The organism is Streptomyces sp. NBC_00289, assembly GCF_041435115.1.
Classification (GTDB): Bacteria; Actinomycetota; Actinomycetes; order Streptomycetales; family Streptomycetaceae; genus Streptomyces.
This window is the reverse complement of the sequence record NZ_CP108046.1, coordinates 4,138,042-4,194,788: the sequence shown is the minus strand read 5'-3', so window position 1 is coordinate 4,194,788 and position 56,747 is coordinate 4,138,042. Positions and strand designations below refer to the sequence as shown.

The window sequence follows — 56,747 nt, the reverse complement described above, 5'->3', positions numbered from 1 at the left end:
TACACGTCCCGCCGGTCACGGTGGACCAGGTGGAGGCCGACGCCGCCGACGAAGAACGGCGCGTACTCCGGCATCAGCACGATGTCGAGCAGCGGCATGCGGGCGCCCTGGGCGATGGCGGCCGCCAGCGTCCAGCCCGCGCAGAACAGGATGACGCGCCGCCGGCTCGCCCCGGGCAGCACCACGCACAGCGCGAACAGCGCGTAGAAGCGGACCTCCGCCCACAGCGTCCAGCACACCCCGAGCACCCGGTCCACGCCCAGCGGTTGCTGGAGCATCGTCAGGTTCACCAGGGTGTCGCTCGGTGAGAGGGCCTTGTAGGCGACCATCGGCAGCGCGAACACCGCCGAGACGATCAGGACCGCCGCCCAGTAGGCCGGCAGCAGCCTGGACGCGCGGGACGCGAAGAACGACTTCAGCGGCCTGCCCCAGCCGCTCATGCAGATCACGAACCCGCTGATGACGAAGAAGACCTGGACACCGAGGCAGCCGTAGGCGAAATAGGAATGCAGGGTGGGGAACTGGTGTGCCGCCGAACCGCCCCAGGCCCCGGTGACCTCGCCGCCCCGGCCGCCGTAGTGATATGCGGCGACCATCAGCGCGGCGATCAGTCGCAGCCCGTCCAGGGCGCGCAACCGGTTCTTCCGGGGAATCGTCGACTCCGGGCGCCGGGGCATGTCGGTCACCGGCCGCACGGTCATGCTGGTCACGAATGTCCCCTCGACGGGCCGCTCCTGTGGGTACTTCCCAGCACATTAGTCCGAATCACAGGGATGTCTTCGAGGGCGAGTCAACGATTGGCCCTGTAGCCCCGGTGAGTTCACCTGAATGTCGTTTTGGCTTCCTAATTTTTCTCAACATCCCCCCACGGGCCAGTAAACGGCAACGAACTCAGCAATTGCCTGGCAGAAAACAGGAGCGTCATGACGAGGGTGCAGAACAGACGGGCACGTACACGTGGGGGGGAGCTGGACGAATGCCTGCGCGCCTGCGCCGTACACAGCGGCAAACTCGTCGGCAGCCTCGACCGCCGCCGCGTCGAACTCGCCGAGCAGCTCAGGAAGCTGCTCGTCGTGTGGGGCACGACCACGACGGCCGCCGCACCCGCCCCGGCCGGCGCGACCGCCCTGCTCAAGCGGGCCGTCAAGGGCGCCGCGACCCCCGCCTCCGGCATCGGCAACGACCTGCTCGACGCCCTGCTCGCCGTCGCCAACAAGGCGCTGGAGTGCGGCTACGACGACGAGCTGAACCTCGCCCTGGTGATCAGCGACACCATCCTGGCCGAGCGGAAGAACTCCCGCGCCGGATGGCGGCTGCGCGCCCGCCTCCTGGAGGCGCTCGGCGAGGAGGCCGAGGCCCTGGACGCCTACGAGCGCTACCTCGGCCTGACCGACGAGGACGGCTTCGGTGTCCGCGCCCGCATCGCGGGACTGCGTGCCGCCCGGGACAAGGAGCGGGAACTGCTCGGCCTGCTCGGGCGGCAGACCCCGCGTGCCGAGGGGTTCGCCCGCGGCCCCGCCACCGACGTGTGGGCCGAGGGCCTCGCCGCGCTCGCCGTCGGCGACTGGACGGAGGCCGAGCCCCGCCTGGTGGGAGCGCTCCTCGCGCTGGCCGCCGAGGACGCCCCGGTCGGCGACCGGCAGGAACTGCTCAGCCAGTACCTGGACCTGCGCTCCGACCGCGCCGACGGCGCTGACCTGCCCGCGTTCACCGAGGCCGTCGCCCTGTACGCCGAACAGCGCCGCCACCGCATGCGCGGCCCGGTCCCCGACCCCACCGTCGGCGGCGTGCAGTGGATCACCCTCGGTGAGTTCCGCAACCAGATCGCCGGCAAGTCCATCTGCCTGATCGCCAACTCCGGCCGCGTCGGCAGCAGTTCGATGGGTGCCGAGATCGACGCCTACGACCTGGTCGTGCGCTTCAACTCGTACCGGATCGAGCCCAAGCACACCGGCAGCCGCACCGACATCCACGCCACCATCCACAAACACGGCTTCAACTGGGACAAGCAGGTCACCACCCGGCTCGTGTTCGGCGGCATCTCCGGCGACTGGAAGTACTCGCTGCGCAACCGCCTGGTGCCCGGTGCCCAGACGTACCTGGGTGACGAGTCGCTGCGCTGGCCCGTCCGCAACATCGGCAGGCTCGGCACCGACGCCTGGTCGGGCATCCCGACCACCGGCTTCAACATGCTGTGGCTGCTGGACTTCCTGGACGTCAGCCCGACCCTCGACCTGATCGGCTTCGACTTCTACGAGACCGGCGCCTACCGGGTGCAGGAAGCGATGAAGCTGGCCATCACGTCCGTGCACGAATACACCAGCGAGAAGGCGTGGGTCATGCAGCGGGCCCAGGACGTGACCGACATGAGGATATCCCTGCGATGACCACGACCTCCCTGACCCCGGCCACCGCACCCCTGGCCCCGGCGACCGACGCGCACGCCCTCACCGGCAGACGGCGCATCGCCTTCGCGAGCTTCGTCGACGAGAACTACCTGCCCGGCTTCCTCGTCCTGCTCAAGAGCCTCGCCCTGTCCAACCCGAGCGTGTGCGAGGACTTCGTCGTCCTCTACGACGACCTGCGCCCCGGCTCGATCGCGAAGATCCGCGACCTGCACCCGCGCATCGTGCTGCGCCGCGTCGACGCCGACCGCTACGACTCGTACAAGAAGGGCGACCAGGACAACTACCTGGTCCGCAAGGCGTACTTCATCCTCGACGTCTTCCGCCTGCGCGAGTACGACACCGTCATCACCCTCGACACCGACATGGTCGTCCTCGGCGGCCTGGGCGAACTGCTCGCACTGCGCGAGGGCCTCGCGGCCGTACCGCAGTTCTTCTACGGGCAGCACAAGCTCAACTCGGGCCTGCTGGTCATCCAGCGCGAGTACCTGAGCGACGAGTTCTGCGCCCGGATCGACGCCTGCGGACGCAGCGGCGACTACGAACTCGACAAGCACGACCAGGGCATCCTCAACAGCGTGCTCGCCGGCGATTTCGTGCGCCTCGACCCGCGCTACAACTTCGTCAAGCGGCGGCTGTCCGGCGACCTGCCCGTCCCCGAGGACACCGCGATCCTGCACTTCACCGGGCGCCACAAGCCCTGGCAGGGCGGCGAGGCCGGCTACAGCCAGGCCGAGGACCGCTGGCGCGAGTTCGAGCTGTCCGACGCCGACTTCCACGCCGCCTACCTGGCCTCCTCCGGCGGCCTCCACCACGACCTGCTGGTCCACTACGGCACCCCGCACGTCAGGCGCACCGGTGACGTCGAGGTCGCCCGCAAGGTGGCCGCCGCGCACATCGCCTCCGGCGACTACCAGGACGCCGTCGACGTCCTCGGCAGCGTCCGCATCCCGCTCGACGAGGCCTGGCCGCACGAGGTGTTCGGCCACGCCCTGATGAGCGTCTCCCGCTACGAGGAGGCGAAGACCCAGCTCCTGCTGGCCACGGCCGCACCCAACCGGGCCGCCACCGCCTACGCCCGCCTCGCCCAGATGGCCTGGGTGCGGGGCGACAACACCGAGGCACTGCGGCACGCCACGGCGGGCCTGTCCGTCGACCCGACCCACCGCTCCAGCCGCCTGTGGGCCCAGCGCGCCGCCGCCGTCCCCGCCCAGGAGCAGGGCAGCGCCGAGGACCAGCTGGCCCACGTCGCCTTCTACATGGACCGCCAGGGCAACGCCGGCGACAAGCTGCTCCCGGAGAGCGTCCGCCTGGCCTTCGGGCCGGACACCACCTCCCGCCGCTGGCACCCGGTGCACGCCCACCGCCTGTTCGACGAGGCCGCCCTGCGGCGGGTCAACTCCCGGCGCGGTCTGGTCATCGGAGGCGGCGGCCTGTTCATCCCGGACACCATGCCCAACGGCAACAGCGCCTGGCAGTGGAACGTCCCCGACGAGCTGCTCAACCGCATCGACGTGCCCGTCGCGGTGTACGCCGTCGGCTTCAACGCCTTCGACGGCCAGTCCTACCGGGCCGGCCGCTTCCGCTCCTCGCTGCGTCAACTGGTCGAGCGTTCCTCCTTCTTCGGGCTGCGCAACCACGGCTCGATCGAGAAGGTGCGCGCCATGCTCCCGGCCCACCTGCACGACAAGGTGCGCTTCCAGCCCTGCCCGACCACGGTCACCCGGCAGCTCGTCGCGGGCTGGCAGGACCCGGCCCGGCGGGACGACACCATCCTGGTCAACGCGGCCTACGACCGCGCGGGACTGCGCTTCGGCCACGACTACGGCTACTTCCTGGCCCAGATGGCGCAGGCCGTGCGCGACCTGGGCGAGCTCGCCGAGGTGCGGTGCGCGGCGCACTCGCTCGACGACGAGAAGATCGCCTTCGACCTGCGCCGCGAGCACGGCATCTCGCTGCCCGTCATCCCGATGTACGACTTCGACAACGACCAGATCCGCGATCTGTACGCCCGCACCAAGCTGGTGATCGGCATGCGCGGCCACGCCGGAATGATCCCCTTCGGCTGCGGCACGCCCATCATCAGCCTGATCTCGCACCCGAAGATGACCTACTTCCTGCGGGACATCGACCGGCCCGAATGGGGCGTGTCCGTGCACGACCGGCACCTCGCCGCCCGGCTCGTCGAACGCGCGAAGGACCTGCTCGCCGACCACGACCGGACCGTCGCCGACGTGCACGGCCGGCAGCAGGAGCTGTGGAAGACCACCGAGGCGAACGCGGCCGACCTGCGGGTCGTCCTGGGCGGCTGAGCGGGGGCGGCGGTCCGCACCGGCGGCCCGCCGCCCGCTCCGCTCACCGTTTGCCGACCAGCCGCCTGAGCCGGGTCACCGCCGAGACCCGGGGCGTGGCCGCGCGTTCGGCCTCGTACGCCCTGCGCAGCTGCGCGAAGTGGTCGGCCCGGGTGCGGGCGAGGTACTCGTCGGAGAGCAGCGGCCTGGCCAGGGACCAGGCCCGCCGGTGCTCGCCGGCGTAGTGGGCGGCGTACGCCTTGGCGAGTTCCAGCACCGACCTGAAGGGGATGCCGCCGGTGTGGTCGCGGTCGATCCGCTCCTGGACGGCGGTGATCAGCGCGAGTTTCTCGTCGAGGGTGTGGTCGTCCTCGGCGATCCGCCGGAGCACGTCCTCGGGGATCGGCCGGGTCACCTCGAAGGCGAGGGTGGAGCGGATCGGCGGTCCGGCGATCTCGATGTACGGGAGCAGGGCGCCCGTGCTGTGGTGCAGCCAGGGCAGCCGCGGACCGGCGAAGTCCTGGTGCAGGACGACCGAGCCGGGTCCCAGCCGGGTCAGGAAGCGTTCGGTCACGCAGCGGAACACGCGGGGTGTCTTGGCGATGTCGATGTGCAGGAACTCGATCGGGCTGAGGTCGGCCGGGTCCGAGGTCTGCCAGATGTCACCGGCGTGGATCTCCAGGAACGGCAGGAACGGTTCCAGCCTGGCACGGAAGTCGTCGAGGAAGGAGTTGCCGTCCTGGGGCCTGGCGCCGGAGGTGAAGAACTTCTCGGTGGCGAAGGTGCCCTTGCCGACGTGGAAGAAGTCGTAGGCGTGCAGCCGTCCGGTCCGCTCGTCGAAGAGCGGGCTGTCGCGCAGCCCGAGCGCGAGGGCGTACGTCGATCCGCCGCCGCCGGAGCCCAGTTCGACCAGTTGCCCCTGGCCCGTGAGGTGCCGGCGCCCCAGCAGGTAGAGGAAGCGCAGCTCCCAGCTGCTCACCTGGGAGTAGGGCAGGTTGTCCGGCAGGTGGACGCCGTCGAGCTGGGAGTAGAGCCGGCCGAGCTTCGTCATGGGTGCCTCACGGGGTGGGTACAGGCGATGCCCGTGATCCTAGGGTCACGGGCATCGCCTCACCATGGAATCAACGGAGTAACTGGATGGTGAGCCCGCGTTTCCTCGGCCGTCCTCCCGTGTTCATGCCTGGTTGGCTCAGCCTCGGACGGCCTTCCTCAGCGCCCTGGCCCGGCGCACCATCCGGCGGGCGGTGGTGCTGCGGGGCAGGAACGCCAGCCGCTCCGGGATGCCGCCGGGCAGCCCGAGCGAGGTGAGCCGCTTGCGCCTGACGTAGCGCTGGGTGCGCGGGCCGAGGTGCTGGGAGAGATAGCGTTCGGCGTCCGGTCGCCGGGCGGAGTGCATCTGCGGCTGCATCACGAACCCGATCGCGGTGACCAGACCGTTCAACGTGCCGGCCGGGACCGGTCGTTCGTCCCCCCGGTCCGCCAGGTCCGGCAGCACCGCGTCGGCCAGGACCAGGGGGACCCGGTTGCTGTTCTGGTACGGCGTCAGCCGGTCGAGCAGCGTCTCGGTCCCGACCCGGGCCACCGGCAGGTCGTAGAACGCGGACGCCGTGAACAGCGCGGTCGAGAAGCAGCCGACCACCAGTCCCGGCCGGGCCCGCTCGAACAGCACCTCGGCGAGCACCGGCGTGTCCAGGACGGTGAGGTCCACCCCGAGCTTCGCGGCCTCCGCCTCCAGGACGCGGCTGAAGCGGGCCGGTGCGGTGGGGTGCGGCTTGAAGACGATCGCCCGGTGCCCCCGCTCGACCGCGCCCCGCATCATCCGCACGTGCAGGTCCTCCTCCTCCGCGGCGGAGAGGATGTTCAGCGCGGACAGGTACTGGCCGAGCAGCAGGGCCGCGTTGTCGGGCAGGGCCGGCAGCCCGGGCACGGCCGCGCTGAGCTCGCTCATCACCTTCAGGAACGCCGGCGCCGGCACGAGGTGCGCGTGCACGTCGAACTCCGTCAGCAGCATCGGCGTGAGCCCCGGTACCAGGTCGAGGTGCAGCAGCCTGCGCACCCGGGTGCCGACCAGCGGGTCGAGCTTGTTGCGGGTGGGGCCGTAGCTCATCAGGCCGTCGGCGTAGACGTCGACGGGGGCGCCGGTGAACAACTGGGCCACCGTCAGGGCCGGGGTGACCTGGATGGACTCCAGGACCAGCTCCACCCGGTCCTCGCCCAGGCCCCACAGCAGCCGCAGATAGCGCTCGAAGAGAGGGATGTCGTCGGGGCGCGGAACCCAGGCGCCGGGATGGAAGGGGCGGATGGCCTCGTTCCAGGACAGCACGTCGTCGAAGTGGTCGCGCAGCGGCCCGAAGCCCGGCATCTCGTCGACGGCCGGGGTGGTCTCCGGGGTCATGGAGTTGTTGAAGACCAGCAGTACGCGGCGGTCCGGCTCGGTGAAGAGGCCGGACTCGATCGCGGCGGCCAGGGTGGCGGCGCCGTACAGCGTCGAGGCGCAGAAGATCTGGGTGGTACGGGGCATCAGGCGGCCGCCTTCGCGGTGGTGATCCGGCGTCGCAGCCGCCGCAGCTTGGCGGAGCGGTGCAGGTCCATGGTGTCGAGCACGTCACCGAGGGCGCCCTGCGGCATGCGCTGTATGGCCGCCGCGCTCATGGTCCGCAGCTGCTTGGCGACGGCCGGTTCGAACTTGTTCTCGTCCGAGAGGTGGTGGGCGATGATCGCGCAGTACGTCCGCACCGCCTTGGGCAGCAGCCGCTCCGCGTCCGGGTCGGCCGCGGTCTCCTCCACGACCTGGTCGAAGGCGCGGATGAAGTCGAGCTGGCGGACGTCGCCGATCTGGGTGAGCGAGGAGGCGACCCCGCGCCGGTAGAACACGCCGAGCAGGCTCACCACGGCGAACGACTCCGCCTCACGGTGCAGCTTCCAGATCCACGGCCGGTCCTCGGCCGTGCGCAGTCCGTCGGTGAAGTGCAGGACGCCCTTGTCGAGGAGCCGGCGGTGATAGGCACCCGCCCAGGCGTAGGCGTAGTCCACCGAGGTCGTCCGGTCGGCGGGCAGGATCGCCCGGCGGGGGTCCATCACCTCGCCCCGCCGTCCGACCGGGGCCCGGTGCACGGTCCGGGCGCGGGCGGTGGCCTGCACATGGTCGGTGCGGACGAAGTCACAGCCCAACCCCTCGATCGCCGACACCAGTTCGGAGAGGTGGCCGGGGGCCAGCCAGTCGTCGCCGTCCAGGAACGTCAGGTACTCGCCGCGCGCGACGTCCAGGCCGGTGTTGCGCGCGGTGGCGAGACCTCCGTTCTTCTCGTGACGGACGAAACGCACCTGGGCGACCTCGGAGAGTTCTTCGGCAGCGCGTTCGAGAATGTCCGGAGTCTCGTCCTTCGAAAAGTCGTCGACCAGGACGAATTCGAAGTCGCTGCGGGCGTTGCGGCGAAGACTTCTGAGGGTGTCCGGGGCGTATTGCTGGACGTTGTAGAACGGCACGATCACGGAAAGCTTTGGCACCCGCGAAATCCTAGGAGGCGCCCCGGCAACGGAACTTTCCGGTGAACGTACGGGGGGTGAACTCCATGTGTCGGAACGGTGCACCACGTGTACTTTCGGGTCTTCGACGGGCCAGTTCGGCTCTCGGTGGTTTGTTGTTAACTTTTCGTTGATTCGCGGTTGGGCCGTTCCTAGAAATTGATTCCTAGCGTCTTCCTCGTGCCTGCAAGTACAAGGAAGCCCCCGCGAATCGCCGTCCTCGCGGACTCGGACACCCGATGGAAATGGGGTGCGCTGACCGCGGACCGCATCGCCCCGGGCCCGACCATGGAAGCCGGAACGCGCGAGGACGCGCAAGCCGGCCCCGCCCTGAGCGGATTCCTGCTGCGCGGCCGGGCCACGCCCACCGCCCGCCAGCTGGAGGAGGTGGGCGTGCACGCCGACTCCCTGCGGGAGGTGACCGCGGTGGAGTTCCTGCGCGCCATGGCCGAGGAGTCGTACGACGTCGTCGTCCTGGCCCTCGTCGGCGGCGGGGTGCAGGCGATGCTGCACGGTCTCAGGCGGGCCTGGGAGGGCCGGGCGAAGCGGCCCGTCGTCGTCACCGGCTACGTCGGCGTCGTCTACGAGAAGCTCGCCGACGGCCTCCTGCTGCGGCACGGCGCGGACCTCGTCCTCGCCAACTCCCGCCAGGACGCCGAGCGTTTCCGGGCGGTCTACGACGGCGTGGGCGCCGACTGCTCGGCGGTCACCGAGGTCGCCCTGCCGTTCCTGGGCGGGGCCCCGTACACCGGCGAACACGACCCGTACACCGTGGTCTTCGCCGCCCAGCCGTCCGTGCCGGACAGCCGCAGGGACCGCGCCTACCTGCTCGACCGACTGGTCCGGCACGCGCGGCTGCACCCCGAGCGCGAGGTGCTGCTGAAGCTGCGCTCCCGGCCCGGCGAACACACCACACACATCGAGGAACTGCCGTATCAGAAGCTGGCGCAGCGGCTCGACCTGCCGGCCAACCTCCGGCTCGTGTACGGGCACATGGGGGAGGTACTGGACCGCACCGACCTGCTGGTGACGGTCAGTTCCACGGCCGCGCTGGAGGCCCTGCACCGCCGTATCCCCACCGTCGTCCTGACCGACTTCGGGGTGCGTGAGGTGCACGGCAACCACCACTTCGTCGGATCCGGCTGCCTCGCCTCCTGGGACCAGCTCGACGACGGGCACCGGCCGGCGCCCGACGAGGACTGGGTGGCGCGGCAGGGCGTCGCGGCGGACGGCTCCTACGCGACGGCCTTCGACGCGGCCCGCGAGCGCATCACCAAGTTCCTCGACCGGCCCGGGGGCCTGCCGCCCCTGACCCCCTACTACACACCGGCGACCGCACCCGGCTATCTGCCGGGCATCCTCGCCCGCCACCACCTCGGCCCGGACGGCACCCCGCTGCCCGGCGCCCCCGCCGCCGACAAGGAACCCGGACCGGTCCGGCAGATCGTGCGCCGGGCGGCGCGCGGCGCCTACCGGCACGGCGTGCAGCGGGTCGCCCCGGTGATCCGGCGGATGGGGGAGCTGTGAGTCCCCGGACCTCTTCCCAAGGAGTACAGCCCATGTCCAACCCGCAGGCGGGCCAGGGCGCTTCGGTGCGCCGGGTGCTCGCGGTGATTCCCGCGCGCGGCGGCTCCAAGGGCGTGCCCGCGAAGAACCTCGCCCCGGTCGGGGGCGTACCGCTGGTGGCCCGCGCCGTGCGCGAGTGCCGCGCGACCCGGCTGGTGACGGACGTCGTCGTGTCCACCGACGACCAGGCCATCGCGGCCGCCGCGCGGGCCGCGGGCGCCGAGGTGGTGCTGCGTCCGGCCGCCATCGCCGGGGACACGGCGACCTCCGAGGCCGCGGTGCTGCACGCGATGGAGGCGCACGAGGCCCTGCACGGGGCGGCCGTCGACGCGGTGCTCCTGGTGCAGTGCACCAGCCCCTTCATCGTCCGCGAGGACGTCGAGGGAGTCGCGGCCGCGGTCGTCGAGCACGGCGCCGACACGGCCGTGACCGTGGCGCCCTTCCACGGCTTCATCTGGCGGGACGCCGAGGACGACCTCGCCGGCCCCGGCGCGCGGGACGGCGGACACGGAGTCAACCACGACAAGTCCTTCCGCCCGCGCCGCCAGGACCGCCCCCAGGACCTCCTGGAGACCGGCGCCGCCTACGCGATGGACGCGACCGGCTTCCGCGAGCACAAGCACCGCTTCTTCGGCCGCACCGAACTGGTGCGGACCGACCCGGCGCGCGTGCTGGAGATCGACGACCCGCACGAACTGGCGCGGGCGCGGGCGCTGGCCCCCCTGTTCGACGCGAACCGTCCCGGTTCGCTGCCGACCGCCGCGGACATCGACGCGGTCGTACTGGACTTCGACGGCACCCAGACCGACGACCGGGTGCTGATCGACGCCGACGGAAAGGAGTTCGTCTCCGTGCACCGCGGAGACGGCCTCGGCATCGCGGCCCTGCGCGACAGCGGCCTGGACATGCTGATCCTCTCCACGGAGCAGAACCCGGTCGTCGCCGCCCGGGCCCGGAAGCTCAGAATCCCGGTCCTGCACGGCATCGACCGGAAGGACCTCGCACTCAAGCAGTGGTGCGGGGAGCAGGGCATCGCGCCCGAGCGCGTGCTCTACGTCGGCAACGACGTCAACGACCTCCCGTGCTTCGCCCTCGTCGGCTGGCCCGTGGCGGTCGCGAGCGCCCACGACGTCGTGCGCGGCGCCGCACGCGCGGTCACCACCGTGCCCGGTGGCGACGGCGCGATCCGAGAGATCGCCAGCTGGATCCTCGGCCCCTCTCTCGACTCCCTCGACACGTAAGGAACCTCTCCACCATGAGCACCAACTCCCGTCTGCGCACCTTCGGTTCGAAGACCGCCGGCCCGGGCCGGCCCGTCTACGTCGTCGGCGAGATCGGCATCAACCACAACGGCGAGCTCGAGAACGCCTTCAAGCTGATCGACGCCGCCGCCGAAGCCGGCTGCGACGCGGTCAAGTTCCAGAAGCGCACCCCCGAGATCTGCACCCCGCGCGACCAGTGGGACATCGAGCGCGACACCCCCTGGGGCCGCATGACCTACATCGACTACCGCCACCGCGTGGAGTTCGGCGAGGACGAGTACCGCCAGATCGACGAGTACGCCAAGGAGAAGGACATCGCCTGGTTCGCCTCCCCGTGGGACACCGAGGCCGTCGCCTTCCTGGAGAAGTTCGACCTCCCGGCCCACAAGGTCGCGTCCGCCTCCCTCACCGACGACGAGCTGCTGCGCGCCCTGCGCGGCACCGGCCGTACGGTCATTCTCTCCACCGGCATGTCCACCCCGAAGCAGATCCGCCACGCGGTCGAGGTCCTGGGCAGCGACAACATCCTGCTCTGCCACGCCACCTCCACCTACCCGGCGAAGGCCGAGGAGCTCAACCTCCGGGTCATCAACACCCTCCAGGCCGAGTACCCCAATGTCCCGATCGGCTACTCCGGCCACGAGACCGGCCTGCAGACCACGCTCGCCGCCGTCGCCCTCGGCGCCGCCTTCGTGGAGCGTCACATCACCCTCGACCGCGCCATGTGGGGCTCGGACCAGGCCGCCTCGGTCGAGCCGCAGGGCCTGACCCGCCTCGTCCGCGACATCCGCACCATCGAGGCCTCCCTCGGCGACGGCGTGAAGAAGGTCTACGAGTCCGAGCTCGGCCCGATGAAGAAGCTGCGCCGCGTCAGCGGTGTCGTCGCGGAGGCGGAGATCGCGGCGGCGGCGGGCGAGCCGGTCTCGGTCTGACCCGTCCGAGTTCCGAAGCCCTGAATCCCCCGCACGCCTTACGACGGGACGGTCGTACGTCGATGAGCCCCCGCGCCGGTTCCGCCGGCCCCCACACCCTCGCCTTCGTGGAGAGTCCGGTACAGCTTCTCAACGTGCTGGAGTGGGCGCACGAGCACGCGCCCGGCGCGGGGTTCACGCTGGTGGTGCTGTCCCCGATCGACCCCATGACCCGGGGCCAGCTGCGCCGCATGTCCGAGTTGGCCCGCGAGGAGGGCCACCAGGTCCGCTGGGAGGAGGCGCGGGGCGGTCCGGCAGCGCCGTTCCAGACGATCGGTGGCCTGTCCGGGATGCTCCGCCGGGCCGACCGGGTCGTCCTCGGGGACCCCTTCTCCCGGTACGTGCAGCTGCTGCTGACCATCACGCGGGCCCGTGACCTGGTCGTCGTCGACGACGGCACGGCCACCATGGAGTTCGTCGCCCAGCTCGCCCTCGGGGAGCGGCTGGTGCGCTGGCACCGCAAGGGCGGCCGCAGGGGGGCGCGGGACCTGGTCTTCGGGCCGGTGTCGGCCGCGGCCCGGCGCCGCCTGACACCGGGCGGGAAACGGCGGGTGGAGATCTTCTCCTCCATGCCGATGGAGAAGACCCCGGACGGCGTGAAGGTGACGGCGAACACCTTCGCCTGGACGCGACACCGCTTCGGCCCGCCCCGGATCACCAAGGGCGCCGACATGGTCGGTACGTCGCTGGTGGAGACCGGTGTCGTCGACGCCGACCGGTACCTCGAAGCCGTCACCGCCCTGGCCAAGGCGCACGGGACGACCCGCTACTTCGCGCACCGGCGCGAGAGCACGGACAAACTTCACCGGCTGGCCGTGGAGACGGGCCTGGAGATCGTCCGCCCGGACCTCCCGCTGGAGCTGATCGCCCGCCGGGGCCCCATCGGCCGCACGATCCTGAGCTTCCCCTCGACCGTGGTCCACACCCTGCCCCTGGCCCTGGCGGGCACCGAGGTACGGGTCGCGGTGTGCGACATCGACCCCGGGTGGCTGACGGAGAACGCCTCACCGCGCGCTCAGGGCTTCCTGTCGGGCGTCACGGACACGGCCCGGGACGTGCACCGGCTGTCCGCGGTGAGCGCGGTGAGCGCGGTGAAGGTGGCGAAGGCGGTATAGCGGGGCCGCGCTGTCCGTCCGACCCGGCGCGGGACACGGGCGCCCCGCCCGCTCCGGCCTACTCCGACTCCGGTTTCCGGGCCAGCAGGAAGGCGCGGGGGAGTTTCGCGTCCGCGGGCGGCTCGATCCGGACGCGGGCCTGGACCTGGAGGCCCGCCGCGGTGAGGTGTCCCGCCACCGTCTCCGGGGTGCGCCAGTAGTAGTCGAGCGAGATCTCCTGGCCGAAGCGCTCCGCGAGGTGCATACGGTCGTCCTCGTCGGCGGTCTGGAAGCAGAGCAGGACGTGGCCGCCGGGGACCAGCACGCGGTGGAACTCCGCGAACACGGTGGGCAGGTGCTCGTCCGGGACGTGGATGATCGAGTACAGGGCGAGGACGCCGCCGAGCGTCTCGTCCGGGAGGTCCAGGGACGTCATCGAGCCCACGTGGAACCGGAGCTCCGGGTGCGCCCGGCGGGCCAGGGCCACCATCCGCGGCGAGACGTCGATCCCGAAGACCGGGACGCCGAGGGCGTGGAGTTTCGCGGTGACGTACCCCGGGCCGCTGCCGATGTCGGCGACCGGGGCGGTGCCGGTGGCCCGCACCAGCTCGGCGAAGGCGTTGACCAGGGCGTGATCCACCGGCCGGTCGCCCAGCCCGTGGGGAAAGGCTTCGGTGTAGGCGGGGGCTATCGCGTCGTAGGAGGCGCTGGTGGCTCGGACGAAGTCCGGAGCGCCGGTCTCGGTTCGGATCGGGGTTCGGGTCTCGGTTCGGGTTTCGGTGCTCACGCTGCGGCACCTTAGCGGCGCAACGGGACCCGGTCCCGCGATTCGCGGCGACGAGCCGGAGGTTCACCGCGACGCCGCCGGAAGTTTCGGTACTTACGACGGCGCGGGGGCGACGGCACAACGGCTCAGGGTGGTCGCCGGTGCACGACTGCTCCGGGGCGGCAGCGGGCGTACGGCGGTCAGGCGGTCGTCGGCGCGCAGTGGCTCAGGGGTGGCTGGTCGCCGGGCGCGCGACAGTCAGGTGCGGACGACGGCTCGGGGGCCCCACGGCTCACGGGTCGCGGCCGCGAGCGCGCCTTCAGGAGTCGTCGGCGCGCCAGGTGAAGCCGCCGAGCGGGCCCCGCGGAAGCCTGGCGGCCGCCGAGGGCGGACTGCCCTCCGCTCCCGTGTCTCTTGCGTCACGTCTCGGCCCGGGACCCCGGCCCCGGCGACGGCGGGCCAGCCAGACCGCCGTGGCCAGCAGCCAGCCCGTGAGGATCATCAGGGCCAGCGTCCCCAGGACGAGTCCCGCCGTCCCGAGCAGGCCGAATTTCGCCAGCATCCAGGGGATCTGGTCCTCGCCACAGCCGCATGCCTCCATGGGGGCAGCATGCCCGGCGCGAGGGCGGTGGGTACACCGCGTGACCGGAACGCCGCGCGGAGGTGATGGTTCCGGGACCCGCCAGGCTCGTCCGGCGCGGTCCGACACGTGAACAGAACCGGCGTGGTTCGAGCCGGACGTGGTAAGCGTGGAAGAGTGGATGGGGTGGCGACTTGGCCCGAGGGCGGGCGAGTCTACCCATCCGGACCGATACCTATGCGTCGGGCAGCCGGAGTTTCTTCCCCTAACGGGTTGAACTTTTGTTGATCGTGGGTCAGTTGGCCATCCCGGCGTCCTACCCTTCAGAGGGTGAAGCAACTGATGTCCCATGAGTCCGAGGCCGATCTTCCCGGGGAAGCCATGCTTCCCGGCACGTTGAGCGAGACGCTCCGTGCCGAGCTCGTCGCGTTCCGGCGTGACCTGCACATGCATCCCGAACTTGGCAACCAGGAGTTCCGCACCACCGCGGCGATCAAGGCGCGGCTCGAGAAGGCCGGCCTTCACCCCCGCGTACTGGCCGTCGGGACCGGGCTCGTCTGCGACATCGGTGACCGGGACGCGGGGCGGCCCATGCTCGCCCTGCGTGCCGACATCGACGGCTTGCCGATCCCGGACACCAAGAGCGACTGCCCGTACCGCTCGACCGTGCCGGACCGCGCGCACGCCTGCGGGCACGACGTGCACACCACCGTGGTGCTGGGCGCCGGCCTCGTGCTGGCCGAGCTGCACCGGCACGGCCTGCTGCCCCGGCCGGTGCGGCTGGTCTTCCAGCCCGCGGAGGAGGTGCTGCCCGGTGGCGCGGCCGACGCCATCGAGGACGGGGTGCTCGAAGGGGTGGGGCGGATCATCGCCGTGCACTGCGACCCCCGCGTGGACGCCGGACGGATCGGACTCCGGGAGGGTGCGATCACCTCGGCCTGCGACCGGCTCGAGGTCTCCCTCGACGGTCCCGGCGGCCACACCGCCCGGCCGCATCTGACCACCGACCTGGTGACGGCCGCCGCCCGGGTCGTCGTGGACGTGCCCGCGCTCGTCGGCCGGCGCGTCGACACCCGGCACGGACTCGCGGTGACCTGGGGACGGATCGAGTCGGGGCACGCGCCGAACGTGATCCCGCAGCACGCCGAGCTGTCCGGGACCGTGCGCTGCCTGGACATCGACGCCTGGCGGGACGCGCCCGACGTGGTCGTCGCGGCCATCGACGAGGTCGCCAACCTGCACGGGGCCAAGTCGGAGATCAACTACGTGCGCGGGGTCCCGCCCGTGGTCAACGACCCGGCCGTGACGGAACTGCTGCGGGACGCCATGACCACGCGTCGGGGTGGCGACGCGGTGGAAGGGACGGAGCAGAGCCTCGGGGGCGAGGACTTCTCCTGGTACCTGGAGCACGTGCCCGGTGCCATGGCCCGGCTCGGTGTCCGCCCGCCCGGCGAGCGCACCGTGCGGGATCTGCACCAGGGCGACTTCGACGCCGACGAGTCGGCGATCACCGTGGGCGTGGAGCTGTTCACCGCGGCGGCACTGCTGGACGCGAAGGACCGGTGACGAACGGCCGCTCGCGCGGGACGGCCTCGGAGAGGGCCGTTCCGCCGTCCGGCGCAACATGGTTGTAAGCCAATCGTGCACTGTTCGAAACCGTGGGTATCGCTTCGCAAGGACCCGAGTTCAGACGCCGTTTGCCTCGAATCGATAACGGCTTCGGAAGAGGTCTTTTTCTGACATCTACGCGCGTTACGATGCCGCGAAGCCGACGCCGCCGGAGCGCATCGGCCCGAGCACTGACAAGGTGCTCACATCCAGCGCCGACGTGGCGCTCAGGTCAGGTGAAGGAGCCTTCCCGTGCGCCGGGTAGCCAAGCTTTCCGCTGTGTGTGTCGTATCCGCAGCTCTCGCACTGTCTGCCACAGCCTGTGGCAGTACCTCCTCCGACAACGACACCTCGTCGTCGTCCTCCGCCTCCGACGGCAAGGGCGTCAAGATCGGCCTCGCCTTCGACGTCGGCGGCCGTGGTGACCGTTCCTTCAACGACTCCGCCGCGCGCGGTGCCGACAAGGCCAAGAGCGAGTTCGGCGGCTCCATCAAGGAGCTGACCGCCAAGACCTCCGACACCGAGGCCGACCGTGAGCAGCGCCTCACGGACCTGGCCGGCGCCGGCTACAACCCGGTCATCGGTGTCGGTTTCTCCTACGCCGCGTCGATGGCCAAGGTCGCCGCGAAGTACCCGAAGACCAGCTTCGGCATCGTCGACTCGGTGGTGGACGTCAACAACGTCGACAGCATCACCTTCACCGAGGAGCAGGGCTCGTACCTGGCCGGCGTCGCCGCCGCCCTCAAGACCAAGAAGGACCACGTCGGCTTCATCGGCGGCGTCGACACGCCGCTGATCAAGAAGTTCGAGGCGGGCTACGTCCAGGGCGTCAAGGACACCGACCCGAAGGTCAAGGTCGATGTGCAGTACCTGACCCACGGCAGTGACCTCTCCGGCTTCTCCAGCCCCGACAAGGGTTCGGAAGCCGCGCAGGGCATGCTCGACAAGGGCGCCGACGTCATCTACACGGCGGCCGGCTCCTCCGGCAACGGCGCGATCGAGGCCGTCAGCGGCGTCAAGGGCGCCTGGGCCATCGGCGTGGACTCCGACCAGTACAACGTCCCGGGTCTGGCCAAGTACAAGGCCTCGATCCTGACCTCGATGGTCAAGAGCGTCGACGTCGGTGTCTACGACCTCATCAAGTCCGTTCACGACGGCAAGCCGCTGACCGGCACCAACAGCTACTCGCTCGCCAAGAACGGTGTCTCGCTGGCCACCAGCGGCGGCTTCATCGACGACATCCAGGCCAAGCTGGACGCGGCCAAGAAGAAGATCGTCGACGGCGACATCAAGGTCAAGACCACCCCGTGACCTGACGGGTCCCGCCGGACCCGGGCTCGGCGAGGTGGCGTTCATCAGCCCCTCGCCGAGCCATAACAATGTGTCAACTCTACGCGTGTAGCACGGAGTTGCCGCGCTAGCGTCGCCGACGCCTGCCCTCCCCTACGCAGCCCCTTTCCCCCAGGAGAGTGCGCCATCAACGCGTCCAGCCCTCCCGCTGCCGTCGAACTGCGCGGCATCACCAAACGCTTCCCCGGCGTCGTCGCCAACCGTGACATCGACATCACCGTCGCCGCGGGCACCGTCCACGCCCTGTGCGGCGAGAACGGTGCCGGCAAGTCCACCCTGATGAAGATCCTCTACGGCATGCAGCAGCCGGACGAGGGCACCATCACCGTGAACGGCGACCGGGTCATCTTCCACAACCCCGCCGACGCCATCGGCCGCGGTATCGGCATGGTGCACCAGCACTTCATGCTCGCCGACAACCTCACCGTCCTCGAGAACGTCGTCCTCGGCGCTGAGAAGTTGCACGGCATCGGTGCCAAGGCGCGTACGAAGATCAAGGAGATCTCCGACGCGTACGGGCTCAACGTCCGGCCCGACGTGCTCCTGGAGGAGCTCGGCGTCGCCGACCGTCAGCGCGTGGAGATCCTCAAGGTCCTCTACCGCGGCGCCAAGACCCTCATCCTCGACGAGCCCACCGCCGTCCTCGTGCCGCAGGAGGTCGACGCCCTCTTCGACAACCTCCGCGAGCTGAAGGCCGAGGGGCTCACCGTCATCTTCATCTCCCACAAGCTGGGCGAGGTGCTGTCCGTCGCCGACGAGATCACCGTCATCCGGCGCGGTACCACGGTCGGCACGGTGGAGCCGAGGACCACCACCGCCAAGCAGCTCGCCGAACTGATGGTCGGCAGTGAGCTGCCCACACCGGAGACGGAGGAGTCCACCGTCACGGACGTCCCCCTGCTGGACGTGGCACGGCTGCACCTGGCCCAGACGGACCTCGACGGCGTCCAGCGGATCATCCTCGACGAGATCACCTTCACCATCCACCGGGGCGAGATCCTCGGCATCGCCGGTGTGGAGGGCAACGGCCAGTCCGAACTGGTCGAGGCGATCATGGGGATCCGTGCCCCCGAGTCCGGCGTCATCACGCTGGACGGCACCGACATCTCCCACACCCCCACCCGCCGCCGCCGCGAGGCCGGCGTCGGCTACATCCCCGAGGACCGTCACCGCCACGGCCTGCTGCTCGAGGCGCCGCTGTGGGAGAACCGCATCCTCGGCCACGTCACCGAGCGGCCCAACTCGCGCGGTGGGCTGCTCGACCTCAAGGGCGCCCGCGCCGACACCGAGCGGATCATCGAGGCGTACGACGTCCGCACCCCGGGTATCGAGGTGACCGCCGCCTCGCTGTCCGGCGGCAACCAGCAGAAGCTGATCGTCGGCCGCGAGATGAGCCACGCGCCCAAGCTCCTCATCGCCGCCCACCCCACCCGCGGTGTGGACGTCGGCGCGCAGGCCGCCATCTGGGACCACATCCGGGAGGCCCGCCGCGAGGGCATGGCCGTGCTGCTGATCTCGGCCGACCTGGACGAGCTCATCGGGCTCTCCGACACCCTGCGGGTGATGTACCGCGGCCGCCTGGTCGCCGACGCCGACCCCGCCACGATCACCCCCGAGGAGCTGGGCTCCGCCATGACGGGTGCGGCCACCGGCCACCTGGAGCACACAGAGGACGACGACCGATGAAAAAGCTGACCTCACGGATCGACAAGGAGCGGCTGTTCCTGGGGCTCGCCGCGCCGCTGCTCGCGCTCGTCGCCGCGATCGTCGTCACCGCCCTGGTGATCCTCGCCACCGGCAAGAACCCGTTCGCCGCCTTCAGCGACATGCTGACCTACGGCTCCGCCAGCGACAGCCAGGTCTACATCCTCAACAAGGCGACGACGTACTACCTGGCGGGTGTCGCGGTGGCCATCGGCTTCCGCATGAACCTGTTCAACATCGGCGTGGACGGCCAGTACCGGCTCGCCGCGTTCTTCGCGGCGGTGCTCGGCGGTGCGCTGACCCTGCCGGGCTTCGTCGCCGTCCCGCTGATGATCATCTGTGCGATGGGCGTGGGCGCCGTCTGGGCCGGTATCGCCGGAATCCTCAAGGTGACCCGGGGCGTCAGCGAAGTCATCTCGACGATCATGCTGAACTCCATCGCCACCGCGATCATCGCCTACCTCCTGCAGCCGGGTAAGCTCGCCGAACTCCAGAGCGGCGGCACCGTCGTCTCGACCAAGCCGCTGCCGCAGGACTCGTGGTTCTTCTCGATCGACACGGGTGCGGCAGGCGTCCTCTGGGGCTTCATCGTGATCGCCGTACTCGTCGGTGTCGCCTACTGGTTCGTGCTCGGCCGCACCCGCTTCGGCTTCGACCTGCGGGCCGTCGGCCAGTCCGAGAGCGCGGCCGCGGCCAGCGGTGTCAGCGTCAAGCGCATGATCGCCACCAGCATGCTCATCTCGGGTGCCGTGGCCGGTCTGATCGGTATGCCGACCCTCCTCAACGACAGCCACCAGTTCAGCAACGACTTCCCGTCGGGCATCGGCTTCACCGGCATCGCCATCGCGCTGCTCGGCCGCAACAACCCCGTCGGCATCGCACTCGGCGCCCTCCTGTGGGGCTTCCTCGAGCGCACCACCAACCACCTTGAGTTCGAGGGCTACGACAAGGAGATCCTCGGCGTCATCCAGGGCGTCATCGTCCTGTGCGTCGTGATCGCCTACGAGGTCGTACGCCGGTACGGCCTCAAGCGTCAGCAGCAACGGGTCGGCGCCGAACTCGCCGCCCAGGCCGCCCCGAACGAGAAGCAGGAGGTGGCGTGATGACTGCCACGATGACCGACACGCCGCCGCCCGCGGCCCCCAAGGCGGACACCGGCGGCACCGGCTCGGGCCGGTCGCTGGGCCGGATCCTCACGATCGTCGCGGGTGCGCTGATCCTGGTGGCGGTGGTCCGCATCATCACCGGCGCCGACCAGCTCACCTCCGAGGGGCAGATCGGTGCCGCGCTCGGCCTCGCCGTGCCCATCGGCCTCGCCGGTCTCGCGGGCCTGTGGTCCGAGCGGGCCGGCGTGGTCAACATCGGCCTCGAGGGCATGATGATCCTCGGCACCTTCGGCGCCGGCTGGGTCGGCTGGCAGACCAACCCGTGGCTCGGCCTGCTGTGCGGTATCGGCTTCGGTGTCCTCGGCGGCCTGGTGCACGCGATCGCGACCATCACCTTCGGTGTCGACCACATCGTCTCCGGCGTCGCGGTCAACCTGCTCGCGCTCGGCACCACCCAGTACCTCGCCAAGCTCTTCTTCTCGGACGGCAAGGCGGCGGAGGCGGGCGGCAACCCCAAGCAGTCCCCGCCGGTGGAGTCGATGGGCGACATCACCGTGCCCGGCCTCTCCGACGCGCTCCAGTCCGTCGAGAAGCACCACTGGTTCCTCATCTCCGACCTCGCGGGCATCCTCGGCGGTCTGGTCACCGAGGTGTCCGTGGTGACGATCCTGGCCGCGGTGCTGTTCGTCGCGAGCTGGTGGCTGCTGTGGCGCACCCCGTTCGGTCTGCGGCTGCGTTCCTGCGGTGAGAACCCGATCGCGGCGGAGTCGCTCGGCGTCAACGTCTACCGCTACAAGTACGTGGCCGTGGCCGTCTCCGGCGGCCTCGCCGGGCTCGGCGGCGCCTTCCTCGCGCTGGTCACCTCGCACATCTACCTGGAGGGCCAGACCGGCGGGCGCGGTTACATCGGTCTCGCGGCCATGATCTTCGGCAACTGGCGACCCGGTGGACTCGCGATGGGCGCGGGCCTGTTCGGCTACTCGGACGCGCTTCAGCTGCGCAACGGCGGCGAGACCGTGCACGCGCTGCTGCTCCTGCTCGTCGTGCTCCTCGCGGTGCTCGCCGGCTGGAAGATGTACCGCAAGGCGCACTGGCAGGGCGGCATCAGCCTCTTCGTCGGCGGGCTCGTCCTCCTCTGGTACCTGGTCACGGACGAGGTGCCGAGCGACTTCGTCGGCGCCACCCCGTACGTCGTCACCCTGCTCGTGCTGTCACTGTCCGCCCAGCGACTGCGGATGCCCAAGGCGGACGGCATGCGCTACCGCAAGGGGCAGGGCAAGTGACCCCGCCGTCGGCCGTCGACTGGGACGAGTTGCGCGCGGCGGCCCGGGAGGCCATGACCCGCGCGTACGCCCCCTACTCGGGCTACCCGGTCGGGGTCGCGGCCCTGGTCGACGACGGGCGCACGGTCTCCGGCTGCAACGTCGAGAACGCCTCGTACGGGCTCGGGCTGTGCGCCGAGTGCGGACTCGTCTCGGAGCTTCAGCGCAGCGGGGGCGGCCGGCTGACGCACTTCACCTGCGTCGACGGCAAGGGCGACATCCTCGTGCCGTGCGGCCGTTGCCGGCAGCTGCTCTACGAGTTCGGCGGCCCCGGCCTGCTGCTCGAGACACCCGCGGGCGTCCTGCCGCTGGCGGAGATGCTGCCGCAGGCCTTCGGGCCCGGCCACCTCAACAGGTAACTCCTGTACGGCCCCTCGCACCGACCGGAGGGGCCGTACGGTTTCTGAACGTTCGGAAGGAAAGCCATGGCCATGGACGCCATCTCCGTCATCCGCGCCAAGCGGGACCGCGGTGAGCTCAGCGACGGGCAGATCGACTGGGTCATCGACGCGTACACCCGCGGAGAGGTCGCCGACGAGCAGATGTCCGCGCTCGCGATGGCCATCCTGCTCAACGGCATGAACCGCCGGGAGATCGCCCGCTGGACGGCCGCGATGATCGACTCCGGCGAGCGCATGGACTTCTCGGCCCTGTCCCGCCCCACCGCCGACAAGCACTCCACCGGCGGCGTCGGCGACAAGATCACCCTTCCGCTGGCCCCGCTGGTCGCCGCCTGCGGCGCGGCCGTCCCGCAGCTGTCGGGCCGGGGACTCGGCCACACCGGCGGCACGCTCGACAAGCTGGAGTCGATCCCCGGCTGGCGCGCGCTGCTCTCCAACGAGGAGATGCTGCACGTCCTGGACACCACCGGCGCGGTGATCTGCGCGGCCGGCGACGGCCTGGCCCCCGCCGACAAGAAGCTGTACGCGCTGCGCGACGTGACCGGCACCGTCGAGGCGATCCCGCTGATCGCCTCCTCGATCATGTCCAAGAAGATCGCCGAGGGCACCGGCTCCCTGGTCCTCGACGTCAAGGTCGGCACCGGCGCGTTCATGAAGACCATCGAGGACGCGCGCGAGCTGGCCTCCACGATGGTGGGACTGGGCACCGACCACGGGGTGCGGACCGTGGCCCTGCTGACGGACATGTCGACCCCGCTCGGCCTCACGGCGGGCAACGCGCTGGAGGTCCGCGAGTCGGTGGAGGTGCTGGCCGGCGGCGGCCCCGCGGACGTGGTGGAGCTGACCATCGCCCTGGCCCGCGAGATGCTGGACGCGGCGGGCGTGAAGGGCGCCGACCCGGCGAAGGCCCTGGCCGACGGCTCGGCGATGGACGTCTGGCGTCGCATGATCGCGGCCCAGGGCGGCGATCCGGACGCGGCCCTGCCCACCTCGAAGGAACAGCACGTCGTCAAGGCCCCGTCGTCCGGCGTCCTGACCCGCCTGGACGCCTACGGCGTCGGCGTCGCCGCCTGGCGTCTGGGTGCCGGCCGCGCCCGCAAGGAGGACCCGGTGCAGGCGGGCGCCGGCGTCGAGCTGCACGCCAAGCCCGGCGATCCGGTGACCGCGGGCCAGCCCCTGCTGACCCTGCACACGGACACCCCGGAGCGCTTCGCGTACGCGCTGGAGGCGGTCGAGGGGGCGTACGACGTCGCACCGGCCGGTACGGACTTCACGGCCTCGCCGGTGGTGCTGGAACGTATCGCCTGACCAGGGATTTCCTTGCCCTGACCAGGGATTTCCTTGCACGGACGAACGGGATCGGTGGACCTGCGCCGGTCCCGTTCGGCGTGCCGGCCCCGCTGGCGCACCGACGGGAGACCGCGCCGGGAGAAGACGCACGGCCGTGCCGTTCCACTCGACCGGCCGCCGTCATCCCAACAACGTCGCGACGACCACCAGCACCGGCACCGACAGCACCGTCGACAGCAGGATCGAGTCCCGGGCCAGGCGTTCGCCCACGCCGTAGCTGGACGCGTACGTGTAGAGGTTCTGGGCGGCCGGCAGGGCCGATGTCACCACCACGTCGAGCAGCCGGGCTCCGTGCAGGCCGAAGACGCCGGTCGCGAGCGCCCAGGCCGCGACCGGCTGGCCCACCGACTTCAGGGCGACCGACAGGAACACGGGGTGGCGGTCGGGGCCCCGGCCCGGCCACGTGCTGCCGCACAGCGAGATGCCGAAGGCGAGCAGCACCGCCGGGACCGACATGTTGCCGATCAGCGTCAGCGGATCCATGAGCGGGCTCGGAACGCGCACACCGGACGCCGACACCGCCACCCCCGCCAGCGAGCCGACCGCGATCGGGTTGCGCAACGGTGTCAGCAGCCGTCGCCACAGCGGGCCCTGCCCGCCCCCGCCCGACAGGTCCAGGATCGTGAGCGCCACCGGCGTGACGCCGACGAGCTGGAACAGCAGCACCGGCGCCACCAGTGACGCGTCACCGAGGACGTACACGGCGATCGGGATACCCAGGTTGCCGGCGTTGACGTAACTGGAGCAGAGCGCGCCGATCGTCGTCCGGCCCACGCCCCAGCCCCGTACGACAGCCACCGCGACGAAGACGCCGGCCGCCGCGGCCGTGCTCAGGGCCGTCACCAGCAGGCGGCTGGAGAAGACCACCGACAGGTCGGCCCGGGCGAGCGTGGTGAACAACAGGGCCGGGCTGGCCACATGGAAGGCGAGCTTGGTCAGCACCTCGCGGCCCTGGTCGCCGAGGTGGCCGCGGCGGCCGATCACGTAGCCGACGCCGATGACCACCGCGATGACCGCGAACCCCGTCAGCACTCCCTGCACGGCGTCCCCTCGGCGGGAAGGAGGCCGTCGGGTATCCGGGGCGGTGCTGATCCGTGGGGCATGCGGGCAACCCTCCGGGGAAGGAGGGGAGCCGGTCAATGTGATCCGTGCCGGACCCGCACGGGGCACCTGCACCAGTGCGGCCGATGAGTTGTGCCCACCCGCCCGGTCTACCGTTCGTGGACGCCATGACACCCGCCGTACTCGTGCTGGCCGGCCCCGTCACCCGGGACCGGGTGGCGGGGCTGTGCGAGGACCTGCGGACGCTGTTGGAGGCCACCGGCGCCGGGGTGGTGGTGTGCGACGCCGGTGGGCTGGGCCCGCCGGGGCTCGGGACCGTCGACCTCCTGGCGCGGCTTCAGCTCACCGCCCGTCGGGCCGGGGTACGGCTCAGGCTGCGCGACCCGGACCCGGCCTTACACGCCCTCCTCGACCTGGTCGGCCTCCGCTTCGAGATGGAGGGGCAGCCCGAACAGCGGGAACCACCGCTGCGTGTCGAGGAAGAAGTGGAACCCGGTGAGCCGGCCCTCTGAGATCTCCAGGACCTGGACCGCCCAGGGGCTGAAGCCGCCCGCCTCCGGGTCCGGCTTGTACTGGGCGAAGCCCGGCAGGCCGTTGACCTGGACCGGCAGCAGACGCGAGCCCTCGCAGGCGGCGCCGAGCGTGGTCATGAAGCCGGTGATGTCCTCCTGGCCGGTCAGCCACAGGTCGAACGGCGGCATCGTCATGACCGCGTCCTCGTGCAGCAGCGCCGTCAGCGCCGTCATGTCGTAGCCCTCGAATGCGGCGACATAGCGCTCCAGCAGCTTCTGCTGCTCCTCGTCCAGCGGGTCGGACACGGCCGCGTCGGCCCCCTTCTCGTCCCGCTCGGCGAGTGTCGCCCGGGCCCGCTGCAGGGCGCTGTTGACCGACGCGACGGAGGTGTCGAGCAGCTCGGCGACCTCGCTCGCCCGCCAGGCCAGCACTTCGCGCAGGATCAGCACCGCGCGCTGCTTGGGCGGCAGTTGCTGCAGGGCCGCCATGAAAGCGAGCCGCACGGACTCCTTGGCGACCGCGGCCTCCGCCGGGTCCTCGACCACCGGCAGGACGCGCGCGTCCGGCATCGGCTCCAGCCAGGTGTGGTCGGGGCGGGGGGAGAGGGCGGCCCGGGCGAGGGGCGTCGACTCCGTGAGGTCCATGGGCCGGGCGCGCTTGTTGCCCGCCGTCAGCATGTCCAGGCAGACGTTGGTCGCGATGCGGTAGAGCCAGGAACGGAGGCTCGAGCGGCCCTCGAACTTCTCGTAGCTGCGCCAGGCGCGGACCATCGTGTCCTGCACCGCGTCCTCGGCCTCGAAGGAGGAGCCGAGCATCCGGTAGCAGTAGCCGGTCAGCTCGGTCCGGTGCTTCTCCAGCCTGACGTCGAGGTCTGTTGTCGTCGCCGTGCCGTTGGTCATCGTCCACCCACCCCTGTGGCCGTTCCGTCGTACGTGCGCGTCGTTGCGCCTCGCACTTCGGAAGCTACCGCAGGGGACTGACAATGGCGTCCCGAGCGGGGAAACCGGCAGGTCACAAGCCTGCCGCGGACCCCGCCCGGTGAGCGCGGGAGTCAGTGCGCGGGTACCGGCGCCCGCCGCGCGGCGACCCGCGCCGCCCGCGAACCGAGCACGGTGATCGCCACGACGCCCAGGACCGCCAGCACGCCGACGGCCACCGTCCCGGCCCAGCCGCCCGCGTGGAAGGCCACCGCGCCCACCGTGCTGCCCGCGCTGGAACCGATGTAGTACGCCGACTGGTAGAGGGCGGACGCCTGCGCGCGGCCGTGTGTCGCCGTCTTGCTGACGGCCGAGGACGCCACCGCGTGGCCCGCGAAGAAACCGGCGGTGATCAGGACCAGGCCGAGCAGGACCAGCGCCAGGGAGTCCGCCAGGGTCAGCAGCAGACCCGTCGCCGTGGTGCCGCCGGCCAGGTACAGGGCCCCGCGCCGGCCCAGACGGCCCACCAGCCTGCCCGCGGTCGACGCCGACACCGTGCCGACCAGGTAGACGAGGAAGATCGAGCCGACGATGCCCTGGGGCAGGCCGAAGGGGGCCTCGGTCAGGCGGTAGCCGATCACCGTGTAGACCCCGCCGAACACCGTCATGAACAGGGCGCCGATCGCGTACAGCCGGCGCAGCAGCGGGTCGGACAGGTGGTCGCGCACGGTGCCGGCCAGCACACGCGGGCGCAGGGAGCCCGGCGCGAAGTGCTTCGGCGCCGGCAGCAGCACCCGGAACGCCACCGCGCAGCCCACCGCGATCGCCCCGATCACGCCGACCGCGATCCGCCAGCCCCACTCCTGCGCGACCCAGCCCGTGATGACCCGGCCGCTCATCCCGCCGACGCTGTTGCCCGCGACGAACAGGCCGATCGCCGTGACCAGCGCCTTGGGCCGGACCTCCTCCGCGAGGTACGCGGTCGCCGAGGCCGGCAGACCGGCCAGCGCCGCGCCCTGCAGGGCCCGCAGGGCGACCAGCGCGGTCAGCGAGGGGGCGAAGGGGACCAGCACGCCGACGGCCACCGCGACCGCCAGCGACGCCGTCATGACCGTACGCCGTCCGAACCGTTCCGACAGGGCGCTCATCGGGAGCACGAACACCGCGAGGCCGCCGGTCGCCGCCGCCACCGTCCAGCTCGCCTCGCTCGCCGCCACCCCGAACTCGCCGGAGATCAGCGGCAGCAGGGCCTGGGTGGAGTAGAGCAGCGCGAAGGTCGCGACACCGGCCAGGAAGAGGGCGAGGCTCATCCGGCGGTAGCCGGGGCCGCCCGGACTCAGACGGGTGTCGGTGACGGCGGGGACAACGGCATCGGCGCCCATGACGGTGGACGCCCCGGTACTGGCGGGAGACATGCCTCGAAGTTACGTACGGCCCCGCTCATCCGTCCAATGCATGGAATCGCCATAATCGTTCCCATGGTGCATCAGCAGAGGTCACAGGCTCACCTGTCACGGTCCGGTGACACAGAAGACACCGACGACCTGGTCGCGCTGCTCGCTCCGCGGCTCGCCCACTTCGCCGGCGTCGCCCGCACCGAGCACGTCACGCGGGCCGCGCGGGAGATGCGGGTCCCGCAGTCGACCCTGTCCCGGGCGATGGTCCGGCTCGAGCAGGACCTCGGGGTCGACCTGTTCGCCCGCCGTGGCCGGACCGTCTCGCTCACCCCCGCCGGGCGCGCCTTCCTCGCCTCCGTCGAACGTGCCCTCGCCGAGATCGGGCGCGCCGCCGACGAGGTGCGCGCCGACGCCGATCCGGCCACCGGCAAGGTCGCCTTCGGCTTCCTGCACACCATGGGCTCGGAGACGGTGCCCGGCCTCATCCGCGCCTTCCGCGCCGACCATCCGCGCGTCCGCTTCAGCCTGGTCCAGAACTACGGCGAGGCGATGATCGAGGGACTGCGGGCGGGCGAGCTGGACCTGTGCCTCACCTCGCCCGTGCCGGACGCGCCCGACCTCGTCGGCCGCCGCCTCGACGAGCAGAAGCTGCGCCTCGTCGTCCCGGCCGACCACCGCCTGGCCGCCCGCAGGCGCGTCCGGCTGGCCGAGGCCGCCGAGGAGACCTTCGTGACCCTGGAACCCGGCTACGGGCTGCGCCGCATCACCGACGACCTCTGCGCGGAGGCTGGATTCCAGCCCCGGGTGGCCTTCGAGGGGGAGGAGGCCGAGACGCTGCGCGGGCTGGTGGCGGCCGGCCTCGGAGTGGCCCTGCTGCCACCGCCGGCGGTACCCCGCCCCGGCGTGGTGGAACTGACCGTCACCTCCCCGAAGGCGGTACGGGAGATCGGCGTCGCCTGGCTCGACGGCCACCCGGACACACCCCCGGTGGCCGCCTTCAAGAAGTTCCTCCTGTCGAGACGCGGCAACCTGCTACCCACGTGACGCCGGGGCGCCGTCGAGCGGGGGCGGCCGACGGATGCCGTCGAGCGGGGGTGCCCGGCCCCCGCCGACACCAGCCACCCGGCCCCCGCCGACACCAGCCACCCGGCCCCCGCCGACACCAGCCACCCGGCCCCTGCCGACACCAGCCACCCGGCCCTGCCGACACCAGCCACCCGGCCCCCGCCGACACCAGCCACCCGGTCCGGAGGGCACCCGGTCCCACCGGTGTCCGGGTCCGTGAGCGACCAGGCGCCGTCGGGCGCGCCCGCGGCGGGCCCCGGGCTGGGCTGACGCCTCCGTCACACGTCGCCCGTCCACGTCGCCCGCCGCCGGAGACCGCCCCCGCCGACGGAGACCGCCCCCGCCGCCCTACCGCCGCAGTGACTTGCCGAAGCCCGCCGCCAACGGCATCCGCAGTCCCAGTGGCGGCGGTGCCGCCAACGCGTCCTCCACCGGGCGCGAGAAGGACCGCCCGAACAGTGACCCCATGACGAAGTCCTCGCCGAGGGCGAGGACTTCGGTGCGGTGCTGGTTCAACGCGTGTCCGTCGGAGTGGACTTCGAACCGGCAGACATCCCGGTTCGCCTTCTTCGCCCGCGCCGCGAACCGGAACGACAGTTCTGGATCGGTGCGCGCGTCGTTGGTGCCGTGCACGAGCAGGACCCGCCGGCCGACGAGCTGCTTCACCGGTTCGGCGGGCGCGGCCACGTCCTCCTCCGGCAGCCAGGGGGCGATCGCCACCACCGAGTTGACGGCCTCGTGGCCGCCCGAGCGCAGCGCCGCGCGGCCGCCCATGTCGACGCCCGCCAGGCAGACGGGCACGTCGCCGTAGCGTCGTACGGCCTCCTCGGCGGCCCAGGAGGCGTCCTGCGCCAGATGGGCCTCGGCGCCGTTCCAGCCGCGGAAGCGGTAGTGCACGACGTGCGCGGCCAGGCCCTCCTCCCGGCCCGCGCGGGCGAGCCGGCGCCCCAACGCGCGTACGAAAGCGGTCACCATCATGGGAGACGGTCTGCGGCCGGAGATCTCTTCGCCGCCGGGGAGCAGCAGCACCACGCCGCTCACCGTCGTCGGCTCCGGGCCGAACGCCCTGCCCAGCCGGGCCGTGCGAACCGGCGTCGCTTGCTGTGCCATGACAGAACAGTGTCAGAAGCGACGGTGTACGCCACTAGGCCGTGCGGTCACCGTTACGTATCGACGGATTCGTACAGCGGGCGATCTACGCGCGTAGGAGTTAGAGTGCGGAAATGACGAGCCAGACTGCCCAGATGGGGAACACCCCGAGCGCGGAGCAGATCCTCCGGGCGCCCAAGGTTCTGCTGCACGACCATCTCGACGGCGGGCTGCGTCCCGGCACCGTCGTCGACCTCGCCCGGGAGACCGGGTACACCCAACTCCCCGAAACGGACCCGGACAAGCTCGGCGTCTGGTTCCGTGAGGCGGCCGACTCCGGCTCCCTGGAACGGTACTTGGAGACCTTCTCCCACACCGTCGGGGTCATGCAGACCCGCGACGCCCTGGTGCGGGTCGCCGCCGAGTGCGCCGAGGACCTCGCCGCCGACGGGGTCGTCTACGCCGAGGTGCGGTACGCGCCCGAGCAGCACCTGGAAGGCGGACTCAGCCTCGAAGAGGTCGTCGAGGCCGTCAACGAGGGCTTCCGGGAAGGGGAGCGGCTCGCCCGCGAGAACGGCAACCGCATCCGCGTCGGCGCCCTGCTCACCGCCATGCGGCACGCGGCCCGCGCTCTGGAGATCGCCGAACTCGCCAACCGTTACCGGGACCTGGGCGTGGTCGGCTTCGACATCGCGGGCGCCGAGGCCGGCTACCCGCCCACCCGGCACCTCGACGCCTTCGAGTACCTCAAGCGCGAGAACAACCACTTCACCATCCATGCCGGCGAGGCCTTCGGACTGCCGTCCATCTGGCAGGCGCTGCAGTGGTGCGGCGCCGACCGGCTCGGGCACGGGGTGCGCATCATCGACGACATCCAGATCCACGAGGACGGCACGGTGAAACTCGGGCGGCTCGCCTCCTACGTCCGGGACAAGCGCGTCCCGCTGGAGCTCTGCCCCAGCTCCAACCTCCAGACCGGGGCCGCCGCCTCCTACGCCGAGCACCCCATCGGGCTGCTGCGCCGGCTGCACTTCCGCGCGACCGTGAACACGGACAACCGCCTGATGTCCGGCACCAGCATGAGCCAGGAATTCGAGCACCTTGTCGAGGCGTTCGGCTACACGCTCGACGACATGCAGTGGTTCTCCGTCAATGCGATGAAATCAGCGTTCATTCCTTTCGATGAACGACTCGCGATGATCAATGACGTCATCAAGCCCGGATATGCCGAGCTGAAGTCCGAATGGCTGTTCAAGCAAACCGTCTCCACCAGCGGTTCTGTTGCCTCGGAAGGCTGAAAACGGAACGCTCGGGGATACGGAATGCGGACAGGTATTCACAACCTGTCCGCATTTCGATGTTTGCGGCGTGCGGGTCGGCATGTTTACGGTCGTGGACCGCTCACATCCCCGTAACCCCATTTCGAGGACGCATTTAATGAAGCAGTCTGCTGCCAAGACCCTCGGTGTCGCCGCCCTCGGTGCCGCCTTCGCCGCCGCCGGTGCGGGTGCCGCGAACGCCGCTCCGGCCGGCCCGGACGCCACCCAGGCGCTCGACGGCATCACTCAGACGCTCCCGGCGGAGAACATCACCAACACGCTGCCCGGTGCCGGTGAGGCGCTGTCCCAGGGCCGGAACGCGATCGGCGTCGGCCTGGCCGCCGCGCAGCCCGCTGCCCAGCAGCTGCTCGCCGGCAGCCCGACCGCGCCGGTCGCCGGGCTGCTCGGCGGCCTGCCGATCGGCCAGGGCCTGCCCACGCACGGCCTCCCGGTGAACGGCGTGCCCATCGGCTGAGCCGTACCCCGAACGCGCCGGTGGAGCGCACCCCTCGGACACGGGGTGCGCCCCACCGGCGTACATACGGGACGGGACCTGCGAAACGGCCTACCAGGCGGTCCGCGCCTTGTCCTCCGACGGCAGCAGGAGCCACAGCGCTATGTAGAGCAGGAACTGCGGGCCCGGCAGCAGACAGGAGACGAGGAAGATCACCCGCATCGTCGTCGCGGAGGTGCCGAAGCGCCGTGCCAGCGCTGCGCACACTCCACCGATCATGCGGCCTTGGGTGGGGCGGGCAAGGGCGGTCATCTTGGCTCCTTCGTGTCGTTGTGTCGGCTGCCCAACTGCCTTCAACGCTACGCACCCGAATCGGGCGAAGCCTCGCTCTACGGTGCGATCCCGACCCTGGGAATCGTCGGGGTGCGACCCTGAGACGCCTCCTCCGCGGGGACGGGCGTCCGCTGCCTCGACCGGGACCTGCGGCGGAGCCAGGCGCGGCCCGCGGGGACCAGGGCGACATGAGCGAGGGCCACGCCCAGGGTGTTCAGGAGCAGCGAGTCCACGTCCACGACCTGCCCGGGCACGCTGGTCTGGAGGAGCTCGATGCCCAGCGAGACCAGGGCGCCGGCGGCGACCGAGCGGACCAGGGATGCCAGCGGGAAGGCCCACAGCCTGCCGTGCGCCATCGGCAGCAGGACGCCCAGTGGGGCGAGCAGCGCCAGCCCCTCGCCGATACGCCGGGCGGCCTGCGGCCACCCCAGCGCCAGATCGGCCCGAATGCCGGTGAGCGGATGCAGGTTGGGCGGCATCACCCAGGGGACGTCCAGCGGGCGCAGCGTGAACCAGGCGACGAACGCGAGATGTGCGACCAGGAGGACACCTCCTGTCACACGGACGCGGATCGCGACGCTGCCGCCGATGAAGCCTTGACGCTGCACGCCCCCCAAGACGCGCCCCTCGGCACGATCGGTTCCGGCTTGCCACCCGGTACCTCTGTGAGGCCTGCACCACACCTCCGCACCGAGTCCGACGACTCCGGCGCCGCGCCCGGCGCAACACCCCCGCGCGCCATGGCCGGGGACACCGCGCCCCCGCGCGCCATGGCCGGACACCGCGCCTCCGCGCGCCATGTCCGGACCCCGCGCCCCCGCGTGCCACGTCCGTGTGACGCAGCCCTGCGGACCGCGCCCGTGTGCCGCCCCGCAGCCCGCACCCGCCCCCTGGGCTCGCCGGTCGCGAGACGCGTGGCGCTCACCTCGTGGGGACGTGTGGGGCCCCCGCTCGAGCGACGCGCGGGCCCTGCCCGCCGGACGCGGGCAAGCCCCGCCCGCCACGCGTGGGCCCGCCCGTCAGCTGTCGGTGACCTCGGTTGACGGGGGTTCCGTGGTTCCGGGTCTTGCCCGTACCTCGTCCGTGCACTCGTAGCGTCGCGGTGCTTCCGTGCCCGGGCCGCCGAGGATCACCGAGCCGTCGCCCTCGGCCGCCGCCGAGTCGGAGAACGTGCAGACGATCTGGGCGAGGGCGTACGAGGTGAGGTCGCCGGGCCGGGTGCTCAGGCGCAGCGTGTCGTCCGGGTCCTTGGGGCGCGGCCCGCCGACGGTCATGCCGCCGCGGACGTCCGAGGTGTACCCGGCCTCCTTCTCGGGGGCGGACGGGTTCGCGGCGAGCTCGTCGAGCAGCCCCTGCGCCACCAGCACCCGTCGCCGGGAGTCCGCCGCGCTGTCCGGGACGCGCACCGTCCGGTCGACGGTCACCAGCGACGAGCCGCACAGCAGGAACACCTGCACCGGCAGCCCGCGCGCGGCCTGCGCCGAGACGTCCGGTTCGGACAGCGAACAGCGCACCCGGGAGGGCGCCGGGCCGAAGTCCGTCGGCACCTCGGTGGACCGGATGCCGCACCCGGTGAGCAGCGCGGCGAGCAGGGGGAGCGCCAGCAGGCGGCGTCCGTTCATCAGGCGTCCCCCTGCTTGGTGTCCTCGTGGTCCTCGGCGGGCTCCTCCATGAGGTCCGACGGGTCCTGCGGCAGTCGTAGCGTGAACACCGCGCCGCCCTCGGCCGAGTTGGCGGCGGTGATCTCGCCGCCGTGGATGTGGGCGTTCTCCAGGGCGATCGACAGGCCGAGCCCGCTGCCCTCGGAGCGCGGCCGGGAGGCGCTCGCCTTGTAGAAGCGGTCGAAGACGTGCGGCAGGACGTCCTCCGGGATGCCGGGCCCGTGGTCCCGCACCTCGATGACGAGCTCGTCCGCGGCCGGGCGTACCGCGACCCGCACCGGGGAGCCGCCGTGTTTGAGGGCGTTGCCGATGAGGTTCGCCAGGATGACGTCCAGGCGGCGGGGGTCGAGCCGGACGTGGATGCCGCGCTCGGCGTCCAGTTCCACCGCGTCCAGCCAGGCCCGGGTGTCCACGCAGGCGGTGATCTGGTCGGCGATGTCCACGTCGTCGAGCACCAGCCGGGCGGTGCCCGCGTCGAAGCGGGTGACCTCCATGAGGTTCTCCACGAGGTCGTTCAGCCGGCGCGTCTCGCTGACGACGAGCCGTACGGCGGGCTCGACCATGGGGTCGATCCCCCCGGTCTCCGCCTCCAGCTCCTCCTCCAGCACCTCGCTCACCGCGGTGATGGCGGTCAGCGGCGTACGGAGTTCGTGGGACATGTCGGCCACGAAGCGGCGCGAGGCGTTGTCGCGCGCGGTCATGTCGGCCACCCGTTTCTCGAGTGCCTCGGCCGCGTTGTTGAACGTCCGGGAGAGATCGGCGAGTTCGTCGGTGCCCGACACCCGCAGCCGGGTGTCCAGCCGGCCCTCGCCGAGCCGGCGGGCGGCCACCCCGAGCCGGTGCACCGGCTTCAGTACGGTCGTCGCGGCGGCCTGCGCGAGCAGCGCCGAGCCGATCAGAGCGAGCGCGGTGGCGATGCCCAGCGACCAGGCCAGCGAGTTGAGGTCCTTCTCCTCCGGCTCGAGCGACTTGAGCATGTAACCGGTCGGGCCGCCGCCGATGACCTTCGTACCGGCCACGAGATACGGGGTGTCGTGCTGGACGACCCGCTGCCAGTACAGGTGGTAGGGGTACTTGTTGTTGGAGCTGACCGACTGCTCCCGGTTGACGGCCTCGCGCAGCGACGCGGGCACGTCCTCCAGGGTGAAGCCGTCCAGGGCGCCGGAGTTGCCGTACACCGTCCGGCCGTTCGCGTCCGCGCCGACGAGCAGCACGCTGAAGCGCTGGCTGCTGTTGGCCATCTGGCCGGCGGTGTGCTGCAGTTCGTCCTGCGAGGGGTTCTCGGGCAGCACGCCCGCCCGGTTCTGCATCTCCTGCTGGAAGTCGCGCAGCACCGCGTCCTGGGTGCGGGTGAGCACGGCCTCGCGGTTGAGCCAGTAGGCGATCCCGGACGCGGACACCGCGGCGGTGAGGGCGACCAGCGCGAACACCACCACCAGTCGCAGCCGCAGACTGGTGAACCGCAGCCGTGACCAGACTCCCCTGCGCGCCACGGCCCAGCCGCGGAGCCCCCCGTGCGCTTCGGTCACTGAGGAGAGTCCAGCCGGTAGCCCACGCCCCGCACGGTCCGGATCAGCGTCGGGGACGACGGCACGTCCTCGACCTTGGCGCGCAGCCGCTGCACGCAGGCGTCGACGAGCCGCGAGTCACCGAGGTAGTCGTGCTCCCACACCAGCCGCAGCAGTTGCTGGCGCGACAGCGCCTGCCCCGGCCGTCGGCTCAGTTCGAGCAGCAGCCGCAGCTCGGTCGGCGTGAGCTGGAGGTCCTCGCCGTTCTTCGTCACGGTCATGGCCGCACGGTCGATGACCAGGGAACCGAAGGTCGCCGCGTCGTTGGCCTCCCGCTCCCCGCGTCGCAGCACGGCCCGGATACGGGCGTCCAGCACCCGGCCCTGGACGGGTTTGACGACATAGTCGTCGGCGCCGGACTCCAGTCCGACGACCACGTCGATGTCGTCGTTGCGGGCGGTGAGCAGAATGATCGGCAACTGGTCCGTGCGCCGGATGCGCCGGCACACCTCGAACCCGTCGATACCGGGCAGCATCACATCCAGCACGATCAGATCCGGCCGCTGTTCGCGCAACAGCTTCAGGCCGTCCTCGCCGGTGGCAGCGGTGGCAACCCGGTGGCCCTGGCGCGTAAGGGACAGCTCCAGGGCCGTACGGATGGCGTCGTCGTCCTCGATCAGCAACAGGGAAGGCACGGGCTCATTCTGGCCCATGGAGGGGGTGCTGTTCGACCTGTGCGGACGTACCGGATGTGCGAGCGCTCCCACGGCACGTCGTGCAACCGCCGCACCGCTCTCCGCGTCCGTCCCTACGGCACGTGTCCATGAGCCCGCTGTGAACCTTCTGGGAAGGGCCCCTGTGACAGGTCTGTGACAGTCGGCGGACACGGCCATGAACTGCCCCGGGCAAGCTTCTCGGCACAAGCAAGGAAGCAAGTCGAACCAGCAGAACACCGGGGAAGTCCACGACGGGGGGCGCGAGATGAACACGCTGCACAGCACCAGCACTAGCGCAGTGATCACGCGTCTGCACGACGTCGGCCGGGGGCCGGAGAAGTCCGGTGCTGATGGGGGTCCCTCCCGCGGGAGCGTGTTCGAGCGTGGGGGAGGGCGGGGGTGCGCTCGCGGCACCGGGCGTCAGCACACCGCGTACATGGCGGTGGTCGACGCACACACGGGGGAAGCTCACGGGGGAGCAGCGTACGGGGAGGGCACGGGGGAGCGTCGTTCCCTGTCGGAGGTGGAGTTCACCGCCTACGTCCAGGAGCGCCGCGCCTCCCTGTACGCGACCGCCTACCACCTGACCGGTGACCGCTTCGAGGCCGAGGACCTGCTGCAGAGCGCGCTGTTCTCGACGTACCGGGCGTGGGAGCGGATCAGCGACAAGGCGGCGGTCGGCGGATACCTCCGCCGCACCATGACGAATCTGCACATCAGCGCGTGGCGCCGCCGCAAGCTGATCGAGTACCCGACCGAGGAACTGCCGGAGACGCCCGGTGACACGGACGCGATGCGCGGCACCGAGCTGCGCGCGGTCCTGTGGCAGGCGCTGGCCCGGCTGCCCGAGCTCCAGCGCACCATGCTGGTCCTTCGTTACTACGAGGGCCGCACGGACCCGGAGATCGCGGAGATCCTCGACATCAGTGTCGGCACGGTGAAGTCCAGCATCTGGCGGTCGCTCCGCCGGCTGCGCGAGGACGAGGTCCTCAGCTTCGGCCGTGACGAGCAGGACGCCTTCGGGGAGCTCGTGGCCTGAAGGTCCGGGGGGAGCGGGGAAACGGGGGAGCAAGAGCCGGGGGGCGCCGACGGGGGAGCGGTGTCCGGGGGACCGGCTGGGGGGAGCACGGGGGAAGGTGCGGGGGCACCGAGGGAGCGGGGCTGGAGGACCGGGGGGTCCGTCCAGTCCCGTTTTCGCGTGCGGTCGGGGGTACGGGCCGTTCAGCTCGCCGGGCTGGCGGCCGGGCGGCGGCCCGCCGCCGCGGCGAGGCGGCCGAGGGCCTCGTGCCTGTCGCAGGGGTGGGCGCCCAGCGCGCTCTGACGGGCGACGATCGAACGTTCGAGACGCATCAGGCGCCAGCCGCGGCGCACCAGCAACGGCACCGACTTGCGGCCCTCCCGCAGATCCCGCAGGAAGCGCCGGCGGAAGGTGCGGACCGGGCCGCGGCTCAGGCACAGCGCGTCGGCGAGCACGCCGAGCTCCTGGCAGCGGGTCACGATCTCGGCGGCGAAGATGCCCTCCGCGATGAAGAGCGGGGTCCGCCCCACGTCGACCGCCTCGGTGCCGGTACGGGCGCTCAGCGAGATGTCGTAGACAGGAACGTCGGTACGACCCGTGCGGCACAGCTCCACGATCGAGGCGACGGCCGTGTCCGCGTCCCAGGAGTCCGGGTGGTCCCAGTCGATGTCGGAGCTCCCGGACACGAGGGGCAGCGTCGGGTCCGCGCCCTCCTTGTAGAAGTCGTCGAGCCGCAGGACCGGGAGGCCGGAGCGGGCGGCGAGGAGGGACTTGCCGGAGCCGGAGGGGCCGCAGAGCAGCACGACTCGCGTCGGTATGGGTGGAGGGGAGCTCACGGGTCACCAGTGTGAGGCATCGACGGAGGCCAGGACGACCCCGCGGGTCGGCTTTGAAGCGCGCGTCACACGTCAACTACCCTTCGTGTCGATTCGATTACCCCGTGCATGGAGAAGGTGGCAGCAGCGATGGCCCGACACGCGTTCCCCCACACCCCGACCGCCCGACGCGCCCTGGTCGCCCTCGCGACCGCGGGGGTGGCGCTGGGAGCAGGCGCGGCCACGGCGTCCGCGGACAGCGAGCCGGCCCTGGACGTCCTGCGTACGCAACCGACCTCCCTCGGCAACGCCGATCCGCAGGCCGGCCTTCAGGCGCTGAGCGGCACGGTCGGCTACGTCACCGGTCCGGTCACCGATCTCAAGCCGAACCCGCTGGCCGGCACGGGAGTCGACCCCCTCGACAACGGCGTCGGCACCCAACTCGCCGACTTCAAGCCGCTGACCTCGCAGGCGCTGACCCGGCCGGTGGCGCAGGCGCAGTCGATCGGCAGCCTGCCGGTGGTCGGCCAGGCGACGGAACTGCTGAACGGCTGAGGACAGCCGGCGGAACAGAGAGCCGCGCCTCCCCCGGACGGAGGGGAGGCGCGGCTCTCCGGTTTCGGACGGCTCTTCGGTTGTGGATGGCACTCCGGCTCCGGACGGGCCCGCGGTCGCGGACGGATCCGTGGTCGCGGACGGATGCGTGGTCCCGGACGGATCCGTGGTCCGGGCGTCTGTCAGTAGCCGGAGCCGGAAGCGCCCAGGGAACCCGTGGGGTGCCAGACCGTCTTCGTCTCCAGGAAGGCCGTCATGCGGTCGGTGCCGGGGGCGGCGCTCCAGTCGTCCACAGGCTGTGGACGAAGAACCCGCTTCAGGTTGTCGGCTGCCGCGATCTCCAGTTCCTTCGCCAGTACGTCGTCGGCGCCGGCCAGATCGATCGCGTTGACGTCCTGGTGCGCGGCCAGCGGCGCCGCGATCTCCGCCGTACGGCCGGAGAGGACGTTGACCACCCCGCCGGGGAGGTCGGAGGTGGCCAGGACCTCGCCGAGGGAGAGGGCCGGCAGCGGGAACCGCTCGCCGGCGATCACGACCGCCGTGTTGCCGGTGGCGATCACCGGGGCGACGACGGAGACCAGGCCCAGGAACGACGACTCCTGCGGGGCGAGGACCGCCACCACTCCGGTCGGCTCCGTGGAGGACAGGTTGAAGAACGGGCCCGCGACCGGGTTGGCGCCGCCCACGACCTGGGCGATCTTGTCGGTCCAGCCCGCGTACCAGACCCAGCGGTCGATGGCCGCGTCCACCTGGTCGGCGGCCTTCGACTTCGACAGGCCCCCGGCGTCGGCGACCTCGTGGACGAACTGCCCCTTGCGGCCCTCCAGCATCTCGGCGACGCGGTAGAGGACCTGGCCCCGGTTGTAGGCGGTCGCGCCCGACCAGGCGCCGAACGCCTTGCGGGCGGCGACGACCGCGTCACGGGCGTCCTTGCGGGAGGAAAGGGGCGCGTTCGCCAGCCACTTGCCCTTGGGGTCGGTCACCTCGTACACCCGGCCGCTCTCCGAACGCGGGAACTTCCCGCCGACGTACAGCTTGTAGGTCTTGAAGACGCTGAGGCGCTGCTGCTCGGACTTGTCAGACATCGAGGTACGCCTCCAGGCCGTGGCGGCCGCCCTCGCGGCCGAAGCCCGACTCCTTGTAACCGCCGAACGGCGAGGTCGGGTCGAACTTGTTGAACGTGTTGGACCAGACGACGCCCGCCCGGAGCTTGTTCGCCACCGCCAGGATGCGGGAGCCCTTCTCCGACCAGATGCCCGCCGACAGGCCGTACGGCGTGTTGTTGGCCTTGGCGACGGCCTCGTCCGGGGTACGGAAGCTGAGGACGGACAGCACCGGGCCGAAGATCTCGTCGCGGGCGACGGTGTGCGCCTGGGTGACGTTGGTGAACAGCGTCGGGGCGAACCAGTAGCCGGACGAGGGGAGTTCGCAGGCCGCCGACCAGCGCTCGGCGCCCTCCGCCTCGCCCTGCTCGACGAGCGTGGTGATGCGCGAGAGCTGCTCGGCCGAGTTGATCGCCCCGATGTCCGTGTTCTTGTCCATCGGGTCGCCGAGGCGGAGCGTGGAGAGCCTGCGCTTGAGGGACTCGAGGAGCTCGTCCTGGATCGACTCCTGGACCAGCAGGCGGCTGCCGGCGCAGCAGACCTGGCCCTGGTTGAAGAAGATGCCGCTGACGATGCCCTCGACGGCCTGGTCGATCGGCGCGTCGTCGAAGACGATGTTGGCGCCCTTGCCGCCCAGTTCGAGCGTGAGCTTCTTGCGGCTGCCCGCGACCGTGCGCGCGATCTCCTTGCCGACGGCCGTGGAGCCGGTGAAGGCCACCTTGTTCACGTCGGGGTGCGCGACCAGAGCGGCGCCGGAGTCGCCGTAGCCCGGGAGGATGTTGACGACACCCTTCGGCAGGCCCGCCTGGCGGCAGATGTCCGCGAAGAACAGGGCCGAGAGCGGGGTCGTCTCGGCGGGCTTGAGCACCACCGTGTTGCCCGTCGCGAGCGCCGGGGCGATCTTCCACGCCAGCATCAGCAGGGGGAAGTTCCAGGGGATGACCTGGCCGGCCACGCCCAGGGGCCGCGGGTTCGCGCCGAAGCCCGCGTGCTCGAGCTTGTCGGCCCAGCCCGCGTAGTAGAAGAAGTGCGCGGCGACCAGGGGCAGGTCGGCGTCGCGCGTCTCCCGGATGGGCTTGCCGTTGTCCAGCGTCTCCAGGACGGCCAGTTCGCGGCTGCGTTCCTGGATGATCCGGGCGATGCGGAAGAGGTACTTCGCGCGCTCGGAGCCGGGCAGCGCCGACCACTTCTCGAAGGCCTTGCGGGCGGCCCGCACGGCACGGTCGACGTCCGCCTCGCCCGCCTGGGCGATCTCGGAGAGGACCTCCTCGGTGGACGGCGAGACGGTCTTGAAGACCTTGCCGTCGGCGGCCTCCACGAACTCGCCGTCGATGAACAGGCCGTAGGAAGGGGCGATGTCGACGACCGAGCGGGACTCGGGCGCCGGTGCGTACTCAAATACGGAAGCCATGGTGATCAGTCCACCGTCACGTAGTCGGGGCCGGAGTAGCGGCCGGTGGCCAGCTTCTGACGCTGCATCAGCAGGTCGTTCAGCAGCGAGGACGCGCCGAAGCGGAACCAGTGGTTGTCCAGCCAGTCCTCGCCCGCGGTCTCGTTGACCAGCACGAGGAACTTGATCGCGTCCTTGCTGGTGCGGATGCCGCCGGCCGGCTTCACGCCGACCTGGACCCCGGTCTGGGCGCGGAAGTCCCGTACGGCCTCCAGCATCAGGAGGGTGTTCGCCGGTGTCGCGTTCACCGCCACCTTGCCGGTGGACGTCTTGATGAAGTCCGCCCCGGCCAGCATGCCGAGCCAGCTCGCGCGGCGGATGTTGTCGTACGTCGACAGCTCGCCCGTCTCGAAGATGACCTTGAGGCGGGCCGCGCCGGAGGCCTCCTTCACGGCGACGATCTCGTCGTACACCTTCAGGTACCCGCCCGCGAGGAACGCCCCGCGGTCGATGACCATGTCGATCTCGTCGGCACCCGCGGCGACCGCGTCGCGCACGTCGGCCAGCTTCACGTCGAGGGCTGCGCGGCCGGCCGGGAACGCGGTCGCGACCGAGGCGACCTTCACCGGGGAGCCGGCGACGGCCTCCTTCGCGAAGGGCACCATGTCGGGGTACACGCAGACAGCGGCCGTGGCCGGAGTCGTGCGGTCGGTCGGGTCGGGACGAACCGCCTTCGCGCCGAGCGCCCGGACCTTGCCCGGGGTGTCCGCGCCTTCCAGCGTCGTCAGATCGACCATCGAGATGGCGAGGTCGATGGCGTACGCCTTCGCGGTCGTCTTGATGGAACGGGTGCCGAGCGAGGCGGCGCGCGCCTCCAGGCCGACCGCGTCGACGCCGGGCAGCCCGTGAAGGAAGCGGCGCAGTGTGCTGTCGGACGTGGTGACGTCAGCAAGTGCGTGGGGTGCGGTGGTGGGCATGGTCACCAGACGAGCATATCTACGCGCGTAGCGGCTGTACACCCCGGAGGACAAATCGGCAGCGGGTGCGGGCGGGGGTGTGGGTGTGGGGTGGCCCCGGCGGTGAGCGCGGAGTGCTCTCGGCCGCGTCTGTGGGCGGCCGTGTCCGGGCGCCTGTGGAGTGCTCTCGGCTGCGTCTGTGGGGTGGCGGTGCTCGCCTCTGCGGGGCGGTGGCGCCCGTGTCCGCGGGGTGACGGCCGCCCGTGCGGGGCCGGTCGGCACCGCCTGTGAGGGCCGGGCCGGACGTCGGGCACAATCGGGACTATGACGACCCCGGAGCATCAGCCACCAGCGCCGCAGCCCTCGGCACCCGCGTCCAAGGACCGGATCTACCGGTCGCCGATGGGACTCGTCGGCGGTGTGCTGCTGCTCGCCATCGTCGCCTGGCTCGGCTTCGACGCGCTGGTCGCGGGCAAGGGGCGCACGCCCTGGCTGGCGCTCGCCACGCTGCTCCTCCTGGTGCCCCTGATCGTGGCCTTCACGGTCCGGCCCGCGGTCTTCGCGGGGGAGGACCGGCTGCGGATCCGGAACCCGTTCCGGGTGATCGTGCTGCCCTGGGGGAAGGTCGAGATGCTGCGGTCCGGCTACTCGAACGAGGTCCTCACCAAGTCGGGCACGAAGTTCCAGCTGTGGGCCATCCCCGTCTCGCTGCGGGCCCGCGGCAAGGCGGCACGACGGGAGGCGCGCGCGACGGCGGAGAAGGAGGGCCGCGCCTCCGGCCGGCGTGGCCGCGGTGGCTGGGCCGGTGGCATGGGCGGCGGGTTCGGCGGAGGCGGTGCCGTGGACGACGGACCGACGCGCGCCGAGTTCGACAAGGTCATGGACGAACTGCGCGCGATCCTCGAGGCGCGGGGGAAGGCGGCGACGGCGCAGGGCGAGGTGAGCGTGCGCTGGGCGTACGAGGTCGTGGGGCCCGCGCTGGCCGGAGTGGTGCTGCTGGCGGTGCTGCTGGCGGTGGGCTGAGCGGGGGTCGCCGAACCGGTGGGGTTCGCGTCGGCGCTCGGGTTCGCGTGACCGATCGCGTTCGCGTAACCGTCGGAGGTTGCGTGAGTGTTCGGGCTCGCGTCCGCTGGACGGTCCGGTCTGTCCGGCCCTGCGGGTGCGTCGTGGCTGGTCGGGCAGTTCCCCCTGGCCCTTGTGGGCGCCGGCGCGTTGTGTGTTCACAGCCTGCCGGGTCATGATCGGGCTCCCCTCGGCCGGGACGGCCCCCACCCGGACACGGTGTCGAGGACCGAACCGACCCCCGTGGTCCGAGTGTCTGGGAAGCGATGAGTACGAGTCCAGGGCAGCCCCTGCCGCTGCCCCCCGCCGCGATACCCGACGGCTGTCTCCCCTGGACCGCGGAGCGGGCGGACCGGTGGTCCGAGGCGTTGCCGTCGTGGCCGGTGACGGTGCCTCCGCGGTGGCGCCACCTCCACCTGGTGCTGCTGACCGCCGCTCTGGCCGCGCTGGGCCTGGCCCTGGCCGGCTGGTCCCCGTTCCTCGCCGCGCTGGTGGCGATGCACCTCGTCTGGCTGCCGTTGCGGCCCGAGGCCGTGCGAGTGTCGGCGCCCGCGCTGGTCGTCCTGGCCGCCGTCCGGCCTCCCGCGCCGTTGTGGCTGGTCGTTCCCGGTGCCGTCCTGGTGGCCGGGGGTTCCTGGGCGGTCGCGGAACTGCGGCTGCGGGCGCGGGTGCGGCAGCGAAAGGCGGCACTGGCGGCGGCCGGAGGTGTGACGGCCCCGCTGCCGGACAGGGGGCCGGCCCTCGGCCGGGGCCGGTTCCTCACCGGGGCAGGACTCGTGATCCTGGTGCCGGGGGTCGTCCTGCTCGCGACCGCCGGGCTGTGGAGCGCGCCGGACGACCGTGGGGGAGCCGCGGCCGCCGGGTTCTTCGTGGCGGGTCTGGGCGCCACCGTGGTGCTCTCCGGCGTACTGGGCCGGCGCCGCGCCACCGCGCTCGGCGCCACCCCCGCGCCCGTCCTGCGCGTGCTGGTACGCGAGAACGAGGGCGGCGACGCGGAGGTCTTCGCCGCCGACGACACGACCGCACTGCGCCCGCTGTTCACCGTCGCCACGACGGAGGCGGACGAGGACGCGGAGGACGACTCCGGTGACCACGACGACTCCCGCGGCGACGACACCGAGGCCGAGATCGACGAGCTCCTCGACCGGCTGGAGACCGACGAGCCCGGCCCGCTGCGCGAGGCCGTCCTCTACGGGGCGCCGTACGACGGAGCCGAGATCCTGCTCGTCAGCGCCTCCCCGCAGCCGGGCGAACCACCCGTGACGGAGCGGTCGTCGGGTCCCGTACGGCCGCTCTCGCCTGGCGGTGCGCGGCGGCGCCTCGCCCGGGAGAAGCGCGCGTCGGCCCGTGCCGCGGTGGCCGGGGAGCAGCACCGGCTGCTGGTGGAGGCCGCGCGATCCACGGCACCGGTGCCGGTACGACGCTGGCGTGCGGGTGGGGTGGACTGGCTGTCCGGCGTGCTGCTGGTGCAGTGGGGCGTCTGGACCTGCTGGGCCGTGTTCCTCGACGCGGACGTCAGCCTCTGGCAGCAGATCGTGGTCGCGGCGGCCGGTCTGTACGGCGGGGCCCGGCTCCCCGTGAAGCTGTGCTGGCGCATCACCGCCGACCGCACCGGACTCTGGCTGAACGGCCTGCGCCACCCCACCCACATCCCGTGGGACGACCTCCGCTCGGCGCGCCGTGAGCACTTCGAGCTGAAGCTGCGTTGGCGCGGCGGCGACTCCTGGGCGGTCGCCGCGCCCCGCTGGGCCCGGCTCCAGCGCGCGCGTGGCCTGACCCATCCGTACGACGCCCTGGCCGCCGAGCTCACCGCCATGCACACCGACCCCGCCCTGCGTCCCACCGGCGACAGCGAGGCACACGTGCGGGGGCGCGCCCTGTGGCCACTGGCGGTCCTGTTCGCACTGACCTGGCTCGCGTTCCTGACGTCGGCGAGGACACTGCTCTAGCGGTCTCTAGCGGTCACCAGCGCGTCGAGACGGGCTGCTCCTCACGGCGGTCACCGAGGCGCGGACGGTGCCTGACACGGCGGCCCGCCGACGGTCCGCACCGGGGCGTGGCCTCACCTTCCCGGCGTTCACGGGCGTGTGGCCACGCCGGTCACCGCGTCGTCCGGCGTGTGGCCAGGCCGGTCCCCATGTTGACCCGGCGTGTGGCCGCCCCCGCCTCGAAGCTCACCGGCGTTGACGCACCGGTGGACCCACCAGGCGGTGGCCGCCCCCGTGACCACCGCCCCCGTGACCACCGCCCCCGTGACCACCGCCCCCGTCACCACCCCGCTTCACCCAGCCCTGCCTGAGCCCCACGGCCCCACGGCCCACTCGGCACCGCGTACGCCGTTCCCCTCGCGGCGCTCGTCCGGGGCCGTGCCCAAGTGCGGCCCCGTCATGGCGCGCTCGGCCACACCAGCAGCATGTACGCGCCGCAGTACGCCGAGCCCAGGACCGCGGTCGTCAGGGCGAGGGCGCGAAGGCGGGGGGAGGCGTGGGAGAGGTACCGGGCCGGCGGGAGCAGGAGCGGGAAGGCCGGGAGGAGGAAGCGCGCCCGGGGGAAGTAGACGCCTCCGCTGCCCAGCACGATCGCCAGCAGGACGGCTGTGAAGACCAGCAGGGGGAGCGGCTGGCGGTCCCCCACGGACAGGGCGAACAGAGCGGCCGACCCGAGCAGGGTGAGCGTCACCATCACCAGGAACAGTTCGGGCGTCGAGTCGCGCCCGAGCAGGTCCCGGAACCGGAGCAGGGTCTCCCGGCCGCCGTCCAGCTCGTTGTGCCACATCCGCTGTACGGCGAAGTAGCCGTCCCAGCGGCCCAGGCGCAGGCCCACCCAGCCGACGTAGGCACACCAGCCGAGCGGGGCGAGGGCCGCCGCCGCGAGGGCGCGGGCCGAGAAGCGGTGGCGCAGCGACAGCAGGGCCGTGACCGTGACGGTGGCCGCTACCGCGATGCCGGTCGGGCGGGTCAGACCGGCCAGGACCGCGAGCCAGGCCGCCGTGAGCGGGCGGTCGGTGAGCAGGGCGTACAGCGCCCAGGCCACGAAGGCCGTGAACAGCGACTCGGTGTAGCCCATCCACTGCACCAGGCCGACCGGGAACGCGGCCCAGAGAACGGTGAGCACGATGCCGACGCGCCGGCCGTGCAGCCGGTCGCCGACCGCGAACACGCCCCAGGCCGCGACCAGCGAGGCGACGACCGAGATGCCCAGGCCGGTGCTCGCCCGGCTGCCGGGGGTGACGGCCGCGACGGCTTTGACCAGGGCCGGATACAGCGGGAAGAAGGCCAGGTTGTTCGAGTCGAACGCGGAGCCGAGCGTGCGGGCGTAGCCGTGGTCGGCGATGCCCAGGTACCAGCGGGCGTCCCACTGGGCCGCCAGAAGCGGCCAGACGCCGTGGTGGCGGCGGTGCGCCCAGACGGCGAGGACGAGCAGGCCCGCGGAGCGTACGGCGACGTGGGCGAGCAGCGCGGGGGCCGCCCGGCGCAGCGCGGCACGCAGCGCGTGGGCACGGCCGGCGGGGGCCGTGGTGGTGGGGGTGCGGGGGCGCCGGGTGCCGGGGACGCGGGTGCTGGGGGCGGTCGAGGACACGGCGGCAGCTCCAGTACTCGGCGGGCGGTACGGCGGTACCGCTCAACCGTTCCCGGGGAGCGAGGCGGGCCGGGGAGCGTGCGTCGGCTGTCGCGCGGAATCACTCGATGGGGTGCCCCTGAGTGGCGGCACCCCCTCGCGTCCGTCAGATGCCGGCGGCCGCCGACAGGTCGCGCTTGATCGCCGCCAGCAGGTCGGCCGCCGTCGCGCGGGCCGCGGGCAGACCGGCGTGCATGGCGACCGGGACGACGACCTCCAGGTAGCACTTCAGCTTCGGCTCGGTGCCGCTGGGGCGGACGATGACGCGGGCGCCGTCGAGGGTGTAGCGCAGGCCGTCGGTGGGCGGCAGCGTCTCCGTGCCCTGCGTGAGGTCCTCGGCCCTGGTAACGGGCAGGCCCGCGAGTCGGGTCGGCGGCCGCTCGCGCAGCCGCCGCATCGCGCTCGCGATCAGCGACAGGTCGGCCACGCGGACCGAGAGCTGGTCGGTGGCGTGCAGGCCGTGCTCGACGGCGAGGTCGTCGAGGAGGTCGAGGAGGGTCCGGCCCTCGGCCTTGAGTTCGGAGGCCAGCTCGGTGATCAGGAGCGCGGCGGTGATGCCGTCCTTGTCGCGGACGCCGTCGGGGTCGACGCAGTAGCCGAGGGCCTCCTCGTAGCCGTAGCGCAGACCCTCGACGCGGGCGATCCACTTGAAGCCGGTGAGGGTCTCCTCGTACGGCAGCCCCGCCTTCTCGGCGATCCGGCCGAGCAGGGAGGAGGACACGATCGACTCGGCGAAGGTGCCGCGGGCGCCGCGCCGCACCAGGTGGGCGGCGAGCAGGACGCCGACCTCGTCGCCCCGCAGCATCCGCCACGCCCCGCCGTCGCCGACGGCCACGGCACAGCGGTCGGCGTCCGGGTCGTTGGCGATGATCAGGTCCGGGTCGCTCGCGCGGGCCTGCGCGAAGGCGAGGTCCATCGCGCCGGGCTCCTCCGGGTTGGGGAAGGCGACGGTCGGGAAGTCCGGGTCGGGCTCGGCCTGCTCGGCGACGAGCACGGGCTCGGGGAAGCCGGCCCGGGCGAAGGCGGCGAGCAGGACGTCCTTGCCGACTCCGTGCATCGCGGTGTAGACGGTGCGGGCCGTGCGGGGGGAGCCGGCCGCCAGGACCTCGTCGGTGCGGGCGAGGTAGGCGTCGAGGACCGAGTCGTCGAGGGTCTCCCAGCCGGCATCGGGGCGGGGCACGTCGTCGAGGGAGCGGACGGCGTCGATCTCGGCGGCGATCCGGGCGTCCGCCGGGGGCACGATCTGGGATCCGTCCCCGAGGTAGACCTTGTAGCCGTTGTCGCGGGGCGGGTTGTGGCTGGCGGTGACCTCCACGCCGGCGACCGCGCCGAGATGCCTTATGGCGTACGCGAGGACGGGAGTGGGGAGCGGGCGGGGGAGTACGGCCGCCCGGAGGCCGGCGCCGGTCATGACCGCGGCGGTGTCGCGGGCGAAGTCGGCGGACTTGTGGCGGGCGTCGTAGCCGATGACGACGAGGCCGCCTGCCCCGCCCTGGGCCTTGAGGTACGCGGCGAGGCCGGCGGCGGCGCGGATGACGACGGCGCGGTTCATCCGCATCGGGCCGGCGCCGAGCTCGCCCCGGAGGCCGGCAGTGCCGAACTGGAGGGTGCCGCCGAAGCGTGCGGCGAGCTCCGCGTGGTCCCCGGCGTCGATGAGCTTGCCGAGTTCCTCACGGGTCTCCGCGTCGGGGTCCTCGGCCTGCCATGCCCTGGCCCGTGCGATGAGTTCGTCGTGCACGTCGGGTCAACCTCTCGTCGTCGTGCCTTGGTGTGTACCCAGAAGGTGCGGTGGGCAGGGGGAGCGCTCGCGCTCCCACCGCCCTTCCCTTCCCCCAGGGGCTTGCGGCCCCGGGCCCCGCTCCTCGAACGCCGGAGGGGCGGGATCGTGGCGCCGCGGGGGGAGAACCTACAGCCGGCCCAGCACCTGCGTGAGCAGGGAGCCCATCCGGGTCGCCGAGTCGCGGCCCGCCTGCAGGACCTCTTCGTGGTTCAGCGGCTCGCCCGTCATGCCGGCGGCCAGGTTGGTCACCAGGGAGATGCCCAGGACCTCGGCCCCGGCCTCGCGCGCGGCGATCGCCTCGAGGACCGTCGACATGCCCACCAGGTCCGCGCCGAGGACACGGGCCATGCGGATCTCGGCCGGCGTCTCGTAGTGCGGGCCGGGGAACTGGGCGTAGACGCCCTCCTCGAGGCTCGCGTCGATCTCCTTGCACAGGGCGCGCAGACGCGGGGAGTACAGGTCGGTGAGGTCGACGAAGTTCGCGCCGACGATCGGGGAGGTGGCGGTCAGGTTGATGTGGTCGCTGATCAGGACCGGCTGACCGGGACGCATGCCCTCCCGCAGCCCACCGCAGCCGTTGGTCAGCACGATGGTCTTGCTGCCGGCGGCGACGGCCGTACGGACGCCGTGGGCGACGGAGGCCACCCCGCGGCCCTCGTAGTAGTGCGTCCTGCCGAGGAAGACCAGCGAGCGCTTGTCGCCGATCCGGTACGAGCGGATCGTGCCGCCGTGCCCTTCCACCGCCGGCGGGGGGAACCCGGGCAGCTCGGTGACCTGGAACTCGGCGTCGGGTGCGCCCAGGGCATCCACGGCCGGCGCCCAGCCGGAGCCCATCACGAGGGCGACGTCGTGGGTCTCGGCGCCCGTCAGTTCGCGCAGGCGCGCGGCGGCGGCGTCGGCGGCGGCGTGGGGGTCGCCCTGGATGTCGTCCGGAAGAAGAGATGCGTTCACGCGGATGAGGGTAGCCGGTTCGGGCCTACGCGCGTAGATGACAGAGCTCACGGCACGGCGATCGTTGTCTTGTCGTTTCCAACGAATCCAGCGAATCGAGCGAATGTGCCGAAGAGGCGTGATGGGTGAGGTGCCGGGCAGCGACAGGGGGCAGAGGTACCGGTGGGGTTCTCAGCAGGGGCGCTTGCGGAGTTCCATCACGTAGTCGTGCGGCGCACCCGCCGACTCGGCGGCGTCGGCGACCTCCCCGAGATACCGCGCCGACGGCAGCCCGCCCTCGTAGCCGTTGAGGACGTACAGCCACGCCGGCTCCTCGCCCTCCAGCGTGTGCACGCGCACCCGCATCCGGCGGTAGATGTCGAGGCCGACGCCCTCCCAGCGGTCCATCGACTCCTCGTCCGGGGGCGCGATGTCGTACAGCGCGACGAAGACCTGGGAGCCCGGCGCCTCGACGACGGTCGCCAGCGCCCCCTCCCAGCCCAGGTGCTCGCCCCCGAAGGTCAGCCGCCACCCGTTCAGCCAGCCGATGGCCCGCATCGGCGAGTGCGGGGCGCGGCGGGTCATCAGCCGCGCGTCGAGGTTGCCGGCGTACGCGGCGTAGAGCGACATGCGTCGAGAGTACGGCAGCCGTCACGTCCGTCTCTCCGGTCCCAGGGCCACCTGTGACGCGTTCCTCGGCCCCCGGGGCGCCGACACCTTGAACCGTGCGGGACAATGGGGTACGTGACTCGGATCGTGATCATCGGTGGCGGACCCGGCGGATACGAGGCGGCCCTGGTGGCCGCCCAACTCGGCGCGGAGGTGACCGTCGTCGACTGCGACGGGCTGGGCGGGGCGTCGGTGCTCACCGACTGCGTCCCGTCGAAGACCCTCATCGCCACGGCCGAGGTGATGACCACCTTCGACTCGTCGTACGAGGAACTGGGCATCATCGTCGCCGACGACACCCCGCCCCTGGAGCAGGCGGCCCGGGTGGTCGGGGTCGACCTCGGCAAGGTCAACCGGCGCGTCAAGCGGCTCGCCCTCGCCCAGTCGCACGACATCACCGCCTCCGTCACCCGGGCCGGCGCCCGCGTCCTGCGCGGCCGGGGCCGGCTGGAGGGCATGCAGGCGCTCGACGGCTCGCGGAAGGTCGTCGTCCGGGCCGCGGACGGCACCGAGGAGACGCTCGTCGCGGACGCCGTCCTCGTCGCCACCGGCGGTCACCCGCGCGAACTCCCCGACGCCCAGCCCGACGGCGAGCGCATCCTCAACTGGACCCAGGTCTACGACCTCGACGAACTCCCCGAGGAACTCATCGTCGTCGGTTCCGGTGTCACCGGTGCCGAGTTCGCCGGCGCCTACCAGGCGCTCGGCGCGAAGGTCACCCTCGTGTCGTCCCGGGACCGTGTGCTGCCGGGCGAGGACCCGGACGCCGCGGCCGTCCTCGAGGACGTCTTCCGGCGCCGCGGCATGAACGTGATGGCCCGCTCCCGCGCCGAGTCCGCCAAGCGCGTCGGCGACCGGGTCGAGGTCACCCTCGCCGACGGCCGGGTCATCACCGGGTCGCACTGTCTGATGGCCGTCGGCGCCATTCCGAACAGCGCGGGCATGGGCCTGGAGGACGCCGGGGTCAGGCTGCGCGACTCCGGACACATCTGGACCGACAAGGTCTCCCGCACCACGGCTCCGGGCGTGTACGCCGCCGGCGACGTCACCGGCGTGTTCGCGCTGGCCTCCGTAGCGGCGATGCAGGGCCGTATCGCCATGTACCACTTCCTCGGCGACGCGGTGGCCCCGCTGAACCTCAAGACGGTCTCCTCCAACGTCTTCACCGACCCCGAGATCGCCACCGTCGGCTACTCGCAGGCCGACGTCGACGCCGGCAAGATCGACGCCCGGATGGTGAAGCTGCCGCTGCTGCGCAACCCGCGCGCGAAGATGCAGGGCATCCGGGACGGCTTCGTCAAGATCTTCTGCCGGCCCGGCACGGGCATCGTGGTCGGCGGTGTGGTCGTGGCACCGCGCGCTTCGGAACTGATCCACCCCATCTCGATCGCGGTCGACAACAATCTGACGGTCGAGCAGATCGCGAACGCGTTCACGGTCTACCCGTCCCTGTCGGGGTCGATCGCGGAGGTGGCCCGCCAGCTCCACACCCGCAAGGAGACCGGTCAGGCCTGATGACCGAAAGCGACTCCCCGCTGGTCACGGGGAGTTGCCGCCCATTCGTGCGGCATAGTCGGCGAGCCTAGGCCCTATACCACTCTGTGCCTTGCTGTGCGAACAACTTCTGCTATTCGGCGCAAACAGCTGAAAGCAGACGGTCGCCCACGTTACTGTCAGTTTCGTGTTCGCTGCAGAACGTCGCCAATTGATCCTCGAAATGGTGCGAGCGAACGGGGCCGTGTCGCTCCGTGAGCTCGCCCGCGTCGTCCAGACCTCCGAAGTGACCGTACGGCGGGACGTGCGTGCGCTGGAGGCAGAAGGACTCCTCGACCGCCGGCACGGCGGTGCGGTATTGCCGGGCGGATTCACGCGGGAGTCCGGCTTTCCGCAGAAATCACATCTCGCGACCGCCGAGAAGACGGCCATCGCCGACCTCGCCGCCAGCTTCGTCGAAGAGGGCGAGGCCATCGTGGTCGGGGCGGGAACCACCACCCAGGAGCTGGCCCGCCGGCTCGCCCGGGTCCCCGGGCTGACCGTCGTCACCAACTCCCTCCTGGTGGCCCAGGCGCTGGCCCACGCCAACCGGGTGGAGGTCGTCATGACGGGCGGCACCCTGCGCGGCTCCAACTACGCCCTGGTGGGCTCCGGCGCCGAGCAGTCCCTCCAGGGGCTGCGGGTCTCCCGGGCCTTCCTGTCCGGGAGCGGGCTGACCGCGGAGCGCGGGCTGTCCACGTCCAACATGCTGTCGGCGTCCGTGGACCGGGCGCTCGTCCAGGCGGCCTCCGAGGTCGTCGTCCTGGCCGACCACACCAAGCTGGGCACGGACACCATGTTCCAGACCGTGCCGACCGACCTCATCACCCGCCTCGTGACCGACGAACCGCCCGGCCACGACGACCGCGCCGCCACCGAACTCCAGGCCCTCGCCGACCAGGGGGTGCAGATCGCCGTGGCCGGGGCGGGAGCCTCGGGGGGTGACGCGGTCCCGGCGCGCCAGCAACAGCGTCGGGACGTACCCGTCCCGGGCCCTCGCCGCGGCCAGGTCCCAGGCGGCGGACCGGCCCTACGAACAGCCGCCACAACCCTGGGTGACCCGAACTCCGGCCCGGCAGAACGATCCCGAGTGGCAGACCTACGCCGCCGCTGAACACGAATCAGACCCGCACCCGAAAGGAGCGCGGGGACCGGCGCGACGAGCCACGCGCAGCCGCTGACCGGGACGTGGTTCGTGCCCGACAGGGGCGCGGGCGGTAGCGCGACGAGCCACAAGGCGCGGGCAGCTGTTGATCCGGGGCTTGGTTCGCGCCCGACAGGGGCACGGGGAACTGCGCGACCAGCCACAATGCACGCGCAGCCGCTGAACCGGGACTTGGTTCGTGCCCGATAGGGGCGCGGGGAACTGCGCGACCACCCACAACGCACCCGCAGACGGGTGCCGGGCTGGCTCCCAGCGCAGGCTGAGCGCTCCACAGGGGCACGATCAGCCCCGGCAGTGGACAGCCCCGCACCCCGCGGAGCGCTACGGCTTCAACCCCCGTAGCGTCAACCGCAGCAGACGGCCCGCCAGGGCCGGGTCACCCGGTGTCTCCTCCGCCGCCAGCGCGATCGCGTGCGTCAGCTGGAGGAGGTCGCCGATCGCGACGTCCGGACGGACCGTGCCCGCCTCCTGCGCTCGCGTCAGCAGCGCGCCGCCCGCCTCGCGGATCGGCCCGCTGCACCGGGCGAGGGCGGAGGAGTCGTCGTACGACACCGCCATCAACGCCCGCGCGAGCCCACGGTACTCACCCGCGTGGGTGACCATCTCGCCCAGCCATGTCACCAGGGCCGCGCAGGGTTCGGGGGCGCGCAGAAGTTCACGGGAGCGGGCCAGCAGGTCGCTCACCGCGTCCTCGAAGACCGCGCTCAGCAGGGCGGGCCGGTTGGGGAAGTGCCGGTAGAGCGTGCCGATGCCGACGCCCGCCCGCCGGGCAACGTCCTCGAGTGACGCCTCCGTGCCGTGCGCGGCGAAGGCGGAGCGGGCCTCGGCGAGCAGCCGCTCGTAGTTGCGGCGGGCGTCGGCCCGCATGGCCCGCGGGGTGCCGACCGCTACGGGCACGGCCGTCCCCGGCGCCCCGGCTGTCGTCGGCGCCTGCCGGCCACCCCAGGCTTCCGACGGTTTCGCGGTCTCCGCTGAGGTCGCACCCGCCATGGCTCCCCACCTGCTCTCTCCGGCACCCCGGTCTGCCCCCAGCATGCCACCGGGCACGAATGGGCGGCCTCCCCACGGCCTACGGCCTCCCCACGGCCTACGGCCTTCTCACGGCCCACGCCCCAGACCCACGGCCCGGACCCACGCCCCAGACCCACGGCCTCCCCGGCCGTCGCCGTGCGCTCACCCCGAGCGTCACTCACCGTGCGTTCCGCCCCGGCGTCACCCCGCCGCGCCGGGAAAGACGAGGCGCCCGGCGGACTGACTGCTCAGTCCGCCGGGCGCCTCGGGATGTGGCCTGAGCCGGGTCAGTCCTTGATCTCGCAGATCGGCGCGCCGGAGGTGAGGGAGGCGCCGACTTCGGCGGACAGGCCCTTGATGGTGCCGGACCGGTGCGCGTTGAGCGGCTGTTCCATCTTCATCGCTTCCAGGACGACGATCAGGTCGCCCTCGGTGACCTGCTGGCCCTCCTCGACGGCGACCTTCACGATCGTGCCCTGCATCGGCGAGGCGAGGGTGTCACCCGAGGCCGCGGGCCCCGACTTCTTCGCCGCCCGCCGCTTGGGCTTCGCGCCGGCGGCCAGTCCGGTGCGGGCCAGCGACATGCCGAGTGAGACCGGCAGGGAGACCTCGAGCCGCTTCCCTCCGACCTCGACGACGACCGTCTCGCGGCCCGCCTCCTCCTCGCCCTCGACCTCGGAGAGTGCGGTGAAGGGCTTGACGTCGTTGACGAACTCCGTCTCGATCCACCGCGTGTGCACGGTGAACGGGTCGGTGGAGCCGGTGAGTTCGGGGGCGAACGCCGGGTCGGTGACCACCTTGCGGTGGAAGGGGATCGCGGTGGCCATGCCCTCGACCTGGAACTCCTCCAGCGCGCGGGCGGCCCGCTGGAGGGCCTCCTGGCGGGTGCGGCCGGTGACGATGAGCTTCGCCAGCAGCGAGTCCCAGGCCGGACCGATCACCGAACCCGATTCCACGCCGGCGTCCAGGCGCACGCCCGGTCCGGTGGGCGGGGCGAAGGTGGTGACGGTGCCCGGCGCGGGCAGGAAACCGCGGCCGGGGTCCTCGCCGTTGATCCGGAACTCGAAGGAGTGCCCGCGCAGCACGGGGTCGCCGTAGCCGAGTTCCTCACCGTCGGCGATGCGGAACATCTCCCGCACCAGGTCCAGGCCGGCGACCTCCTCGGTCACCGGGTGCTCGACCTGCAGCCGGGTGTTGACCTCCAGGAAGGAGATCGTGCCGTCCTGGCCGACCAGGAACTCGACCGTGCCGGCGCCGACGTAGCCGGCCTCCTTGAGGATCGCCTTCGAGGAGGCGTACAGCTCGGCGACCTGCGCCTCGGACAGGAACGGGGCGGGGGCCTCCTCGACGAGTTTCTGGTGGCGGCGCTGGAGCGAGCAGTCACGGGTGGAGACCACCACGACGTTGCCGTGGGTGTCGGCCAGGCACTGCGTCTCCACGTGGCGGGGCTTGTCGAGGTAGCGCTCGACGAAGCACTCGCCGCGGCCGAAGGCGGCGACCGCCTCGCGGACCGCGGAGTCGTAGAGTTCCGGTACTTCCTCCAGGGTGCGGGCGACCTTAAGGCCGCGTCCGCCGCCGCCGAAGGCGGCCTTGATCGCGATGGGCAGGCCGTGCTCGCGGGCGAAGGCCACCACCTCCTCGGCCCCGGAGACGGGGTCGGGGGTGCCGGCCACCAGCGGGGCGCCGGCCCGCTGGGCGATGTGCCGGGCGGCGACCTTGTCGCCCAGGTCACGGATCGCCTGCGGCGGCGGTCCGATCCAGATCAGTCCGGCATCCAGCACGGCCTGGGCGAAGTCGGCGTTCTCCGACAGGAACCCGTAGCCGGGATGGATCGCGTCCGCACCCGATTCCCGCGCGGCGCCCAGCACTTTCTCGATGTCCAGATAGCTGGTGGCCGGGGTGTCACCGCCCAGGGCGAACGCCTCATCCGCCGCGCGGACATGCAGAGCGTCCCGGTCCGGGTCGGCGTATACGGCCACGCTCGCGATCCCGGCGTCCCGGCAGGCCCGGGCCACACGGACAGCGATTTCGCCACGGTTGGCGATGAGCACCTTGCGCACGATGAGGCTCCCTCCTTGAAACAAGCCGAGTTTAGGGACTGCCGACACGGCACTTCGACCCGTCCCCTGTGGTGAGCTTGCCCACACGGAGCGTGATGCGAGGCCGGCTCGACCGGGAAATCCCTTGTCGCACCTCGGCACGCAGGACTCCTCCGGGAAACCCTAGCCCTCCGGTGTGGTCAAGGTCTCTGTGAGAGCGTGCTGCGGCCCACTCTGTTTCTTTGTGGAGTCCCTACGAATGGCCCAATGATTCTTTGCCCTCCGCAGAACCCTTGTCCCGCGGTTTACCCGTTAGTAGCGTTCATGTGTCTCGAACGTACTTCGGGTAACAGGAATCTTGCTCGCGCGGCAGTCGAAAGTGGGTGGGACCGGTGGTGCGCAGGCCGGTGGCGTGGGTCGTGGCGGTCGTGCTGTTCGTCGAGGCACTCGGCATCGCCGCGCTCAATTGGTTCATGGGGATCGTCGTCGACCGGCAGAAGATGTCGCTGGCCGGCCTCGACCCCGACGTGATGTCGGTGTCGTCGAAGGTCGGCGGGGTCGTCTTCGGTCTCTACTTCGCGCTGTGCGGCCTGGTCGCGCTGCTCGTCGCCCTGCGGAACCGGCGGCCGGCGGGTGTCGGCCGCATCCTGCTGATCAGCGCCGCCGTGGTGCACGCGCTGCTGGGTGCCTTCACCTGGGGCCTGGTCGGCTGGAACGCGTGGCTGTTCATGGTGGTGGTCTTCGCGCTGATCGTGCTGCTCCTGATGACGTACGACGCCCAGGAGCGGCCCGTCGCCGACGCCCCCGCCGACGCGAAGGGCGAGGGGGGCTCCCCGGTCACGTCTCCGCCGGCACCCACAACTCCGTGATGCCGACACCCAACTGGGCCAGCAACCGCCGGACCAGGGGCAGGCTGATGCCGATCACGTTGCCGTGGTCGCCGTCGATGCCCTCGATGAAGGGGGCCGAGCGGCCGTCCAGGGTGAAGGCCCCGGCGACGTAGAGGGGTTCGCCCGAGGCGACGTACGCGGCGATCTCCTCGTCGGTGGGCTCGCCGAAGTGGACGACGGTGGACGCGGTCGCGGACACGTGCCGTTGGCTCGCCGTGTCCCACACGCAGTGGCCGGTCTGCAGGGTGCCGGCACGGCCGCGCATCGACTTCCAGCGGGCGGTGGCCTCCTCGGCGTCCGCGGGCTTGCCCAGCGCCTGGCCGTCCAGGTCGAGCACCGAGTCGCAGCCGATCACCAGCGCGCCCCGGACCTCCGGCTTCGCCGCCACGACGGACGCCTTCGCCTCGGCCAGGGCGAGGGCCAGGTCGGCCGGGGTGGGTGCGCTCACGGCGTCCTCGTCGACCCCGCTCACGATGACCTCGGGGTCCAGTCCGGCCTGGCGCAGAAGGCCCAGCCGGGCGGGGGACTGGGAGGCGAGGACGAGTCGACGGCGCGGCTGATCAGTCATGCGGCAAGGGTATCGGCGTGTCCGGCGTGGCTCACCCCGGTCCGGGCCCCGAGCTCAGCTCAGCCCGATGACGATCATCGTGAGGACCATGGCCAGCGCCATCAGAACGCCCAGCCGCCGCAACATGGTCTGCATGTCACGCATTTCCTTCGGCGGCTCGTTCTCGGGGTCGGACCACAACATGCCTTCCAGCTTGCGTCGAGCCGGGGACGAGCCGCCTGAGTACGCGTACTCAACTTCGCCGGCGGGGCCGCGGACGACTTCGGCCGTCACCGAGCGCCCCGCGTCCGAACGCGGCGGGGCAACTCCG

51 protein-coding genes (1 of these 51 running past the window's edge) are annotated in these 56,747 nt (G+C 71.7%); 24 read left to right on the top strand and 27 right to left on the bottom strand.

The features are described from left to right. A protein-coding gene (locus OG985_RS18975; RefSeq protein WP_371674428.1) for an acyltransferase family protein crosses the window boundary here: on the bottom strand, positions 1 to 701 show its 5' portion. The gene continues 415 nt to the left of window position 1, outside the view; 701 of the gene's 1,116 nt are visible here — the first part of the coding sequence; its start codon is at positions 699 to 701; the stop codon falls past the left edge of the window. A 222-nt stretch (positions 702 to 923) separates the two neighbouring features. Between OG985_RS18975 and OG985_RS18970 the strand changes: the two genes are divergently transcribed. Together OG985_RS18970 and OG985_RS18965 are read left to right on the top strand one after the other, a co-directional pair. Beyond that, positions 924 to 2,387, top strand: a complete 1,464-nt coding sequence (locus OG985_RS18970; RefSeq protein WP_371669538.1) for a glycosyltransferase family 29 protein — start codon at positions 924 to 926, stop codon at positions 2,385 to 2,387. Next, positions 2,384 to 4,717 carry a glycosyltransferase gene (locus OG985_RS18965; RefSeq protein WP_371669537.1) on the top strand — a complete coding sequence of 778 codons (2,334 nt, stop codon included), beginning with the start codon at positions 2,384 to 2,386 and terminating at the stop codon, positions 4,715 to 4,717. The genes OG985_RS18970 and OG985_RS18965 overlap by 4 nt, the downstream gene beginning before the upstream one ends. A gap of 43 nt (positions 4,718 to 4,760) precedes the next feature. Here the strand turns inward: OG985_RS18965 and OG985_RS18960 are convergent, their stop codons facing one another. From OG985_RS18960 to OG985_RS18950, 3 genes are all read right to left on the bottom strand, one after another. After that, entirely contained in the window at positions 4,761 to 5,747 is a 987-nt protein-coding gene (locus tag OG985_RS18960) for a hypothetical protein (protein ID WP_371669536.1), read from the bottom strand. A gap of 138 nt (positions 5,748 to 5,885) precedes the next feature. Then, positions 5,886 to 7,217, bottom strand: coding sequence for a polysialyltransferase family glycosyltransferase (locus tag OG985_RS18955; RefSeq protein WP_371669535.1), 1,332 nt, complete (start codon positions 7,215 to 7,217; stop codon positions 5,886 to 5,888). Next, positions 7,217 to 8,203, bottom strand: coding sequence for a glycosyltransferase family 2 protein (locus tag OG985_RS18950; RefSeq protein WP_371669534.1), 987 nt, complete (start codon positions 8,201 to 8,203; stop codon positions 7,217 to 7,219). Before OG985_RS18950 ends, OG985_RS18955 begins: the two co-directional genes overlap by 1 nt. Positions 8,204 to 8,401: 198 nt before the next feature. Here OG985_RS18950 and OG985_RS18945 point away from each other — a divergent pair, with 198 nt between their 5' ends. The 4 genes from OG985_RS18945 to OG985_RS18930 all read left to right on the top strand — a co-directional run bounded on the left by OG985_RS18945 (position 8,402) and on the right by OG985_RS18930 (position 13,135). Then, a complete protein-coding gene (locus tag OG985_RS18945) occupies positions 8,402 to 9,748 on the top strand; it encodes a DUF6716 putative glycosyltransferase (RefSeq protein WP_371669533.1) in 1,347 nt (448 codons plus the stop codon). Between the two features lie 32 nt (positions 9,749 to 9,780). Beyond that, positions 9,781 to 11,028: a cytidylyltransferase domain-containing protein gene (locus OG985_RS18940; RefSeq protein WP_371669532.1), complete on the top strand. Its 1,248-nt coding sequence runs from the start codon at positions 9,781 to 9,783 to the stop codon at positions 11,026 to 11,028. Between the two features lie 14 nt (positions 11,029 to 11,042). Further along, complete coding sequence (locus OG985_RS18935; RefSeq protein ID WP_371669531.1) at positions 11,043 to 11,981, top strand: N-acetylneuraminate synthase family protein; 939 nt, start codon at positions 11,043 to 11,045, stop codon at positions 11,979 to 11,981. Between the two features lie 62 nt (positions 11,982 to 12,043). Then, the gene (locus tag OG985_RS18930; RefSeq protein ID WP_371669530.1) at positions 12,044 to 13,135 is read left to right on the top strand and encodes a hypothetical protein; all 1,092 of its coding nucleotides are present in this window, start codon (positions 12,044 to 12,046) and stop codon (positions 13,133 to 13,135) included. Positions 13,136 to 13,193: 58 nt separating this feature from the next. Here the strand turns inward: OG985_RS18930 and OG985_RS18925 are convergent, their stop codons facing one another. Then, entirely contained in the window at positions 13,194 to 13,901 is a 708-nt protein-coding gene (locus tag OG985_RS18925) for a class I SAM-dependent methyltransferase (protein ID WP_371669529.1), read from the bottom strand. Between the two features lie 298 nt (positions 13,902 to 14,199). Next, positions 14,200 to 14,481 (bottom strand): hypothetical protein, encoded by a 282-nt coding sequence (locus OG985_RS18920; RefSeq protein ID WP_371669528.1) that lies wholly within the window; start codon positions 14,479 to 14,481, stop codon positions 14,200 to 14,202. 321 nt (positions 14,482 to 14,802) lie between these two features. Between OG985_RS18920 and OG985_RS18915 the strand changes: the two genes are divergently transcribed. From OG985_RS18915 to OG985_RS18885, 7 genes are all read left to right on the top strand, one after another. Continuing rightward, positions 14,803 to 16,026: a M20 family metallopeptidase gene (locus OG985_RS18915; protein WP_371669527.1), complete on the top strand. Its 1,224-nt coding sequence runs from the start codon at positions 14,803 to 14,805 to the stop codon at positions 16,024 to 16,026. A 294-nt stretch (positions 16,027 to 16,320) separates the two neighbouring features. After that, on the top strand, positions 16,321 to 17,379 hold the full coding sequence (locus OG985_RS18910) for a BMP family protein (protein ID WP_371669526.1): 1,059 nt from the start codon (positions 16,321 to 16,323) through the stop codon (positions 17,377 to 17,379). Positions 17,380 to 17,577: 198 nt separating this feature from the next. Beyond that, positions 17,578 to 19,104, top strand: a complete 1,527-nt coding sequence (locus OG985_RS18905; RefSeq protein ID WP_371674427.1) for an ABC transporter ATP-binding protein — start codon at positions 17,578 to 17,580, stop codon at positions 19,102 to 19,104. After that, entirely contained in the window at positions 19,101 to 20,225 is a 1,125-nt protein-coding gene (locus OG985_RS18900) for an ABC transporter permease (protein ID WP_371669525.1), read from the top strand. The genes OG985_RS18905 and OG985_RS18900 overlap by 4 nt, the downstream gene beginning before the upstream one ends. Further along, positions 20,225 to 21,511, top strand: coding sequence for an ABC transporter permease (locus tag OG985_RS18895; RefSeq protein WP_371669524.1), 1,287 nt, complete (start codon positions 20,225 to 20,227; stop codon positions 21,509 to 21,511). Before OG985_RS18900 ends, OG985_RS18895 begins: the two co-directional genes overlap by 1 nt. Then, positions 21,508 to 21,909 carry a cytidine deaminase gene (locus tag OG985_RS18890; protein WP_371669523.1) on the top strand — a complete coding sequence of 134 codons (402 nt, stop codon included), beginning with the start codon at positions 21,508 to 21,510 and terminating at the stop codon, positions 21,907 to 21,909. The genes OG985_RS18895 and OG985_RS18890 overlap by 4 nt, the downstream gene beginning before the upstream one ends. Before the next feature lie 66 nt (positions 21,910 to 21,975). After that, positions 21,976 to 23,259: a thymidine phosphorylase gene (locus OG985_RS18885; protein ID WP_371669522.1), complete on the top strand. Its 1,284-nt coding sequence runs from the start codon at positions 21,976 to 21,978 to the stop codon at positions 23,257 to 23,259. Between the two features lie 162 nt (positions 23,260 to 23,421). Here OG985_RS18885 and OG985_RS18880 read toward each other — a convergent pair whose 3' ends face one another. Then, complete coding sequence (locus OG985_RS18880) at positions 23,422 to 24,342, bottom strand: AEC family transporter (protein WP_371669521.1); 921 nt, start codon at positions 24,340 to 24,342, stop codon at positions 23,422 to 23,424. Between the two features lie 146 nt (positions 24,343 to 24,488). On the opposite strand from OG985_RS18880, the gene OG985_RS18875 reads away from it, so the two are divergent. Then, a complete protein-coding gene (locus OG985_RS18875; RefSeq protein WP_371669520.1) occupies positions 24,489 to 24,875 on the top strand; it encodes an STAS domain-containing protein in 387 nt (128 codons plus the stop codon). Here OG985_RS18875 and OG985_RS18870 read toward each other — a convergent pair. Together OG985_RS18870 and OG985_RS18865 are read right to left on the bottom strand one after the other, a co-directional pair. Beyond that, positions 24,759 to 25,775, bottom strand: coding sequence for a sigma-70 family RNA polymerase sigma factor (locus OG985_RS18870; RefSeq protein WP_371669519.1), 1,017 nt, complete (start codon positions 25,773 to 25,775; stop codon positions 24,759 to 24,761). The two genes, OG985_RS18875 and OG985_RS18870, sit on opposite strands and share 117 nt — an antisense overlap. A gap of 152 nt (positions 25,776 to 25,927) precedes the next feature. Beyond that, on the bottom strand, positions 25,928 to 27,208 hold the full coding sequence (locus OG985_RS18865) for an MFS transporter (protein ID WP_371669518.1): 1,281 nt from the start codon (positions 27,206 to 27,208) through the stop codon (positions 25,928 to 25,930). 63 nt (positions 27,209 to 27,271) lie between these two features. Here OG985_RS18865 and OG985_RS18860 point away from each other — a divergent pair, with 63 nt between their 5' ends. After that, positions 27,272 to 28,234: a LysR substrate-binding domain-containing protein gene (locus tag OG985_RS18860; protein ID WP_371669517.1), complete on the top strand. Its 963-nt coding sequence runs from the start codon at positions 27,272 to 27,274 to the stop codon at positions 28,232 to 28,234. A gap of 369 nt (positions 28,235 to 28,603) precedes the next feature. Here the strand turns inward: OG985_RS18860 and OG985_RS18855 are convergent, their stop codons facing one another. After that, entirely contained in the window at positions 28,604 to 29,365 is a 762-nt protein-coding gene (locus OG985_RS18855) for an alpha/beta hydrolase (RefSeq protein ID WP_371669516.1), read from the bottom strand. A gap of 113 nt (positions 29,366 to 29,478) precedes the next feature. Here OG985_RS18855 and OG985_RS18850 point away from each other — a divergent pair, with 113 nt between their 5' ends. Together OG985_RS18850 and OG985_RS18845 are read left to right on the top strand one after the other, a co-directional pair. Continuing rightward, complete coding sequence (locus OG985_RS18850) at positions 29,479 to 30,642, top strand: adenosine deaminase (RefSeq protein ID WP_371669515.1); 1,164 nt, start codon at positions 29,479 to 29,481, stop codon at positions 30,640 to 30,642. A 139-nt stretch (positions 30,643 to 30,781) separates the two neighbouring features. Continuing rightward, the gene (locus tag OG985_RS18845; RefSeq protein WP_371669514.1) at positions 30,782 to 31,138 is read left to right on the top strand and encodes an ATP-binding protein; all 357 of its coding nucleotides are present in this window, start codon (positions 30,782 to 30,784) and stop codon (positions 31,136 to 31,138) included. A 90-nt stretch (positions 31,139 to 31,228) separates the two neighbouring features. On the opposite strand, the gene OG985_RS18840 is transcribed toward OG985_RS18845, so the two are convergent. The 5 genes from OG985_RS18840 to afsQ1 form a co-directional block, all read right to left on the bottom strand. Then, positions 31,229 to 31,429 (bottom strand): PspC domain-containing protein, encoded by a 201-nt coding sequence (locus OG985_RS18840; protein WP_371669513.1) that lies wholly within the window; start codon positions 31,427 to 31,429, stop codon positions 31,229 to 31,231. 77 nt (positions 31,430 to 31,506) lie between these two features. Then, positions 31,507 to 32,058 (bottom strand): VanZ family protein, encoded by a 552-nt coding sequence (locus OG985_RS18835; RefSeq protein ID WP_371669512.1) that lies wholly within the window; start codon positions 32,056 to 32,058, stop codon positions 31,507 to 31,509. Between the two features lie 411 nt (positions 32,059 to 32,469). After that, a complete protein-coding gene (locus OG985_RS18830) occupies positions 32,470 to 33,072 on the bottom strand; it encodes a hypothetical protein (RefSeq protein WP_371669511.1) in 603 nt (200 codons plus the stop codon). Beyond that, on the bottom strand, positions 33,072 to 34,640 hold the full coding sequence (locus OG985_RS18825; RefSeq protein ID WP_371669510.1) for an ATP-binding protein: 1,569 nt from the start codon (positions 34,638 to 34,640) through the stop codon (positions 33,072 to 33,074). Before OG985_RS18825 ends, OG985_RS18830 begins: the two co-directional genes overlap by 1 nt. Continuing rightward, a complete protein-coding gene (afsQ1, locus tag OG985_RS18820; protein ID WP_356046442.1) occupies positions 34,637 to 35,314 on the bottom strand; it encodes a two-component system response regulator AfsQ1 in 678 nt (225 codons plus the stop codon). The genes OG985_RS18825 and afsQ1 overlap by 4 nt, the downstream gene beginning before the upstream one ends. Before the next feature lie 286 nt (positions 35,315 to 35,600). Between afsQ1 and OG985_RS18815 the strand changes: the two genes are divergently transcribed. After that, the gene (locus OG985_RS18815; RefSeq protein WP_371669509.1) at positions 35,601 to 36,374 is read left to right on the top strand and encodes a SigE family RNA polymerase sigma factor; all 774 of its coding nucleotides are present in this window, start codon (positions 35,601 to 35,603) and stop codon (positions 36,372 to 36,374) included. A gap of 182 nt (positions 36,375 to 36,556) precedes the next feature. Here the strand turns inward: OG985_RS18815 and OG985_RS18810 are convergent, their stop codons facing one another. Beyond that, positions 36,557 to 37,189, bottom strand: a complete 633-nt coding sequence (locus OG985_RS18810) for a uridine kinase (protein ID WP_371669508.1) — start codon at positions 37,187 to 37,189, stop codon at positions 36,557 to 36,559. A gap of 129 nt (positions 37,190 to 37,318) precedes the next feature. On the opposite strand from OG985_RS18810, the gene OG985_RS18805 reads away from it, so the two are divergent. Further along, a complete protein-coding gene (locus tag OG985_RS18805; protein WP_371669507.1) occupies positions 37,319 to 37,723 on the top strand; it encodes a hypothetical protein in 405 nt (134 codons plus the stop codon). A 182-nt stretch (positions 37,724 to 37,905) separates the two neighbouring features. On the opposite strand, the gene OG985_RS18800 is transcribed toward OG985_RS18805, so the two are convergent. Genes OG985_RS18800 through deoC form a run of 3 tightly spaced genes read right to left on the bottom strand, consistent with a single transcriptional unit; the run spans position 37,906 to position 41,193 of the window. Further along, positions 37,906 to 38,808 (bottom strand): aldehyde dehydrogenase family protein, encoded by a 903-nt coding sequence (locus OG985_RS18800; protein ID WP_371669506.1) that lies wholly within the window; start codon positions 38,806 to 38,808, stop codon positions 37,906 to 37,908. Then, positions 38,801 to 40,237: an aldehyde dehydrogenase family protein gene (locus OG985_RS18795; RefSeq protein ID WP_371669505.1), complete on the bottom strand. Its 1,437-nt coding sequence runs from the start codon at positions 40,235 to 40,237 to the stop codon at positions 38,801 to 38,803. Before OG985_RS18795 ends, OG985_RS18800 begins: the two co-directional genes overlap by 8 nt. 5 nt (positions 40,238 to 40,242) lie before the next feature. After that, positions 40,243 to 41,193, bottom strand: a complete 951-nt coding sequence (gene deoC / locus OG985_RS18790) for a deoxyribose-phosphate aldolase (RefSeq protein WP_371674426.1) — start codon at positions 41,191 to 41,193, stop codon at positions 40,243 to 40,245. A gap of 303 nt (positions 41,194 to 41,496) precedes the next feature. Between deoC and OG985_RS18785 the strand changes: the two genes are divergently transcribed. Together OG985_RS18785 and OG985_RS18780 are read left to right on the top strand one after the other, a co-directional pair. Then, positions 41,497 to 42,195 carry a PH domain-containing protein gene (locus tag OG985_RS18785; protein ID WP_371669504.1) on the top strand — a complete coding sequence of 233 codons (699 nt, stop codon included), beginning with the start codon at positions 41,497 to 41,499 and terminating at the stop codon, positions 42,193 to 42,195. Positions 42,196 to 42,500: 305 nt separating this feature from the next. Further along, positions 42,501 to 44,183: a hypothetical protein gene (locus tag OG985_RS18780; RefSeq protein WP_371669503.1), complete on the top strand. Its 1,683-nt coding sequence runs from the start codon at positions 42,501 to 42,503 to the stop codon at positions 44,181 to 44,183. Between the two features lie 436 nt (positions 44,184 to 44,619). Here the strand turns inward: OG985_RS18780 and OG985_RS18775 are convergent, their stop codons facing one another. The 4 genes from OG985_RS18775 to OG985_RS18760 all read right to left on the bottom strand — a co-directional run bounded on the left by OG985_RS18775 (position 44,620) and on the right by OG985_RS18760 (position 49,192). Further along, positions 44,620 to 45,813: a hypothetical protein gene (locus OG985_RS18775; protein WP_371669502.1), complete on the bottom strand. Its 1,194-nt coding sequence runs from the start codon at positions 45,811 to 45,813 to the stop codon at positions 44,620 to 44,622. 145 nt (positions 45,814 to 45,958) lie between these two features. After that, complete coding sequence (locus tag OG985_RS18770) at positions 45,959 to 47,590, bottom strand: phospho-sugar mutase (protein ID WP_371669501.1); 1,632 nt, start codon at positions 47,588 to 47,590, stop codon at positions 45,959 to 45,961. Positions 47,591 to 47,758: 168 nt separating this feature from the next. After that, positions 47,759 to 48,583: a purine-nucleoside phosphorylase gene (locus tag OG985_RS18765; RefSeq protein ID WP_371669500.1), complete on the bottom strand. Its 825-nt coding sequence runs from the start codon at positions 48,581 to 48,583 to the stop codon at positions 47,759 to 47,761. Positions 48,584 to 48,754: 171 nt separating this feature from the next. After that, positions 48,755 to 49,192: a gamma-glutamylcyclotransferase gene (locus tag OG985_RS18760; protein WP_371669499.1), complete on the bottom strand. Its 438-nt coding sequence runs from the start codon at positions 49,190 to 49,192 to the stop codon at positions 48,755 to 48,757. Positions 49,193 to 49,297: 105 nt separating this feature from the next. Between OG985_RS18760 and OG985_RS18755 the strand changes: the two genes are divergently transcribed. Both OG985_RS18755 and OG985_RS18750 read left to right on the top strand, forming a co-directional pair. After that, positions 49,298 to 50,746, top strand: a complete 1,449-nt coding sequence (locus OG985_RS18755; protein ID WP_371669498.1) for an NAD(P)H-quinone dehydrogenase — start codon at positions 49,298 to 49,300, stop codon at positions 50,744 to 50,746. A 202-nt stretch (positions 50,747 to 50,948) separates the two neighbouring features. Continuing rightward, positions 50,949 to 51,878, top strand: a complete 930-nt coding sequence (locus OG985_RS18750) for a DeoR/GlpR family DNA-binding transcription regulator (protein ID WP_371669497.1) — start codon at positions 50,949 to 50,951, stop codon at positions 51,876 to 51,878. Between the two features lie 372 nt (positions 51,879 to 52,250). Here the strand turns inward: OG985_RS18750 and OG985_RS18745 are convergent, their stop codons facing one another. Next, entirely contained in the window at positions 52,251 to 52,796 is a 546-nt protein-coding gene (locus OG985_RS18745; protein WP_371674425.1) for a TetR/AcrR family transcriptional regulator, read from the bottom strand. Between the two features lie 431 nt (positions 52,797 to 53,227). After that, positions 53,228 to 55,000, bottom strand: coding sequence for a biotin carboxylase N-terminal domain-containing protein (locus OG985_RS18740; RefSeq protein ID WP_371669496.1), 1,773 nt, complete (start codon positions 54,998 to 55,000; stop codon positions 53,228 to 53,230). 371 nt (positions 55,001 to 55,371) lie between these two features. On the opposite strand from OG985_RS18740, the gene OG985_RS18735 reads away from it, so the two are divergent. Continuing rightward, a complete protein-coding gene (locus OG985_RS18735) occupies positions 55,372 to 55,848 on the top strand; it encodes a hypothetical protein (RefSeq protein WP_371669495.1) in 477 nt (158 codons plus the stop codon). On the opposite strand, the gene OG985_RS18730 is transcribed toward OG985_RS18735, so the two are convergent. Both OG985_RS18730 and mmpB read right to left on the bottom strand, forming a co-directional pair. Then, complete coding sequence (locus OG985_RS18730) at positions 55,817 to 56,437, bottom strand: nucleoside triphosphate pyrophosphatase (RefSeq protein WP_371669494.1); 621 nt, start codon at positions 56,435 to 56,437, stop codon at positions 55,817 to 55,819. The two genes, OG985_RS18735 and OG985_RS18730, sit on opposite strands and share 32 nt — an antisense overlap. A gap of 54 nt (positions 56,438 to 56,491) precedes the next feature. Continuing rightward, positions 56,492 to 56,620: a morphogenic membrane protein MmpB gene (gene mmpB, locus OG985_RS18725; protein WP_371674424.1), complete on the bottom strand. Its 129-nt coding sequence runs from the start codon at positions 56,618 to 56,620 to the stop codon at positions 56,492 to 56,494. Positions 56,621 to 56,747: the final 127 nt, after the last annotated feature.

Coding starts and splice junctions, on each gene's coding strand:
- deoC (WP_371674426.1), bottom strand. CDS start 41,193: ATGCCCACCACCGCACCCCACGCACTTGCTGACGTCACCACGTCCGAC.
- OG985_RS18755 (WP_371669498.1), top strand. CDS start 49,298: ATGGGGTACGTGACTCGGATCGTGATCATCGGTGGCGGACCCGGCGGA.
- OG985_RS18760 (WP_371669499.1), bottom strand. CDS start 49,192: ATGTCGCTCTACGCCGCGTACGCCGGCAACCTCGACGCGCGGCTGATG.
- OG985_RS18730 (WP_371669494.1), bottom strand. CDS start 56,437: ATGACTGATCAGCCGCGCCGTCGACTCGTCCTCGCCTCCCAGTCCCCC.
- OG985_RS18785 (WP_371669504.1), top strand. CDS start 41,497: ATGACGACCCCGGAGCATCAGCCACCAGCGCCGCAGCCCTCGGCACCC.
- OG985_RS18830 (WP_371669511.1), bottom strand. CDS start 33,072: ATGAACGGACGCCGCCTGCTGGCGCTCCCCCTGCTCGCCGCGCTGCTC.
- OG985_RS18935 (WP_371669531.1), top strand. CDS start 11,043: ATGAGCACCAACTCCCGTCTGCGCACCTTCGGTTCGAAGACCGCCGGC.
- OG985_RS18885 (WP_371669522.1), top strand. CDS start 21,976: ATGGCCATGGACGCCATCTCCGTCATCCGCGCCAAGCGGGACCGCGGT.
- OG985_RS18955 (WP_371669535.1), bottom strand. CDS start 7,217: ATGCCCCGTACCACCCAGATCTTCTGCGCCTCGACGCTGTACGGCGCC.
- OG985_RS18970 (WP_371669538.1), top strand. CDS start 924: ATGACGAGGGTGCAGAACAGACGGGCACGTACACGTGGGGGGGAGCTG.
- OG985_RS18865 (WP_371669518.1), bottom strand. CDS start 27,208: ATGTCTCCCGCCAGTACCGGGGCGTCCACCGTCATGGGCGCCGATGCC.
- OG985_RS18750 (WP_371669497.1), top strand. CDS start 50,949: ATGGTGCGAGCGAACGGGGCCGTGTCGCTCCGTGAGCTCGCCCGCGTC.
- OG985_RS18960 (WP_371669536.1), bottom strand. CDS start 5,747: ATGACGAAGCTCGGCCGGCTCTACTCCCAGCTCGACGGCGTCCACCTG.
- OG985_RS18805 (WP_371669507.1), top strand. CDS start 37,319: ATGGCCCGACACGCGTTCCCCCACACCCCGACCGCCCGACGCGCCCTG.
- OG985_RS18815 (WP_371669509.1), top strand. CDS start 35,601: ATGAACACGCTGCACAGCACCAGCACTAGCGCAGTGATCACGCGTCTG.
- OG985_RS18860 (WP_371669517.1), top strand. CDS start 27,272: ATGGTGCATCAGCAGAGGTCACAGGCTCACCTGTCACGGTCCGGTGAC.
- OG985_RS18875 (WP_371669520.1), top strand. CDS start 24,489: ATGAGTTGTGCCCACCCGCCCGGTCTACCGTTCGTGGACGCCATGACA.
- OG985_RS18840 (WP_371669513.1), bottom strand. CDS start 31,429: ATGACCGCCCTTGCCCGCCCCACCCAAGGCCGCATGATCGGTGGAGTG.
- OG985_RS18780 (WP_371669503.1), top strand. CDS start 42,501: ATGAGTACGAGTCCAGGGCAGCCCCTGCCGCTGCCCCCCGCCGCGATA.
- OG985_RS18745 (WP_371674425.1), bottom strand. CDS start 52,796: ATGCGGGCCGACGCCCGCCGCAACTACGAGCGGCTGCTCGCCGAGGCC.
- OG985_RS18795 (WP_371669505.1), bottom strand. CDS start 40,237: ATGGCTTCCGTATTTGAGTACGCACCGGCGCCCGAGTCCCGCTCGGTC.
- OG985_RS18800 (WP_371669506.1), bottom strand. CDS start 38,808: ATGTCTGACAAGTCCGAGCAGCAGCGCCTCAGCGTCTTCAAGACCTAC.
- OG985_RS18900 (WP_371669525.1), top strand. CDS start 19,101: ATGAAAAAGCTGACCTCACGGATCGACAAGGAGCGGCTGTTCCTGGGG.
- OG985_RS18940 (WP_371669532.1), top strand. CDS start 9,781: ATGTCCAACCCGCAGGCGGGCCAGGGCGCTTCGGTGCGCCGGGTGCTC.
- OG985_RS18845 (WP_371669514.1), top strand. CDS start 30,782: ATGAAGCAGTCTGCTGCCAAGACCCTCGGTGTCGCCGCCCTCGGTGCC.
- OG985_RS18965 (WP_371669537.1), top strand. CDS start 2,384: ATGACCACGACCTCCCTGACCCCGGCCACCGCACCCCTGGCCCCGGCG.
- OG985_RS18855 (WP_371669516.1), bottom strand. CDS start 29,365: ATGGCACAGCAAGCGACGCCGGTTCGCACGGCCCGGCTGGGCAGGGCG.
- mmpB (WP_371674424.1), bottom strand. CDS start 56,620: ATGTTGTGGTCCGACCCCGAGAACGAGCCGCCGAAGGAAATGCGTGAC.
- OG985_RS18895 (WP_371669524.1), top strand. CDS start 20,225: ATGACTGCCACGATGACCGACACGCCGCCGCCCGCGGCCCCCAAGGCG.
- OG985_RS18930 (WP_371669530.1), top strand. CDS start 12,044: ATGAGCCCCCGCGCCGGTTCCGCCGGCCCCCACACCCTCGCCTTCGTG.
- OG985_RS18850 (WP_371669515.1), top strand. CDS start 29,479: ATGACGAGCCAGACTGCCCAGATGGGGAACACCCCGAGCGCGGAGCAG.
- OG985_RS18920 (WP_371669528.1), bottom strand. CDS start 14,481: ATGGAGGCATGCGGCTGTGGCGAGGACCAGATCCCCTGGATGCTGGCG.
- OG985_RS18915 (WP_371669527.1), top strand. CDS start 14,803: ATGTCCCATGAGTCCGAGGCCGATCTTCCCGGGGAAGCCATGCTTCCC.
- OG985_RS18870 (WP_371669519.1), bottom strand. CDS start 25,775: ATGACCAACGGCACGGCGACGACAACAGACCTCGACGTCAGGCTGGAG.